Raw genomic sequence first — 57,219 nt, forward strand, 5'->3', positions numbered from 1 at the left:
GTAGAGTCGAGATCCTATGTTCGTGGTCAAGCCTGCTGGAAGCAGGCTTGCCCCACCTTCAGCATGCTCGGGTCAAAGTCCCGGCCGCTCTTGAAGACGCCCCACGCGATTCTGGCCAGCTTTCTGGCCAGGATGTTGAAGCTGGCAGTACTGCTGTGTCCGCGGTCGCGGATGGCGGTGTAGAGGGGTTTTCCACCCTTGGATCGGGTCAGGCCCATGGCGGCCATGTAGAGGATCTGCCGCAGGCTGGCATTGCCTCGTTTGGACAGCCGACGGCGGCCGATCCGGGCGCCGGATTCGTTGGGGCGTGGATCCAGCCCGGTGCAGGCCACCCAGGCGTCTGAGTTGGCCAACGGCCAGCGGGTGATGTGATGGGTAACAAAGGCCGCCACCGTCGGCCCGATGCCCGGAATGGTCATGATCCGCCGATACAGATCGCGCTGTTCGCCGCTGCGACAGAGGTGTTGGATCTTTCGATCCAGCATCGCAAGGGCCTCTTTCAGAGCACTGAATATCGGCCCGAACGTGGCCGATTCAGCCGCATCGCTGCCCAGAGAAAGATGGAGCGTTGCCTTGTTCCGCACCAGGCTGTCACGCTGCTGCAGAAGCACGTGCAGCAGCTCCTGCTCCGGCGAACGGGCGATGTGCTCGTGCAGATTGTCGGCTTCTCTGGCGATGTACCGTGCGATGACCTGCGCGTCGCCGGAGTCAGTTTTGCCCCGGCAGGCCACGCCCTTGGCGTAGTGCTTGATGTCACGCGGGTTGAGCAGGAAGACAGCGTGACCGGCTTTCTGGGCAGCCTGAACCACAAGCTCGTGATGGCGATTGGTCGCTTCAACGCCGATACGCGACTTGGCAGGCACGCTGGACAGCCACTTGGTGATGGCCGAGGCCGAATTGGCGATTCGGGCGCTGCCCTTGGTGCCGTGGCGCGCCACCACCAAGGTCTTTGAATCGGCGTCGATGCCGATGGCGGAATGATCTGACATCTGCGCAACTCCCAGCTATTGTTAAGGGGCTGGGGTGGTACCGCACCACGTTGGCTTGCCTACATCGGCGGTCCTCAAAGGCCGCTAGATCCTTTATCGACGTTAAGGTGCGGGATGGGGATCGCTCGACTCGTCTGTCGGCTCGACTCCGCAGATGCTTGCTTGACGGTCCCTCCACCCTGGCTCCTACATACCTCGTGGGAGCCGGGGGGAACATACAAGCTTGCTCGACTGGGGGGCAGTCGAGCAAGCTCGACTCTGCGGGGGGCAAATCCAGTCGAGCAAACTCGACTCTACGGGAGCCCGGTCAGGCCTTTTCCATCGTGCACAGCAGCGGATGCTGGTTCATGCGCGAGTACTCATTGACCTGGGCGACCTTGGTCTCGGCCACTTCACGGGTGAAGACGCCGCAGACGCCACGGCCGCGGGTATGGACGTGCAGCATCACCTGCGTGGCCTTGTCCAGGTCCATGCTGAAGAACTGCTGCAGGACGTCCACCACGAAATCCATCGGGGTGTAGTCGTCGTTGAGGATCATGACCTGGTAGAACGGCGGCGGCGCCACTTCCGGGCGCGCGGGCTCCACGGCAATACCGTGGTCGTGATGGGATTCGGGGGAAGACTCGCGGGGCATCCATACATTATAGAGGGTGCGGCGGCGCTTCGCCGGTCGGGTACGGAATGGACGGCACGCACGGCCGCCGTCACAATCAACGCCTGTCCCTAACGTTTCACAGGATCTTCATGAAAAGGACCCTTCTGCCTGCCCTGCTGTTCGCCCTGGCCGCCTCCGGCAGCGCCGCCGCCGCGACCGATGCGGAGAGCAGCAAGGCCGACGCCGCCATCGCCCGCCACCTGGACAAGCTGGGCTACACCTATGAGGTGGACGAGGACGGCGACTACCAGATGGTGTTCGACGTGGAAGGTGACCGTACCCAGATGGTCTACGTGCGCTCGGCGGTGGAGGACTTCGGAAGCCACAACATCCGCGAGATCTGGTCGCCGGGCTATGTGGCCACGGCCAAGCAGTTCCCCGAAGCAGTGGCCAACCGCCTGCTGGAAGACTCCCAGGACGCCAAGATGGGCGGCTGGGTGAAGCAGGACAAGACCGCCATGTTCGTGGTGAAGATCGACGCCGATGCCACTACCGACCAGCTCAGCGACGCCATCGATGCGGCCATCCGTACCGCCGATGCGATGGAACTGGAGCTGACCAAGAAGGACGACCTCTGAGTTGAACGCTGTGCAGGACCCGCGCTGGGCACCGCATGCCACCGTGGCCACCGTGGTGGTCGACGGCGGCCGCGTGCTGCTGGTGGAAGAGACCATCGACGGCCGGCAGGTGCTGAACCAGCCCGCCGGCCACCTGGAACCGGGCGAGAGCCTGGCCGCGGCCGCCCTGCGCGAGACCCGCGAGGAAACCGGCTGGACGGTGGAACTGACCGCCTTCATCGGCTGCTACCAGTGGACCGCACCTGACGGCACGGCGTTCCTGCGCTTCTGCTACGCCGCACGCCCGCTGTCGCACGACCCGGACCAGCCGCTGGATGCCGGCATCGACCGCGCCCTGTGGCTGGACCCGACAGAGCTGCAGGCGGCCGGGCCGCGCCTGCGCAGCCCGCTGGTCTGGCAGGTGGTGGCCGACTACCTGGCCGGCCAGCGCCATCCGCTTTCCCTGGTCCAGGAGGTCGCATGAGCAGTCCCCGGGTGATGGTGGGCGTGTCCGGCGGCGTGGATTCGTCCGTGGCCGCCTGGCGCCTGGTGCAGCAGGGCGAGGCCGTGGCCGGCCTGTTCATGCAGAACTGGGCCGACGACGGCAGCGGCGACTGCCGCGCCGAGGATGATCGCCGCGACGCGGTGGCTGTCTGCGGCCTGCTCGGCATCCCGTTCCACTTCCGCGATTTTTCCAGCGAGTACTGGCAGGGCGTGTTCGAGCACTTCCTGGCCGAATACGCTGCTGGCCGCACGCCCAACCCGGACGTGCTGTGCAACCGCGAGGTGAAGTTCAAGCACTTCCTGGACGCCGCCCGCGAACTGGGTGCCGAGCGCATCGCCACCGGCCACTACGCGCGTATCGCCCAGCGCGGCCAGCAGTGGCTGCTGCTACGCGGCGCCGACCGTTCCAAGGACCAGAGCTACTTCCTGCACCAGCTGGGGCAGGAACAGCTGGCCGCCACCCTGTTCCCGATTGGCGACCTGGAAAAGAGCGACCTGCGCCGGATCGCCCGCGACGTCAGCCTGCCGACCCATGCCAAGAAGGATTCGACCGGCATCTGCTTCATCGGCGAGCGCGACTTCCGCGAGTTCCTCGGCCGCTACCTCCCGGCAAAGTCCGGCCAGATCCTGGACCCGGCCGACGGCAGCGTCATCGCCGAGCACCCGGGCGTGTTCTATTTCACCCTGGGCCAGCGCGAAGGCCTGAACATCGGCGGCGTACGCGGCCGCCCGGCAGCGCCGTGGTACGTGGTCGGCAAGGACGTGGCCAGCAACGTGCTGTACGTGGACCAGGACCGGGACAGCCCGTGGATGCTGTCCGACCGGCTGCGGTCGGAAACCGCGCACTGGATTGCCGGGGCCCCGCCGGCCCGCCGCTTCGAGTGCACCGCCCAGACCCGCTACCGGCAGCCGGACGAGCCGTGTACGGTCGAGGTGCTGGACGATGGCAGCGTGCTGGTGACCTTTGCCCGCCCGCAGCGTGCCGTGACCCCGGGCCAGTCGCTGGTGCTGTATGACGGCGAAGTCTGCCTGGGCGGCGCGGTCATCGCCGCCACCGATGCGCCGCTGGAACAGCGCCTGCGCACCACCCCTTCTCCTTTTGAGGTAACCGCTGCATGAGTTTCACTGTCGACGACCGCGTCCTGGCCCTGGCCGGCATTGCCCAGGCCCTGCAGCAGGTGCGCCGTATCGCCGATACCGGCCATTCCGACGCGGCAGCGGTGCGTACCGCGGTGGACAGCGTGTTCCGCATCGATGCCGCCTCCCCGCAGGAGGTCTTTGGTGACCGCCACGCGTTGAAATCCGGCCTGCGCCTGCTGCACAACTATTTCCGCAACCAGGGCCAGGACCCGATCCTGCCCAAGCTGGCGTTGTCGGTGCTGCAGCTGGAGCGCCGCTTCGTGCAGGACGGTGCCACCGTGAACAAGGTCGCCTCGGGCATCGAGCGCGCCCAGCGCCAGGCCGCCGAGCTGGGCGACAGCGGCCACCCGGACGTGCTGGCGAGCCTGGGCGGCCTGTATGCGGACACCATCAGCCACCTCAAGCCGCGCGTGATGGTGCAGGGCAACCCGCACTATCTGGGCCAGGCCGGGGTGGTGGCCGAGATCCGCGCGCTGCTGCTGGCCGCCGTGCGTGCGGCGGTGCTGTGGCGGCAGCTGGGCGGCAGCTACTGGGACTTCCTGCTCAGCCGCAAGGCGATGACCGAAGCCGTGGACCGGCAGCTGGGCTGAAATGCGGTGCCCGCCGGGCATGGCCCGGCGAACGCGTCGGAAATCCGGCGCATCCAGAAGCCACATCGACGTTAAAGAGAAAGGGGGTACGGCCGATACATCCTCCGTGCACCTCCCGAGAACGTCCATGTACTCACGCATTTTCATCCGCCTGGCCGCCCCCCTGGCCTTGACCCTGCTGCTCCCCTTCGCCATCGGTTTCGAATGGCCGGCCGCCCTGCGCTGGGCGATCCTGACCACGATGACGCTGAGCTGGCTGGGCTTTGCGTGGTGGACCACCCGTGCCCAGGCGCAGCGTTCCCCGGAACATGCCCGCGTTCTGCGCGAGCAGGATCAGCTGCTGACCGAGCTGCGCAACTTCGTCGGCAACGAAATCGATGGTTCGCGGGGTGAAGTGGAACGCGCCCGTGACCTGATCCGCCAGGCCGTCTCCAGCCTGGGCGGCAGCTTCGATGCGATGAACCGCAAGTCGCGCCAGCAGAGCCAGGCCCTGTCGCGCATCGTCGACCGCGCCGGTGACGACGGCAATGCCGGCCTCGACGTTGCCCGTTTCGCCCAGCATGCCAACCACCGCATGGAACAGCTGGTGGAAGCGCTGGAACAGGTGAGCGGCCAGAGCAGCACCACCGTGCAGCACATCGACCAGATGGCCCAGCACCTGGACGGCATTTTCGCCCTGCTGGAAGACGTCAAGTCGATTGCCGACCAGACCAACCTGCTGGCACTGAACGCGGCCATCGAAGCGGCCCGTGCCGGTGAAGCCGGCCGTGGCTTCGCCGTGGTGGCCGACGAAGTACGCAACCTGTCCGAGCGTTCGACCACCTTCAACGAACAGATCCGCAAGCTGGCCCACAGCTCCAAGGACGCCATCGCCAAGGTGCGCGAGACCGTCTCGCACATGGCCTCGCGTGACATGGACCGTTCCCGCGAAGCGCGCCAGGAAGCGGCGGCGATGCTGGACAACGTGGCGCAGATCAACGCCTCGCTGGGCGACGGCATGCGCGAAGTGTCCGAGTGCGCCCGTTCGATCGACGGCAGCGTGGCCGAGGCCGTGCGCGCCCTGCAGTTCGAGGACATTGCCACCCAGGCCCTGGGCGGCGTGCACACCCACCTGGACCGCCTGACTGCGATCAACCGCGAAGCCGTGGCCCTGCAGGAACTGCTGCACCGTAACGGCGGCGTGTTCGACGAAGAGATCGCCACCGCCCTGCAGCGCACCGGCAGCCGCCTGCGCGAACTGCGCAGCGAGTGGGAGCGCCCGCCGCACAAGCCGGTGGCCCAGCAGAACATGGGCGCCGGCACGGTCGAGCTGTTCTGATCCTGATGTCTGCTGCCCTTTCCGGCAGCCCGCAAGGCCCCGGTCATTCCGGGGCCTTCGCGTGTAACCTGCCCGTGGAAACCCCTGACCCGCGCACCATGACCCTGATCCGCGCCCTGCCTCCGATCGACCCAAATGAACGCCCTCGCAACCCGAGCGTGCGCGAGCAGTTGCAGCAGCTGGAGGCGGTCGCACGCGAAGAGATCGAGGAACTTAGGCAGCTGGCCGATGCCCGCCCTGCCCCGCAGGCAGCCGCGGGTGAACTGCTGGGGATGGCCTGGGATCTTGGGCTGGATGGGGATTCGCTGAAGGCCCCCTCAGGCATCCGACACTTTTGAACTAAGCGGTCGCTGGCAACTTTCGGCGGAGCGCTTCGCAATAGCACACGCAATGACCTCACCCGTTCTGGAGTTCAGGACGAAGGAAAGGACATGCGCTTCTGATCGGAGAATTGAATGGAACTCAACGTCAAATGGCACGCCCCGATCAAGCTGATCGACGGCAACCACGACAATTTGATCTATACCGCTGAAGGACTTGAAGACTGGGCGGGGATGCCCGGTGTGTACATGTTCGCCCGGATCTTCAATGGCAAGGTTTACCCGCTCTACATCGGCAAGACCGAGAGCCTAGGCGCACGCGCACTGCAGCATTTCAAGAAAAGCACCCAGCTGATGATCGGCATCCAGAAGGCGCGAAACGGAACGAAGGTGCTCATCTTCGGCCAGTTCACTCCTAGGTCTGGCCAAAGCACGGCAAAGTGCATCGGATTGATCGAGCGCGCCCTGATCGATCATGCGCTGACGGAGGGCCACACGCTGCTTAACGTCCAGGGCACACGCACACGCTCGCACACGGTGAACTTCTCCGGACATCAGGCCACTGTGCGAAACACCGGGAAGAATCTGAGCTTCCGGGCTACCACTTGATGAGAGTTGACCTGGCTGCCCAGGCAACTACCGGGTTCCGTTCGGTGTAATGGAACCTCGGCGCACGGCGTGCTGACCCTTCCTTCACCACTCATGCCCAGCATGGCATGATGCGCCGGTCCCGTTCATGGAAGACCGATGGCCATCGCCCTGATCGCTTTGTTGCTGATCGAAGTCCTGTTGCTGGTGTTCTGGGCGCCGTTCTTCTTTCGCACCGGCATCATCCTGTTCAACCAGCGTGTCGCAGCTTCGCCGGCCGAATTGAACCAGCTCTCACTGGGCGGGCTGGACCACGATCTTCCCATCGAAAAATGGCTGCGCCTGGCATTCCATGCCCTGCCCGACGGCAGCGTGGCGTTCCGCGAGAGTTTCGCACCCCACTTCGGTAGCCGTTACTTCCCGCTGATGCGCGGCCACCTGGTGATCGACAAGCGGCGTCGCGAGGTACGGGTAATCGGGCGATGCAGCTGGTTCGCACTGGTTTTTTCAGTGGTTCTGCTGCCGATCATCCTGGTGCGCCCGATGGCGTGGCCGATGGTCGCGTTCCTGCTGGTGTTCTATATGGGTTTCTACATCCAGCGGCGGCGTTATGCCAATGTGGCTGAGGCGGTGCGGGCACGGCTGTGCTCGGAATTCCCGCGGCGGTTCATCGATCAGTAGATCCACGCCATGCGTGGATGATCGCGAGTGCAGGCATCAGTACCGACCAACGGTCGGCACCCACCAAGGGCACAGACCAGAGCCGCCGGGCATGGCCCGGCGCTACCGTTACAAGGTGGGCACCCACCTAGGCAAAGCCCGGTAGTAGATCCACGCCATGCGTGGATGGTCGCGAGCGCGGGCATCAGTGCCGACCAACGGTCGGCACCCACCAGGGCACAGACCAGTGCCGCCGGGCATGGCCCGGCGCGACCGTTACCGGGCCAGGGCGATCTGCGGCGGGGCGTGCTGCTGGCGCAGCCAGACGGCCAGGTCACGGGGGCTGAGCGGGCGCGAATACAGGTAGCCCTGGATCTCGTCACACCCCTGCCGGCGCAGCATGTCTTCTTCCTGGTGGGTTTCCACGCCTTCGGCCACCACCTTCATGCCCAGCGCATGCCCCAGGTGGACAATCGCCTGGGTCACTTCAGCGGTACCGGTGTCGTGCAGCATGCCCTGCACGAAACTGCGGTCGATCTTCAGGCGGCCCACCGGGAAGCGGTTGAGGTAATGCAGATTGGAGAAGCCGGTACCGAAGTCATCCACCGCCAGCGGCACGCCGTGCCGTTCCAGCACGTCGAAACAGTGGCGCAGGATGTCGGTGTCCCGGATGAGCGCCGATTCGGTCAGCTCCAGCTCCAGCCGCTGCGGCGACCAGCCATGGGCGTGGCAGATCTCGATCACCCGCTCGGCAAAGCCCCGATCACGCAGCTGCACGGCCGATACGTTCACGGCAATGCGGTCAAACCGCAGGCCGGCACGATCCCAGGCCGCCGCCTGGCGGCAGGCTTCGGTCAGCACCCAGTCGCCGATGCGCACGATCTCACCGCACTTCTCGGCAATGGGGATGAACTCGGCGGGGCTGCAATAGCCCACGCCCGGTCGGTGCCAGCGCAGCAGCGCTTCGATGGCCGGCGGCTCGCCGTGCTGGGCGTGCAGCAGGGGCTGGTAGGCCAGGCTGAATTCCTCGCGCTCGATGGCGCCGTGCAGGCCATGCTCGATATCAAGGCGGCGCTGGATCCGCGCCAGAGCGTCCTGGCTGTAGTACTGGTACGTGTTGCGGCCCGCCTCCTTGGCGGCATACATCGCCGCATCGGCTGCGCGCAGCAGCGAATCAAAATCGGTCTGGGCGTCACCCAGGATGGCAATGCCCACGCTGGCACCGACCTTCAACACCGTGTCACCGCGCCGCAGCGGCTCGGCCAGCGAGCCGATCAGCTTGCGAGCCACGTGGCCGGCGTCTTCAGGTTCGGCCAGGTCGCGCAGCACCACGATGAACTCGTCGCCGCTGAAGCGGCCGAACAGGTCGTTGTTGCGCAGGTTCTGGTGCAGCCGGGTTGCAGCGGCCTTCAGCAGCGCATCGCCGGTGGCATGGCCGAAGCTGTCGTTGATGTTCTTGAAGCCATCGAGATCGATGAACAGCATCGCCAGCGAAGAGCCACGGTCGCGGGCCTCTTCAATGGCCTCGGCGGTCTGCTCGCCCAGCAGTACCCGGTTGGGCAGCCCGGTCAGCAGGTCGTAGTGGGCCAGCAGTTCGATGCGCTCATTGGCTTCACGTTCGCGGGTGATGTCACGGAACAGGACCACGAAGCGCGCCGGCAGGCCATCGCGACGGTCCAGTTCGATCAGTACCTGCACCCAGACCCGCAGGCCGGACTGGCGGTAGAAACACAGGTCCAGCTGCTCCGGCAGCCCGCCACCGGCGATGCGCAGCAGTGCGGCTTCGAAATGCGCGCGCGAATCTTCGGTGTACAGGGCCAGCGCCTGGTCCAGGGTGATCGGCTCCTTGCGCAGGCCGTGGATGCGGTAGCACTCCTCGGTCCACTGCATGTGCCGGGCGCTGACCTCGATCTCGCAGCCGCCGATGCGGCCCAGCGCGGAGACGCGGTTGAGCAGCTCGGTGCGCCAGCGGATGAGCGCGTCGGTCTGGTGCTGTTCGGTGATGTTCTGTACCTGGCCCAGCAGGCGCTTGGGGTGGCCATCCATGTCCAGCAGCGGCTGCATCCACAGGCGCAGGTGCTGCGAGGGCTCACTGCCGCGGGTCAGTTCAAGCTCCAGGTTGGCCGCGCGGCCGTCACGCCACAGGCGCCGCCAGGCTGCACGCAGCGCCCCGCGCGAGCGCGGGTGCAACTGCTTCAGCCAGCGCCGCTGGCCGGGTACTTCGCCAGGCTCCAGGGCCAGCAGCGAGCGCAGCTCGGGCGACCACCAGAAGCGATGACTGTTCGGGTCGAACGACCAGCTGCCCATGCTGGCGATGCGCTGGGCCTCACTCAGGTGCAGCTGCTGTTCCTGCAGAAGCGCTTCAAGCTGCTTCTGCTGCTCGATATCGGTATGCGTGCCGACCATGCGCAGCGGCTGGCCATCGGCGGTGCGGGCGACCACGCGACCACGGTCGAGCACCCAGCGCCACTGCCCATCCCCCTGGCGGAAGCGGAACTGGGCGCTGTACTGGTCGCTGTGGCCACGCAGGTGATCGTCCAGGGCGGCGCGCATGTCGCCGACGTCATCACTGTGCACGCGGGCCAGAATTGCGGTGGCGGTCTCATCGGCCATCGAGGGAGTACGCACGACCCGGTCGCTGGGAATGTCCCAGTCCCACAGGCTGTGGCCAGCGCTGTCCAGGGCCAGCTCCCAGCGCCCGCCCGCGTCGACCGGCACCGGTTCGGGCACGCTGAGGGTGAACGCCAGCAGATTGCCGCTGCCGTCATGCACGGCACGCAGGAAGCCATCGTAGTGGCCGCGTGGGCCACCCGGCAGGGTGCAGGGAACGACGCCGCCGTCGGCCGCCAGCAGGCGCAGGTCCTCCAGCATCGGTGCATAGGCGGCCACCGTCGCCGGCAGGCCATGTTCACGCGCGGCCGGATTGGCTGCCAGCGGACGGCCGCCACGGTCGACGATGACCAGTGCCGAGGCAAGCGGGTGCTGCAGCAGGCTGGCGATGATCCCTTGGTCCACGCGATGTTGCTCCGGAATGGCGCGCCCGACAGCGGGGCACGCAGTGGTTAACGGCTGCTCCAGCGGATAATTGAGTGCCTGGACGCACCCGCGCGTTACTATGGCCGGCGCCCCTTCTTCCTGCCCTGCCCGATGCCCGTAGAACCGACCGGCACTGCCCCCGTTCCCGACCCGCAGATGGCCAAGGCCCTGGGTCGTGACCGGCGCCGGGTGGTGCTGAGCTATCTGGTCCTGGCGCTGGCCTGGATGATCGCCACCGACGGTGCGATGGCTTCGCTGGTGCCCGACCCGCAGCAGCTGGCGTTCTGGCAGACCGTGAAGGACGCCTTCTTTGCCTTCGCCAGTGCCGGCCTGCTGTACCTGCTGCTGCGCCCGCTGGCCGAGCACGTGCTGCACACCCACGCCCGCCTGCAGGGGTCGGAACTGCGCCTGCGGCAGCTGTTCGAGGGCAACCCCGGGCCCATCCTGGTCTACGACCTGCACAGCCTGGCCATCCTCGATGCCAACCCGGCGGCCTGCCAGGCCTTCGGCTGGGAGCGCGGCGAACTGCTGGAACAGACCATCGACGTGCTCTGGCCCCCCGGTGATCGCCAGGTGCTGCAGGTCAAGCTGGAAGCGATCCGCGAGGCCCCCGACCAGATCTGCATCCTGCGCACCCCGCTGCAGCTGCGCGACGGCAGCCGCCGGCAGATGGAGCTGCGCTCGAATGCGATCGACTACGACGGGCACACTGCCCGCCTGCTGATCGCCATCGACCGCACGGCCGAGGATCTGGCCCAGCTGCGCCGCGACCAGGCCCTGGCGCGCGTGGATGAGGCACACGAGCTGGCCCGCATCGGCGCCTGGGAACTGGACCCGGCCAGCGGCCTGGGCCGCTATTCCAACCAGGTCTATCGCCTGCTCGGCCGGCGCGTGCCCGAGGCGCGCCGCTGGCATCGTTTCGATGAGCTGCTGGTGCCCGCCGATCCGGCCACCGCCACCCAGACCGAGCAGCTGCTGGCCGAGCTGTGTGCTGGCCCGTCGGTGCAGGTCGACGTGCTGCTGCCCCTGCTGTCGATGGACGGCCGCGCCCTGATGGTGCACCTGCGCGCGGCCCGGGGCATGGACGAGGCGGGCCGCGAGCGGGTGCTGGGCACGCTGCAGGACGTGACCGAGCGTGAGCAGTCGCGCCGCCTGCTGCGTGAGCGCGAGGAGCAGTTCCGCGAGCTGGTGCGGGTACTGCCCGACGGCGTCATCATCCTGTCCGACGAACACGTGCTGTATGCCAATGCCTGGGCAGCCGCGCTGTTCGGCTATGGCAGCCACACCCTGCTGGGCGAACCGCTGGCGGCACTGGTGGCACCGGCCGAGCTGGACCGGGTGCGCCTGCAGCTGCGTGCCGGCCAGCCGCAGCACAGCCCGGGCCACAACAGTGTGGTGGTGATGCAGCGCGCCGATGGCCGCCCCTTCCACGCCGGCCTGGCCGTGGGCGAGGTGCGCTACGGCGGCCGCGACTGCAAGCTGCTGATCGTGCGCGACCTGAGCGAATCCGAGCGCACCCGCGCCGCACTGGAAACCAGCAACCGCGAACTGCAGGCCATGGCCGGCCGCCTGTTCTCGCTGCAGGAAGACGAGCGCCGGGCCATCTCGCGCGACCTGCACGATGACATCGGCCAGGCAATCACCGCGATCAAGCTGTCCGCCTATGCTGCGCAGGACGAGCAGGATGCCCAGCGCCGCGGCGAGGACCTGGCGCAGATTGTCAGCCTGGCCGACACCACGGTGGCCAAGCTGCGCGATATTTCCACCCTGCTGCGCCCGCCGCAGCTGGACGCGCTGGGCCTGGAAGCGGCGTTGAGCTGGCAGGCCCGGGTGCTGTTCCGTTCCTCGCCGGTGGAGCTGCTGGCCGAGATCGACACCCTGCCCTCGCGCCCGGACAACAGCATCGAACAGGCCTGCTTCCGTATTGCCCAGGAAAGCCTGACCAATGTGCTGCGCCACGCCCGTGCCAGCCAGGTGAAGCTGCAGCTGCGCGATGTCGACCAGTGCGGCCTGCACCTGCAGATCCGCGACGATGGCGAGGGCTTCGACCCGGACGGCCCCCGCGGGCTGGGCCTGATCGTGATGCGCGAGCGCGCGCAGAGCGTGGGCGGCCACGTCCACATCGCGTCGGCGCACGGCGCCGGCACCCTCGTCGACGTCCATCTTCCTTACCAGGCGGCCACCGCGGCCGCCGCTGATTCCCCGGAACATTGAGCCATGTGGAACCCCAACATGCCGCTGGTCAGCATCGACGACGCCCCCGACAGGCTGGGCGCCGGCAACCCCGAGCTGCAGGCCATGGTCACCGAAGCCGCCTCCGGCGGCATCCCGCTGATGCTGATGCACGTGGACATCGACCACTTTGCTTCGGTCAACGAAAACATGAGCGCCGAGGTGGGTGACCAGGCCCTGGTGCTGGTCGGCCAGCGCCTGCAGTCCTACCTGCGCGGCCGCGGCAAGCTGTGGCGGCATGGCAGCGATGAGTTCCTGCTGGCGGTTCCGCGCACGGCCGATCTGCCACTGCCGGAAGACTTCGCCGAGGAGATCCGGCAGCAGATGGAACTACCGCTGTCAGTGCTGCCGTACACGCTGTTCATGACCGGCAAGCTGGGCGTGAGTCTGTGCCCGGAGCACGCCAGCAGCGCCTCGCGCCTGCTCGACCATGCCGAGGATGCGCTGTACCAGGCCGCCCGCGAGGGTGGCAATGCGGTGCGCATCCATGCCGTGGATACGCCACCGAGCGCGCACAGCGAGAGCATCATCGCCCGCCAGATCGTCGATGCGATTCCCAACGGCGAGCTGAAACTGCGCTACCAGCCGCTGGTGAGTGCGCGTGATGGCCACGTGGTGGGCATGGAAGCGCTGCTGCGCTGGCAGTCCCCTACCCTGGGCATGCTGGTGCCCGAACGCTTCATGCGCACCGCCGAGCGGCTGGGCATCATCGTGCAGATCGGCACCTGGGTGCTGGAGGGCGCGCTGAAGCAGGCCAGGCTGTGGCGCGACCAGGGCTTTGATGACTTCACCATCGCCGTGAACGTATCGACCCTGCAGCTGCTGCGCCCGAACTTCTTTGCCGAAGTGATGTCGCTGATGCAGGCAGCGGGTGTGCCGGCGCACATGCTGACGCTGGAGATCAACGAAAGCGCGCTGACCAACAACGTCAACTTCGTCCACGAAACCCTGGCCAACCTGCGCAACGAAGGCATCAGCCTGAGCCTGGACAATTTCGGTACCGGCGATTCAAGCCTGAGCGCGCTGGTGCGCTACCCGGTGGACAAGCTGAAGATCGACCGCAGCTTCATCAAGAGTGCACCGGCCGGCAACCGCGAGGCGGCCATCGCCCGCGCGATCATCGCCATGGGCCACCAGCTGGGCATGACGGTGATTGCCAACGGCGTGGAATCCCAGGCGCAGCTGGGCTTCCTGCGTCGCAATGACTGCGATGTGTTCCAGGGCTATCTGTTCGGCGAGCCGATGTCGGCCGACGCCGCCGGCATGACCCTGCGCCGTCGCTACCTGCGCCCGGAGGCCTTTGCCGAGACCCGCCCCGACCGCACCCTGCTGCTGCTGGACGATGAGGAAAACGTGCTGCGGTCGCTGGTGCGCCTGTTCCGTCGCGATGGCTACCGCATCCTGGCGGCCGGCAACGTGCGCGATGCGTTCGACCTGCTGGCGATCAACGACGTGCAGGTGATCCTGTCCGACCAGCGCATGAGCGACATGAGCGGCACCGAGTTCCTGGGCCGGGTGAAGATGCTGTACCCGGACACGATCCGCCTGGTGCTGTCCGGCTACACCGATCTGAACACGGTGACCGATGCGATCAACCGCGGCGCGATCTATCGCTTTCTGACCAAGCCCTGGAACGATGACGAACTGCGCAAGCACATCCACCAGGCGTTCCGCACGTACGAGGAACAGCGGCGCAGCAATGCCGGGCCGACGGCGGTGGAAGCGTCGGACGCGGGTGAGGATCGTACGCCGCTGCGGTGATCCACCTGTAGAGTCGAGCCATGTTCGACTACGGCAAAAAGCAGTCGAGCATGGCTCGACTCTACAGAAGCCGGGTCAGCGCGGCTGCTTGATCGGCAGCACCACGCGGAAGCGCGAGCCGACGCCGGGCGTGCTGTCCAGGTCGATGCGGCCGTGGTGCTTGTTGATGATGCTGTAGGAGATCGACAGGCCAAGCCCGGTGCCGCTGCCGACCGGCTTGGTGGTGAAGAACGGGTCGAAGATGCGCTGGCGCAGTTCCGGCGAGATGCCACCGCCGGTGTCCTCGAATTCCACCCACACCGTCTCGCCCTCCACGCCCGTGCGCACGGTGATGGTGCCGCGCTCGGCGATGGCGTGCCCGGCATTGAGCAGCAGGTTCATGTAGACCTGGTTCAGTTCCGAAGGCAGGCACTCCACCAGCGGCAGCTGGCCGAACTCGCGCTGCAGGGTGACCTTGTACTTCAGTTCGTTCCAGATGATGTTGATGGTCGATTCCAGGCCGGAATGCAGGTCCACCAGCTTCCACGACTCGTCGCGGCCGGAATAGGAGAAGTCCTTCAGGTCACGCACGATGCGGGTCACCCGCTCGATGCCCTCGCGCGATTCGGCCATCAGCTGTGGCAGGTCGCGGCTGATGAAGTCGATGTCCAGGCGGTCACGGATATCATCGATTTCCGGGATCAGCGCCTTCGGATCCGGCGCGCGCAGGGCGCGCTCGTAGGCTTCGATGACAGTGAACAGGCTGCGCAGGTATTCCTGCAGACTGCCCAGATTGGAGTGCACGTAGCCGATCGGGTTGTTGATTTCGTGGGCGACGCCCGCGGCCAGCTGGCCGATGGACGCCATCTTTTCCGATTGCAGCAGTTTTTCCTGGGTGCCGTTCAGGCGCAGATAGGCCTGGCGCAGTTCGGCGTGGCGCTGCTGCAGCTCACGCTCATAGTCTTCCTGTCCCTCGATGGGGCGGAACAGCGCGAGGTAGTGGCCGCGGCCCGGTTCGCCATGGTGGTAGAGGTGGGCGATGACCACGCCCTCGCCCAGCGGCAGGCTGCCATTCCACTGGCCGTGCAGCCGGGCCTGCTCAAGTGCATCGGGTGGCAGCAGTTCGCGCAGGCGCTGCGGCGCCGGCGCACTGGCCTCGTCACTGCCCAGCAGGGTCTGCGCGGCCGGGTTGGCCAGCGCCACCTTGCCATCTTCGTTGAACAGCAGCAGGCCTTCGCGCAGGCGTTCCAGCAGGGCCTGCAGCACCGGCTGCGGCGGAAGGGGGGCGGTAACCAGGGCGTTGGCGGCGGACACGTCGACTCGGGGGCTTGCGAACAGGCGCCCAATATACGCGCTGCCGCGCCAGCACTGCAGCCCGGCGGCCGCTGCAGGCCACCGGCGAGCCTGGATCAGGCGATGGCGAGCGGGCGACGCGCGTTGACCGTGTGGGCCTGGCCCTTGGCGTCGTAGGAGGACGATGCCTCGGTGCGGCCCAGCTGGCGCAACGCCCAGTCCACCTCGCGGCGGCGGCGGGACAGCAGCACACCGTTGGCGCGGTTGCGCTCGGCCAGTTCCTGCAGCTGCTCACCCTCGCCCACCGGCGGGGTCGAATCCAGGGCGCGCAGCGCCTCCAGCTTGGCGCCGGTCGCGCGGATCAGCGCGTGCACATCGTGCTCGACCAGGGCCTGGTGTTCCACATCCAGGGCCTGGGCAAGTCGCTGAAGATGTTCACTCATCGCCGCGGTCATCCCTGCAGCTGCTGGTCCAGTTCAAGCATGCGCGATGCGATCGCGTCCGGATTGATCTTGTAGGTGCCGTTCTGCAGCGATTCGCGCACGGCGGCCACGCGCTGGGCATCAATCGCCGGGGCGGTGCTCAGCTCACGCTCGAGTGCCTGCAGGTTGGTGGCTTCGCCGGTCAGGCGCAGGCTGTCGGCCGCCTCGACCGGGCGCGCCGGAGCATCGCCACTGACGCCGGCCTTGCTGGCCGGGGTCGTCACGCTGCGCAGTGCCTGGGGGACCTGCAGGTTGCCGTCGATTTTCTGGCTCATAGGGTGTCCTGGAGTTGCCGTTCACAAGGGATAACGGCCACTGGGCCGTCATCTTTAGGGATATTGCTTGTTTTTTCAACGCGCCACGATTACGTCACCCTGGGCGTCGACCGTGCCCTGCACGATCCGGCGCGAGGACAGGTTCTCGACGGAAATCCGGTCGTTCTCACCCGCATCGCCCATGGCCCGGCCTGCAATGCGGACTTCGACCGAACCACGCCGCGATACCAGAGCCACATTGTCTCCTCGCTTGATGAGACGCTGGGCGACCAGGTCGTTGGCCGACAGCAGGCTGCCGGCCTGCAACGGCCTGCGCGCAACCCGACCGACCGCTGCAGCGGGATCGGAGAGCACGGCGCCGGCAATGCGGGCGGCGTCACGTTGGGCAGTCCCGATATCGGCAGCCGCCAGCGTTTCTCCAGTGGCGATGCCCCGGGTCAGCACCAGCACCGTCTGGTTGTGACGCACCTTGACCGGCACGAACAGTCGCCAGCCACCCGCATCCGGGCAGCTCACCTCCACCGTGGTGCTGGCGGTGGGCTGCACCTGCAGGGTGGCGGCGCAGCGTGGCAGGCGCAGGGCATCGGCGACGACCGCCTCGCCCTCGCTGCCTGCCGGCAAGGTCGACAATGCCGCCGTACGGATGCTTGCCACCGGCTGCCAATCGGCCGCCGCCGCCCATGGCGAGGCAAACGCCAGCGCGATGGCCAATAGAGATGTGATGCGGCGCATGGCGCCTCCCGCGTGGTAAGACCTGGCCGGGTGGCTGCAAGCGCCGTGCCAAAGGCTCTTGTAGAGTCGAACCGTACTCGACTGCTTTGAACAAAAATGCCAGTCGAGCATGACTCGACTCTACAGATGGAGCGGTCGACGTTCCAAATACGCCTCAAGTTCGGCCGCCCCCTCGCCGATACAGCAGCCATGTCCCATGACCTGCTCAACCGGATCGACCAGCGGACCCGACTGGCCGGCCACAATCGCCTGGCGCTGCTGCTGTTCCGCCTCGGCGGACGTCAGCTTTTTGGCGTCAACGTCTTCAAGGTGCAGGAAGTGCTGCGCCGCCCGGAGCTGTTCCAGGTGCCCGGCCTGCCTGGCCAGTTCGCCGGCGTGGCCGACGTACGCGGTCGCTCGGTGCCGGTGCTGGACCTGGGCCTGGCCATCGGCCACCCCGAGCGTGAGCCGGACGCGGACACCGCCCCCGGCTACCTGGTGGTGACCGAGTTCAACCGCTCGATCCAGGGCTTCCTGGTCAGTGGCGTGGAGCGCATCGTCAATATCGCAGTGGAGGACATCCACCCGCCGCCGGAGCTGGGGGCGGAATCGAGCTACCTGACGGCGGTCACCCGCTTCCAGGGCGAGCTGATCCAGGTCATCGACGTGGAAAGCGTACTGGCCGACATCGCCCAGATCCGCGGCGAAGCCGTGCTGGACCCGGCCATGGCCATGCCGGCCGACGCCCCGCAGCTGCAGGTGCTGGTGGTGGACGATTCGCGCGTGGCCCGCCAGCAGATCCGCAGCGTGCTGGACCAGCTGGGGGTCGGTGCCACCCTGCTCTCTGACGGCAAGCAGGCGCTGGACCACCTGCTGCAGATCCACGCGTCGGGCGAGAACCCCGCCGACCGCTACGCCATGGTCATCTCGGACATCGAGATGCCGGCCATGGATGGCTATACCCTGACGACGGAAATCCGGCGCCATGCCGGCCTGTCCGGGCTGTACGTGCTGCTGCACACCTCCCTGTCGGGCGTATTCAACAATGCGATGGTGGAGCGCGTGGGCGCCAACGCCTTCGTGGCCAAGTACTCGCCGCACGAACTGGCCGACTTCGTGCTGGACCGCCTGCGCAAGGTAGCGATGGCGGCGTAAGGCCGCATCCGGCCCTCCTTGGGTCAGAGCCCCTTCGGGAATCTGACCCCGGCCGCTGGGGTCGGACCCCGCCAGGGGCTCCGACCCCGATACGCACATTTGGCACACCGCTTGCAGCTTCCCGGGCATCGTTCCCGTGGGAGTGCACCGTGCGCAACCTGATTACCGATTACCTGGGCGTGCATGCCCAGGCCATGCCGTTGCGCGAACAGCGGATGAAGCTGATCGCCAGCAACCTGGGCAACGCCGATACCCCCGGGTACAAGGCCCAGGATCTGGATTTCGACGCGGCCCTGCGCAATGCCCAGGGGCTCGATGCCAATGGCCTGATGACCACCACCAGCGAGCGCCATTACGAAATCAGTAGTGGCCTGAACCCGTTCCAGGTGGCACGCGAAGGCGTCCAGCCCAGCCTCGATGGCAACACCGTGGACCCCGATGCCGAGCGCGCTGCCTATGGCCGCGCCGCACTGGAATACCGCGCTTCGCTCAGCTTCGTCGAAAGCAAGGTGCGTTCCATGCTCACCGCGATCACGGGGCAGTAAGCCATGAGCAACCTGCCGATCTTCGATATCGCCGGTTCCGCGCTGCAGGCGCAGTCGGTGCGCATGAGCACCATCGCCTCCAACCTGTCCAACGCCGACAGCATCGCCGGCTCGGCCGACGCGGTCTACAAGCCGCTGGAGCCCATCTTCCAGGCCGTGACCAGCAAGACCGACCCGAACATCACCTCGGTGAAGGTCAAGGAAATCACCCAGAGCGAGGCGGCGCCGATCAAGCGCTACGAGCCGGGCCACCCGCTGGCCGACGCCGACGGCTACATCTACCAGCCCGACGTCGATCCGGTGGCGCAGATGGTCAACCTCATCTCGACCTCGCGCAACTACCAGGCCGGCGTGGAGATGCTGACCACCGCCAAGGAACTGGCCCTGGCCACCCTGACCATGGGCCGCTGAGGCGGACCCGCGAGGACAACACGATGACCACCGTCTCTACCCAGACCAGCCAGGACGTCTATTCCGCGCTCGGCCTGACCGCTCCCAACAGCAACACCAGCACCCGCAAGAGCACGCTGGACCAGTCGGATTTCCTGCGCCTGATGACCGAACAGCTGCAGCACCAGGATCCGCTGAAGCCGATGGACAACACGCAGATGGTCGCGCAGATGGCGCAGATGTCCACCGTGCAGGGCATCACCGATCTGAACACGACGGTGCAGGGCTTCCAGGAATCGATGGCCAGTGACCAGGTGCTGCGCGGTGCCGCGCTGGTCGGTCACGAAGTGCTGGTGCCGTCCACCAAGATGGTGCTCGGCGAGGAAGGCGGCAGCAGCGGCGTGGTCGCCGCGCCCGGTGCCGGCATCGTCAACGTGACGGTGAAGGATGCCAACGGCGCCACTGTCACCCAGCTGAGCGTGGAAGCCAGTGCCGCCGGTGAAACGGCGTTCGAGTGGGATGGCAAGGACGCCAACGGCAACCGCGTGGCCGCCGGCGATTACACCATTTCCGCCACCCACACCGACACGGCCGGTACCCAGACCACGCTGTCCACGTATGTGCAGGCACCGGTTGAAAGCGTGACGGTGGGTTCGGACGGCCTGTACCTGAACCTCAAGGGCCTGGGCACGGCCCCGATCGACTACGTGCTCCGCGTCAGCTGAGCCGCTCACCCGCATCTACCAGGAGCAATCCCATGGGCTTCAACATTTCGCTGTCCGGCATCAATGCCGCCAACACCGACCTGAGCGTCACCGCCAACAACGTCGCCAACGTCAACACCACCGGCTTCAAGGAATCGCGGGCCGAGTTCGCCGATCTGTTCGCCGCCACCAGCTACGGCCTGGCCAGGAACCAGGTCGGTTCGGGCGCGCGCGTTTCCAACGTGGCCCAGCAGTTCCTGCAGGGCAACAACGAGCAGACCGGACGCAGCCTGGACATGGCCATCTCCGGTGAAGGCTTCTTCACCATGAGCATGAACGGTGACCGCGTGTACTCGCGCGCGGGCAACTTCCAGACCGACTCGGCCGGCTATGTGGTCAACCCGCAGGGTGCGCGCCTGCAGGTGTTCGCACCGAACGCCGATGGCACCAGCTTCGACGCCGGCCGCCTGGTCGACCTGCAGCTGCTGACCACCGACAGCCCGCCCAAGCAGACCAGCGAGGTCAAGGTGGGCTTCACCCTGCCCGCCAATGCCAAGGAACCGACGGTCGCCGATTTCGACCCGACCGATTCCAACAGCTACAACCAGTCCAGCGGCGGCATCACCGTGTACGACTCGCTGGGCGTCAGCCACACCCAGGTGTCCTACTTCGTCAAGACCGCCAACCCGAACGAGTGGGAAGTGCGCAACTACGTTGACGGCCAGGCCGTGGGTGACCCGACCACGCTGACCTTCAACAATTCCGGCGCGCTGACCTCGCCGACCGACGGCAAGATCAGCCTGGGCACGTTCACCCCGACCACCGGCGCGGGCACGTTGAACATGACCCTGGATGTCTCAGGTTCCACCCAGTACGGCGAGAAGTTCGCCCTGCGCAACACCCAGCAGGATGGCTACGCGGCCGGCAAGCTCAACGAGATCACCGTTTCCGAAAGCGGCGTGGTCTACGCGCGCTACTCCAACGGCGATGACAAGGCACTGGGCCAGGTCGCCCTGACCACCTTCAACAACGCACAGGGCCTGGAACAGAAGGGCAACAACCTGTGGGTGGAAACCTTCGATTCGGGTACCCCGCGCACGGCGGCACCGGACAGCTCCAACCTCGGCAAGATCCAGTCCGGCGCACTGGAATCGTCCACCGTCGACCTGACAGAGCAGCTGGTGAACATGATCACCGCGCAGCGCAACTTCCAGGCCAACGCGCAGATGATCACCACGCAGGACCAGATCACCCAGACCGTCATCAACATCCGTTGATGACCTGCTGACCCTGTCACGGAACGCCCCCCATGGATAAAGCCCTTTACGTTGCGATGACCGGCGCCCGCGCATCCCTGCAGGCGCAGGGAACGCTCAGCCACAACCTCGCCAACTCGGACACCCCCGGCTTCAAGGAAGCGCTGGCCAACACCGAAGCCTTCCCGATCCGTGGCCAGGGCTTTGCCTCGCGGGTGGATGCGCTGCACGTCGACGCCGGCTTCAACCGCACCGCCGGCGCGCAGCACATCACCGGCAAGCCGCTGGACCTGTCACTGCAGACCGGAACCTGGCTGGCCGTGCAGGCCACCGACGGCAGCGAGGCGTACACCCGCGGCGCCGCGCTGTCGGTCACCCCGAACGGCCAGCTGGTGACGTCCAGCGGCCGCCCGGTGCTGGATGAAAACAACAACCCCATCGCCATCCCGCCCTACCAAGCGATGGAAGTCGGCAACGACGGCACGATCTCGATCATCCCGCAGGGCGAAGGCCCGCAGACGATGGCGATGGTCGGCCGGGTCAAGATCGTGCAGGCCGCCGATGAACGCCTCGAACGCCGCCTGGATGGCCTGTTCCGCAACACCGACCCGCAGCAACCGTTCGCACAGGCCCAGGGGCCGACGGTGCACAGCGGCCAGCTGGAGGGCAGCAATGTCGATGCCGCCGGTGCGCTGGTGCAGATGATCCAGCTGCAGCGCCAGTACGAAATGCAGGTGCAGGTGATCAAGCACGGCGATGAGAACGCGCGCAGCGCCAACAGCCTGTTGCGCCTGGGCAGCTGACGGATTTCCGGCACCTGCACCCGCCGCAACTGGCACACCGCTTGCACTACTTCACCCAAGGGCCGCACCACGCGGCCGGCTTCACCCAGACAGGACTTCGAAGATGAACCAGGCATTGTGGATCGCGAAAACCGGACTGGATGCGCAGCAGATGCGCATGTCGGTGGTATCCAACAACCTCGCCAACACCAATACCACCGGTTTCAAGCAGGATCGTGCCAGCTTCGAGGACCTGCTGTACCAGCAGGTGCGCCAGCCCGGCGGCTCGTCCTCGGCACAGACCCAGCTGCCGACCGGCCTGCAGATCGGTACCGGTGTGCGCGTGGTGGCCACGGCCAAGAACTTCGAACAGGGCAGCCAGCAGCAGACCGGCCGCGCCCTGGACGTGATGGTCAACGGCCGCGGCTTCTTCGAAGTGCAGATGCCCGACGGCAGCTCGGCCTACACCCGCGATGGCTCGTTCAAGATCAACCAGGACAGCGAGCTGGTCACCAACAGCGGCTATCCGCTGCAGCCGGGCATCCAGATTCCCGAGGGCGCGCAGACCGTCACGATCGGCAGCGACGGCACCATCAGCGTGAAGATGGCCGACGACGCCGCGTCGGTCGAAGTGGGCGCGTTGACCCTGACCGACTTCGTCAATCCCGCCGGCCTGCAGGCACGCGGTGAAAACCTGTTCCTGGAAACCACCGCCTCGGGCCCGGCGCAGAACGGCAACCCCGGCCTCAACGGACTGGGCACCGTGGTCCAGGGCGCGCTGGAAGGCAGCAACGTGAACGTGGTGGAAGAGCTGGTGTCGATGATCGAAACCCAGCGCGCCTACGAAATGAACGCCAAGGCCATTTCGACCACCGACGCGATGCTCGGCTACCTGAACCAGAACGTCTGATCGCAGCTACCGGGATACCGCCATGTCGCCGCTCTCCACACTTGCCCGCTTCGCTCTGCCCTGCGCCGTGACCGCCCTGCTGGGCGGCTGCGTGATCGCCGGCGACGTGCGCCCCTACCCGGCCATGGCGCCCATCCAGCCGATCATGCCGCCGCAGGCCGCACCCACCGCGGGTGCGATCTACGCTGCCGGCCCGACACTGCAGCTGTACTCGGACCGCCGCGCCCGCGATGTCGGTGATCTGCTGACCATCACCCTGCTGGAAAACACCACGGCAACCACCAGCGCCAACACCGCCACCAACAAGGAATCGAACCTGAGCCTGGGCACGCCGTCGATCTTCGGCGCGCCGGTCACCCTGGGCGGCAAGGACATCCTCAGCGCCACGGCCAGCGGCAAGCGTGATTTCACCGGCAAGGGCAACAGCGCGCAGAGCAACCGCCTGCAGGGCAGCGTGACGGTGACCGTGGTGCAGCGCCTGCCCAACGGCAACCTGGTCGTGCAGGGGCAGAAGAACCTGCGGCTGAACCAGGGCGATGAGCTGGTGCAGGTGCAGGGCATCGTGCGCCCGGGCGATATCGCCGCCGACAACAGCATTCCGTCCAGCCGCGTGGCTGAAGCCCGCATCGTCTACGGCGGCCGTGGCCCGGTGGCGCAGTCCAATGCCATGGGCTGGCTGAGCCGCTTCTTCAACTCCGGCCTGACGCCGTTCTGAGCATGGCCATGAAGCCTTCATTCCGATATTTCCTGCAGCGACGCAATGAATCATGCCCCGAGCCGGCGCGGCCGGTCATGGGCGCGTGGCGACGCGTTCTTCCAACCGGCGCACGTCGGTCATGGGGCGCGGCGTCGCTCTACGGATCATTTTTCCTGCTCCTGGCAGTGGCAGCGCCCGCCAGCGCCGAACGCATCAAGGACCTGGCCCAGGTGGGCGGCGTGCGTGGCAACGCGCTGGTGGGCTACGGCCTGGTGGTCGGCCTGGATGGCAGCGGCGACCGCACCAGCCAGGCGCCCTTCACCGTGCAGAGCCTGAAGAACCTGCTGGGCGAGCTGGGCGTGAACGTGCCGGCCAACGTCAACCCGCAGCTGAAGAACGTGGCGGCCGTGGCCATCCACGCCGAGCTGCCGGCGTTCGCCAAGCCTGGCCAGCCGATCGATATCACTGTGTCGTCCATCGGCAACGCGGTGTCGCTGCGCGGTGGCTCGCTGCTGATGGCGCCGCTGCGCGGTGCCGATGGGCAGATCTATGCGATCGCCCAGGGCAACCTGATCGTCGGCGGCTTCGGCGCGCAGGGCAAGGATGGCTCGCGCGTTTCGGTCAACGTGCCGAGCGTGGGCCGCATTCCCAACGGTGCCACCGTTGAACGTGCCCTGCCCGACCCGCTGGCCAACGGCGGCGACATCACCCTGAACCTGCACAACGGTGATTTCACCACCGTTGCGCGCATGGTCGCCGCACTCAACAACGCCTTCGGTGAAGGTGCCGCGCGTGCCGTGGATGGCGTGACCGTGGCCGTGGCCGCCCCGACCGATCCGGGCGCTCGGATCGGCCTGCTGGCCCGCATCGAGAACCTGGAACTGACGCCGGGCAGCGCGCCGGCCAAGGTGGTGGTCAACTCGCGCACCGGCACCGTGGTCATCGGCCAGCAGGTGCGCGTGGGCCCGGCCGCCATCTCGCATGGCTCGCTCACGGTCACCATCCAGGAGAACGCCAACGTCAGCCAGCCCAACGCGTTCGCTGGCGGGCAGACCGTGGTCACGCCGCAGTCCACCGTGACGGCCACCAACGATGGCAGCCGCATGTTCAAGTTCAACGGCGGCACCACGCTGGATGAAATCGTGCATGCCGTGAACGCCGTGGGCGCTGCCCCGGGCGACCTGATCGCGATCCTGGAAGCACTGAAGCAGGCCGGCGCCCTGAGCGCCGAACTCGAGGTGATCTGACATGCGCATCAACCCCGCCTTTGAACTGAACCCTGCACAGCAGACCGACCCGGCCAAGGTCGACAAGGTCGCCCGCCAGCTGGAAGGCCAGTTCGCACAGATGCTGGTCAAGAGCATGCGCGATGCCAGCTTTGGCGATTCGCTGTTCCCCGGTGAAAACAAGATGTTCCGGGAGATGTACGACCAGAAGATCGCCGAGGCGATGACCCGCGGCAAAGGCCTGGGGCTGTCGTCGATGATCAGCCGCCAGCTGTCCGGCCAGCAGGCCGATGGCCCGGCGCTGGACACCCGCGTGGACCCGGCCAAGGCCAGCCGCGCGTACCAGCTGAATGCACCGGCCCACGCGGCTCCCGCGCTGTCGTTGGATGATGCCAGCCAGGCCGTACGCATGCTGCAGCAGATGGCGGCCGGCGCGCAGGACGGCGCGCAGGCAGCGATCAGCCCGGCGCTGGCACCGATGGAACAGGCCCTGGACCTGATCGCCGGCCGCGACAGCAGCAGCATGCATCGTGCGCTGGGCACCAGCGATCCGTACGCCGGCAGCATCGACGGCAGCGACTGGGCCGCCAGCAACGACCAATGGGCCGCCACTGCCAGCAACCGCGGCAGCATCGGCACGCCGGCCGATGCCCTGGCCACCCGCACCGCCGTGGCCCAGCTGGGCGCGAACACGCCCGAAGGTTTCGTGGCCAGCATCTGGGAACACGCACAGAGCGCAGCCAAGGAGTTGGGCGTGGACGCCCGCGCCCTGGTTGCCCAGGCCGCGCTGGAAACCGGCTGGGGCAAGCGCCAGATCAAGCATGCCGACGGCAGCGTGTCGCACAACCTGTTCGGCATCAAGGCCACCGGCTGGAAGGGCCAGAGCGCCGTGGCCGGCACCCACGAGTACGTAGATGGCGTGCGCCGCAACGAAACTGCCAGCTTCCGCGCCTACAGCACGCCGGCAGAGAGCTTTGCCGATTACGTGCGCCTGCTGAAGACCAGCCCGCGCTACCAGCAGGCCCTGCAGGCCGGTACCGATGTGCAGGGCTTTGCCCGGGGACTGCAGCGCGCCGGTTATGCAACCGACCCGCGCTACGCCGCCAAGATCGCCGCCATCGCCGGTGGACCGACCATCGAGCGTGCCGTGGCCGCCGTGGCCGACGCCGGCACCCGCCTTGGCCAGACCTTCGCCAGCACCGCAACTGCGGCGCTGGGTATCACCCGTCGTTGAGGAACCCCATGTCCAGCGTCCTTTCCACCGGTACCAGTGCCCTGCTCGCCTTCCAGCGTGCGTTGGCGACCACCAGCCACAACGTCGCCAACATCAACACGGCCGGCTACAGCCGGCAGAAGGTCGACTTCGCCACTGCCGATCCGCAGAACTACGGCTACGGTGACGTCGGCAACGGTACCCGCATCGTCGATATCCGCCGCACCGCCGACCAGCTGGCGATTTCGCGGCTGCTCGACAGCAGCGGCGAACTGGCACGCCTGAAGCAGCTGTCGAGCATGGCCGACCGTGTCGACGCCCTGTTCTCTGATTCGGCGACCAATGTGGCCGGCGTCTGGTCCAGCTTCTTCGATTCGGTCAGCGGACTGTCCTCCAATGCCTCCGGCAGCGCCGACCGGCAGAACGTGCTGGACAGCGCCGGCACCCTGGCCAATCGCTTCCAGCAGCTCAACACCAGCCTCGACACGCTCAACGGCGAGGTCAACAACGGCCTGACCGCGGCGGCCACCGAGATCAACCGCCTGGCGGCGGAGATTGCCCAGCTCAACGGTGCCATCGGCGGCAATGCCACCACTGCGGCACCGGACCTGCTGGACCGCCGCGACCAGCTGATCGCCAACCTGGTGGGCTACACCGGCGGCACCGCCGTGGCCCAGGACGGCGGCACCCTGAACGTCTACACCGCCGGTGGCCAGGCCCTGGTGGTCGGCACCACCGCTTCCAAGGTGACCACGGTCAGCGATCCGTACCAGCCTGAGCGGCTGCAGCTGGCGCTGCAGACCCAGGGCAACACGATCACCTTGGACAGCAAGGCGCTGGGCGGGCAGGTCGGCGGCATGCTCGAATTCCGCGACACGATCCTGACGCCGGCCCAGGCCGAGCTGGGCAAGCTGGCCATCGGCCTGGCCACCACGTTCAACGAGTCCCACCGCAACGGCGTGGACCTGTACGGCAACATGGGCGGCGATCTGTTCAACATCGGCAGCCCCCGCGTCACCAACAACACCAGCAACACCGGCACCGCGTCCATTACCGCCAGCTATGGCGATCTGTCCTCGCTGGATGCGCAGGACATCGTGCTGAAGTACAACGGCACCCAGTGGCAGGCGGTGCGCTCGGACACCGGCGCCAGCGTGGCGATGACCGGTACCGGTACCGCCGCCGATCCGCTGGTGGTCAACGGCGTGCAGCTGGTGGTCAGCGGCACGCCTGCCGCCAACGACCGCTTCCTGCTGCAGCCCACCGCGGGCGTGGCCGGCAGCATCAGCGTGGCCATCACCGATACCTCGCGCCTGGCCGCCGCTGCACCCGTCAAGGGCAGCGCTGCGCTGACCAACACCGGTACCGGCAAGCTGACCGACGTGAAGGTGACCGACGCCGGCAACGCCAACCTGCGCAGCGCCGCAGCGATCGTGTTCACCTCGGGCACCGAGTACACCATCGATGGCGATGGCCCGTTCACCTATACGCCCGGCCAGACCATCTCGGCCAACGGCTGGAGTTTCGTGCTGGACGGCGCGCCCAAGGCGGGCGACGTGTTCAACATCTCCCCGACGCCGGTCGGCTCGTCCGACAACAGCAACGCCCTGGCCATGGCCAAGGTCGAGGATACCAAGGCGTTCAACGCCGGCACCATCACCCTCAACGGGGCGCTGGGTGGGCTGACCACCCAGGTCGGCGCGGCCGCACGTGCGGCCGAATACTCGCTTGACGCGCAGCAGGTCATCACCGACCAGGCGCAGTCGGCGCGCGACTCGATTTCCGGGGTGAACCTGGACGAAGAGGCCGCTGACATGTTGCGCCTGCAGCAGGCCTACCAGGCCGCATCGCAGCTGATCTCGACCGCCGACAACATGTTCCAGACCATCCTGGGAGCCGTATCGCGATGAACAATCGAATCTCCACCGGCATGGTCTTCAACCAGTCCGTTTCGCTGATGATGGCCAAGCAGAGCAAGCTGAACCATCTGGAACAGCAGCTGGCCACCGGCAGCAAACTGGTCAGCGCCAAGGACGATCCGGTCGCCGCCGGTACCGCGGTGTCGCTGGACCGTGCGGTGGCCGCGCTGGACCAGCTGGGCAAGAATGCCAACGTCGTGCAGAACCGTCTGGGCCTGCAGGAAAACGCCCTGGCCGAAGCCGGCGAAATGATGTCGCGCATCACCGAGCTGACCCTGCAGGCCAGCAACCCCGCATTGTCCAGCGCCGACCTGCAGGGCGTGGCCTCCGAGCTGCGCTCGGTGAAGGATGCGCTGCTGGCGCTGGCCAACAGCACCGATGGCACCGGCCGCTATCTGTTCGGCGGCACCAACGGCGATTCGGCGCCGTTCTCGCTGGCCAACGGCACGGTCACCTACAGCGGTGACCAGACCCAGCGCCAGGTCGAAGTAGCCCCCGGTACGTTCGTGGGCGACGCCCTGCCCGGCAGCGAGATCTTCATGCGCCTGCGTACCGGCGACGGCACGGTCGATGGCAGCGCCAGCACCGCCAACACCGGCACGGGCATCCTGACCAACATCGGCCGCGACGGCACCTCCAGCTGGAACGGCGAGAGCTACACCATCGCCTTCACCGCCACCGACGCCTACGAGGTCCGCGATGCGAGCGGAACCGTGGTCTCCATCGGCACCTACACCGCCGGCGAAGACATCGTGTTCGGCGGCATGCGCGTGACCCTGGAAGGCGCGCCCGCCGCCGGCGACACCTTCAACGCGGGCCCTTCAACGACCCGCGACATCTTTGCCACCGTCGATCAGCTGGTGGCCGCCCTGGACATGGACACGTCCACCCCCGAAGCCCGCGCCGCGCAGCAGAACCTGCTGCAGACCGGGACCCGCGACGTCGCCCGCGCCGCGGAAGCCATGATCGATGCGCGTGCTTCGGGCGGCGCGCAATTGACTGCGATCGACAACGCCGAATCGCTGCGGGAATCCAATGCCGTCAGCCTGAAGACAACGCTCTCTGGAATGCGTGACCTCGACTACGCCGATGCCATCAGCCAATACAAGCTGGAAAGCGCTGCGTTGCAGGCTGCACAGACCATGTTCTCGCAGATGCAGACCATGTCGCTGTTCAACATGATCCGCTGATACCGCTTCGCCCAACACCGTTTCAGGGCATTCCGCCCTCCCCTGACACTTCGAATCCGAAGATCGACGCTGTAACGCCACACTCACTGGAGAAAGACCATGGCACAAGTCATCAACACCAACATCATGTCGCTCAACGCACAGCGCAACCTGAACACCTCCGGTGCGTCGTTGGCGACCTCGATCCAGCGCCTGTCTTCGGGCCTGCGCATCAACAGCGCAAAGGACGATGCCGCCGGCCTGGCGATCTCCGAGCGCTTCACCACCCAGATCCGTGGCCTGGACGTTGCTGCCCGCAACGCCAACGACGGCATTTCGCTGGCGCAGACCGCCGAAGGCGCGATGACCGAAATCGGCAACAACCTGCAGCGCATCCGTGAGCTGGCCGTGCAGTCGGCCAACGCCACCAACTCGGCCTCGGACCGTGCCGCCCTGCAGGCCGAAGTCTCGCAGCTGGTTTCGGAAATCGACCGCGTTGCCACCCAGACCGATTTCAACGGCACCAAGCTGCTGGATGGCACCTTCTCCTCGCAGATCTTCCAGATCGGCGCCAACGCCGGCCAGACCATCAGCATCGATGCCATTGCCAGTGCGCGCACCTCGGCGCTGGGCATGTACACCGGCTTCTCGGTGCAGAACCAGGCGGTGGGCACCAGCAACACCGCTACCGCCACCACCATCAGCCTGGGCGCCGGTCACTCGGTCAGCCTGGGCACCATCGACAACGATGCCAAGGCCATGGTGGCCGCGCTGAAGAACGCTGGCATTGATGGCCTGAGCGCCACCGTCAATGCGAACAAGGTGGCCTCGGCCACGGCCGACGTCACCGGCATCACTGCGGGCCAGACCACCATCACCGTCAACAACGTCGCCATCAACGTCGCCGTGACGGGCAACGCAAGCACCAACCGCGCCAATGCATTGGCCGCCATCAATGCGCAGTCGTCGGTCACCGGCGTCACCGCCGTGGACAACGGCAGCGGCGTGGAGCTGGTGGCCGCCGACGGCCGCAACATCACCACCGCCTTCGACGACAACACCACCGGCGCGACGATGGCCGCCTTTGGCATGGCTGCCGCTGGCACCACCCGTTCCACCTACAACCTGGACTACGCCGGCGTGGCGCTGGGCAGCGACAACGTCATCGCCATCACCGGCCAGACCGACGTGCCGGCAGGCACCGTGGTGGCATCCACCGGCGTGGCCATGAATGCGGTGGACATCAGCACCGTTGATGGCGCGACCAAGGCACTGAACGCGGTGGATGCGGCGCTGAAGACCATCAACTCCTCGCGCGCCGATCTGGGTGCGGTGCAGAACCGCTTCACCTCGACCATCGCCAACCTGCAGACCACCTCGGAAAACCTGTCCGCCTCGCGCAGCCGTATCCGCGATGCCGACTACGCCAAGGAAACGGCCGAACTGACCCGCACGCAGATCCTGCAGCAGGCCGGTACCGCCATGCTGGCCCAGGCCAACACCTCCACCCAGAGCGTGCTGAGCCTGCTGCAGCAGTAAGCCCTGCTGCCTGCTGCATCGTCAGGGCCCTCCATTGGAGGGCCCTTGTCATTCAGGCAGATCACAGGCCGGCAATGAGCGGGCCGCCATGAATTGTCAATTCCCTCTAAAGGCCCGGGATGGGTTGCCGTTATTGGTATCAGCAGCGGCATTGCAGACTCTCCCCGCCCAGCTGCAAAGGTACCGGACACAGCTTCCGGGTCTAACGCCAAAGAGGAAATCGCCACCATGGCACAAGTCATCAACACCAACATCATGTCGCTCAATGCCCAGCGCAACCTGGGCACCAGCGGTGCTTCGCTGGCTACGACCATCCAGCGCCTGTCGTCCGGCCTGCGCATCAACAGCGCCAAGGACGATGCCGCCGGCCTGGCGATCTCCGAGCGCTTCACCACCCAGATCCGCGGCTTGGACGTTGCCTCGCGCAACGCCAACGACGGCATCTCGCTGGCGCAGACCGCTGAAGGCGCGATGACCGAAATCGGCAACAACCTGCAGCGTATCCGCGAACTGGCCGTCCAGTCCGCCAACGCCACCAACTCCGACTCCGACCGCGCCGCCCTGCAGGCCGAAGTCACCCAGCTGGTCTCGGAAATCGACCGCGTCGCCACCCAGACCGACTTCAACGGCACCAAGCTGCTGGACGGCAGCTTCGGCAGCAAGTCCTTCCAGATCGGCGCCAACGCCGGCCAGACCATCGACATCTCGGGCATCGCCAATGCGCGCACCTCGGCCCTGGGCAAGTACACCGGCTTCTCGGTCTCCGACCAGGCCGTGGGCACCAGCGCCACCGCCAGCGCCACCTCCATCAGCTTGGGCGCCGGCCATTCGGTCGACCTCGGCTCGGTCGACAACGACGCCAAGGCCATGGCTGCCGCACTGAACAAGGCCGGCATCTCGGGCCTGACCGCCACCGCCAACAAGACCTCGGTCGACGGCGTGGCCGCCGATGCCTCCGGCGTGACCGCGGCTGGCAAGGCCCAGGTGACCGTCAATGGCGTGACCATTGAAGTGGCCACCACCACCAACGCCAGCACCAACCGCTCCAACGCCCTGGCCGCCATCAACGCCCAGTCCTCGGTGACCGGCGTGACCGCTGTCGACAACGGCAATGGCCTGGACCTGGTGGCTGCCGACGGCCGCAACATCACCACCGGCTTCGCTGCTGGCACCGCCACCGGTTCGACGATGGAAGCCTTCGGCCTGGCCGACGCCGCCACCACCCGTTCGACCTACAACGTGAGCTACGCCGGCAAGGCGCTGGGCACCGACAACGCCGTCAGCATCACCGGCCAGGGCACCTTCGCTGCCGGCACTGTCATCGCCGATACCGGCGTGTCGATGAGCGCCGTGGACATCAGCACCGTCGATGGCGCCACCAAGGCCATGAATGCCGTCGACGCCGCGCTGAAGACCATCAACTCCTCGCGCGCCGACCTGGGTGCGGTGCAGAACCGCTTCACCTCGGTGGTGGCCAACCTGCAGACCTCCTCGGAGAACCTGTCGGCCTCGCGCAGCCGCATCCGCGACACCGACTACGCCAAGGAAACCGCTGAACTGACCCGCACGCAGATCCTGCAGCAGGCCGGTACCGCGATGCTGGCCCAGGCCAACAGCTCCTCGCAGAGCGTGCTGAGCCTGCTCCAGTAAGGAAAGGCCTCCGGCCCGACCTCCATGAGGCCCGCGCAAGCGGGCTTCATGCGTTCTGGCACGGCCATTGCAGGAGCGGGTGCATGACAACCCTCCGAACGGCTCAAGTGAGCCACGCACCGGCCGATATTCCCTATGGGCCGGCGGTGTTCGGAATACCGGCATCTCGCAAGGAACTCCCATGGCACTAAGCACTGTAGGCTCCGGCCTCGACGTCACCACCATCGTCGCCCAGCTGGTTGCGGCCGAACGCAAGCCGACCGAAACCCGGATCAATACGGCGGGAACGGCGGCGACCGCCAAATTGTCGGCACTGGGCAGCATCAAGAGTTCGCTGACCAGCCTGCAGACTGCCCTGGAGACGTTCTCCAAGAGCGCCTCGCGCCCGACCTTCAAGGCCACGCCTGCCGAGAATGCCGGCTTCACCGCCGCCATCGCCACGGATGCCACCACCGGCAAGACGCTGGCCACGGCCGGCACGCACAACATCGAGGTGGTCAGCCTCTCGCAGAACCAGAAGCTGACCTCGGCTGCGTTCAGCAAGGACACCCACATCGGCACGGGCACGCTGACGGTCGCCTACGGCGACAAGACGCTGTCCATCGAGGTGTCCGACAAGGGCACGCTGAGTGACATCGCCTCGGCCATCAACAGTGCGGCCGGCGGCAAGGGCGTCAGCGCCAGCGTCATCACCGCCGATGATGGCCAGCACCTGGTGCTGAACGCCGTCGACTCGGGCACCAAGGGCGCCATCACGCTGAGCACCACCGGCGGCAATGGCGGCCTGGACCAGCTGACCTGGGACGGCACCAGCGGTGGCCTGACCCAGACGGTGGAACCCACCGATGCGGTGGTCAAGGTCGACGGCTTCACCCGTACCTCCAGCAGCAACACCATCGCCGACATCATTCCCGGCGTCACCCTGACCGTCACCAAGGCCGATGCTGGTACCACCAAGACCTTGACCGTGGCGCAGGACAACACGCCGATGAAGACCAATCTGCAGGCCTTCATCGCCGCCTACAACGCCACCAGCAGCATGCTGAAATCGGCCAGCGCATACGACGCAACCACCGAGACGGCCTCGGTACTGACCGGCGATTCCATGGTGCGCGGCCTGCAGCAGCAGCTGCGCGGGCAGATGAGTGCCAACGTCAACCAGCTGAAGGCGCTGGGCGTGACCATCGGCAAGGATGGCTCGCTCGCCTTTGATTCGGCCACCTTCGACAAGGCCATGGCTGCCGATCCTTCGTCGGCCGATGCGCTGTTCGGCGAGAAGGGCACGCTGACCACCAGCATGCAGACGATGCTGAAGAGCCAGCTGGACAGCACCCAAGGCACTCTGACCCAGCGCACCACCTCGCTGAACAAGCAGATCAAGACCCTGGAAAAGGAACTGGACGACCTGGACGCGCGCATGGAAAAGGTCTCTGCCCGCTACACCGCGCAGTTCACCGCCATGGACACGCTGGTCGCGCAGATGCAGAGCACCAGCGATTACCTGACCCAGCAGTTGGCGTCGCTGCAGTCCAAGACCAGCAAATGACCGCAACGGGCCACTCAAGAGTTGCCCCACCTGCGCCGATATCAAGAACAACCCGTAGCCAGGCGTGATGCGCGCCTGCCGTCGCCAGCGGTTGCATCGCGCACTTGTGGTCGCGCCGCTGACAGGATCCAGGAGAAGAAACCATGCACGGCACCAGCCGCCAGTTCGCTGAGCAATACCGCAAGGTCGGTGTTTCCAGCAGCGCCACCGAAGCCGACCCGCACAAGCTTGTCGCCATGCTGCTGGGCGGTGCGTGCGAGCGCGTGCGCCGCGCCGAAGCGGCACTCAGCCAGGGCGACCAGGCCCGCAAGGGCCGTGCGATCGGCGAGGCCTGCGCGATCGTCGGCCACCTCAACGGCTCGATCGACCATGAGGCCGGTGGTGAGATCGCCGGCAACCTGTCATCGCTCTACGAATACATGATGCAGCGCCTGACCGAGGCCAACCTGCACAACGACCCGGCAGCGCTGCAGGAAGTGCTGGGTCTGCTGGTCGAGATCGAGTCCGCCTGGGCCGCCATTCCGGCGGACCAGCGCCACGCGGCCTCTGCCGCGGAGGCCTGAGCAATGGACATTTCCGCGAGCATCCAGGCCCTGGCGCAGTCGTTGGAGGGCCTGCGCACGGCCGTGCACAGCGGCTCGCACGACGAAGCCGAACGCCTGGTGGAGAACTACGACCGCGACGTGCGCGGCCTGTTCGCCCACCCGATCTCGCCGATTTCCATCCAGGAGATCACCCGCCTGCTGGCGCTGCAGCACGCCGTGATGGACGAGATGTGCGAGCTGCGTGATACCGCCGCCCGCCACCTCTCCTCCGGCCGCACCTCCCTTCGCGCAGCCCATGCGTACCTGAAGGCAGAATCGCTGGCATGACCCTGCTGCCGACCACGTCGCTGCACCACCCGGCCGAGAGCGAGCTGTTCGATGAAACGCTCAGCTGCGAGCTGGCCCTGCCGGCCGAGTTCCAGGCGGGCAGTGCCGCAGGCCGTACCAGCAGCGCCGAAGGCCTGCTGCGCAGCCTGGCGCTGGTGGAAGACAGCCGGGTGGACGAGCACGAGGAACGCAGCGAGGCGAGCCTGCAGATCCAGCGCCTGGAAGCCAAGCTGGACCTGACCATGGTGCTGCTGGGCCGCCTGGTGCGCCAGCAGGGCCAGGACCTGACCCTGCGCCCGGTGCGCTGGTCGCGCCGCGGCATCCGCCTGCAGCTGGGCCCGCGCAGTGGCGCCCTGCCCGGCCAGGCCGGCGTGGTCCGCCTGCAGCCCAGTGACTGGCTGCCCGACAACATCGACCTGCCAGTGGAAGTGATCGCCGAAGCCGCTGATGGCGGGGGCGGCCACTTCCTGTGGCTGCGTTTCCATCGCCTCGGCGATGGCCTGGAAATGGCCATGGAACGCCACTTGTTCCGTTTGCATCGGCGTCAGGTGGCCGAGGCGCGGCGGGCGCGCTGAAACCTGCTGGCCTGAAGTGGGACGGACGACCCTTGGCGCGCCCGTTCAGCTAAGTTAAGGTGATCTCCCCTTACGGATCTGCTGCGTGCCTGTGCGAGTTCTCATCGTCGACGATCACACCCTGGTTCGCGCCGGCCTGGCGCGGCTGCTGCAGGGGTTTGCCGACGTGCAGCTGGTAGCCGAGGCGAGCAACGCCGAACAGGCGCTGCAGATGGCCCTGCAGCACGCCCCCGACGTGGTTCTGATGGATCTTTCCCTGCCCGGCCGCACCGGCCTGGAAGCGCTGAGCGACATCCGACTGCGCGCGCCCGGTACCCGCATCGTGATGATGACCATGCACGACGACGCCGCCCATGTGCGTGATGCACTGGATCGTGGCGCCGTGGGCTTCGTGGTCAAGGATGCCGCGCCGCAGGAGCTGGAACTGGCGCTGCGTGCCGCGCATGCCGGCCAGGTATTCCTGAGCCCGCAGATCTCGGCCAAGATGCTGGCGCCGATGCTCGGTCGCGAGAAGCCCACCGGCATTGCTGCCCTTTCCCCGCGCCAGCGCGAGATCCTGCGCCGTATCGGCAAGGGCGAAAGCAACAAGGAAATCGCCGCCGATCTGGGCATCAGCGTGAAGACGGTGGAGACCCACCGCGCCCGCATGATGGAATCGCTGGGCTGCCGCCGCGCCAACGATCTGCTGCTGTTGGCCGCACGGCACCAGCACGAGCTTGAATGACCGGGTGCGGGGGGAAAAAGCCGCGCTTCGCGCGGTAGTCGACTGAGAGTCGACTCTACCCCGCCGGCCGCCACCACGCGCCGTGGACCACACAGAGCGCCGGGGCGACGGAATGCCGTCACCCTGACGCCCCCCCCGACGGAATTTCCAACGCCGCCACCGACCTCATGGTCGAGCCGTCCACCTCAAATCAACAACTTGGCGCTGGGCATCGTCAAATTCCCGCTGCGATGTAAGGAAAATCCCTACGACCCGTCAGGAATGCCACCAGTGCACTCAGGAACCCCCCGATTCCGCCTGCCCGGGATCAAAAGCAAGATGTGTTCCACAAGGCGTCGGGGAGCGGCGCCGGGGAACTGCGATGAAAGCTGCACTCTCGACCCAGCTGGGCCAGACACTTCACCTCACCCCTCAGCTGCTGCAGTCCATCCGGCTGCTGCAGCTGGACGGCCTGCACCTGGAACAGGAAATCCAGCGCCTGCTGGATTCCAATCCGCTGCTGGAGATCGAGGAGGCCGAAGCACCGGCCGCCGACGCCACCGACGTCACCGCCACCACCCTGGAGACCGCTGCCTTCGATGAGCTGCCCGAGGCATCGATGTGGGACGTGGCCGGCAGCACCTGGCAGGACGGCGACGACGACCGCATGGCGCGCATCGCCGCCGGCGAATCCAGCGACCCGCAGCTGCGCGTGCTGCAGCGCCTGGCGCTGGACCTGGACGAGCGCGAACTGGCCGTAGCCGCCTTCTGGCTGGAACAGTGTGACGAGGCCGGCTACCTGCAGGCCCCGCGTGAACAGTTGCAGCTGCTGGCCAGTGCCCAGTTCGACATCGACGGTGCCGGCGTGGAAGCCATCCGCCAGCAGCTGCTGCACGGCGAGCCGGCCGGCATGGCCGCACAGGACCTGCGCGAATGCCTGCTGGCCCAGCTCTACAGCCTGCATGGCGTGGTGCCGGCCCGGCACCTGGCCGCGCGCATCCTGGAAGGCGCGCTGGATGCCCTGGCCGCACATGACTACCCCGCCCTGGCCCGCCAGCATGACGCCGAAGTAGAGGATGTGCGCGAGGCCGTGCGCCTGATCCTGTCGCTGCAGCCGCGACCGGGTGACAGCCTGTTGCCCGAGCGCAACACCGTGGTGGTGCCGGACGTGGTTGCCTGGCATGCCGATGGACAGTGGAAAGTGGCGCTGAACCCGGCCACCAGCCGCCGCGTGTCGATCAACAGCCACTACGAACAGGCACTGGCCGAAACCAGTGATGCCGCCCCGGCCCTGCGCGAAATGCTGCAGGAAGCACGCTGGTTCAGCCGCGGCCTGTCGATGCGCTATGACACCCTGCTGCGCACCGCGCGGGTGATCGTCGAGCGCCAGGCGGCGTTCCTGGTGCGTGGCGAGGAAGCCATGGCGCCGCTGACGCTGAAGGAAGTGGCCGAGGAGATCGGCATGCACGAATCCACCGTGTCACGCATCACCACCGGCAAGTTCCTGCAGACCCCGCGCGGCACCTTCGAACTGAAGCATTTCTTCGCGGTGCGCCTGGAAGGTGCAAGCGTGTCCGGCCAGGCCGTGAAGGCGATGGTCCGCCGCCTGATCGACGCCGAACCGGCCGGTCGCCCGCTGGCCGACGAAGCCATTGCCGGCCTGCTTTCACGCCAGGGGGTGAACATTGCCCGCCGAACCGTCGCAAAATACCGCGAACAACTGGATATCGCCCCGGCCCGCGAACGGCGCCGGCTCAGCGCCAGGCAACCACAGCTGGCCCGCGTGGGCTGAAAAGGATGTTGGACATGAACAAGCTCACCGTGCTGCTCGTCGATGACCATGAAGGTTTCATCAACGCAGCGATGCGTCACTTCCGCAAGATCGACTGGCTGCAGATCGTCGGCAGCGCCGGCAATGGACTGGAGGCCATCGAGCGCTCCGAGTCGCTGCGCCCGCAGGTGGTACTGATGGACCTGGCCATGCCGGAAATGGGCGGCCTGCAGGCCACCCGGCTGATCAAGTCGCAGGATGATGCCCCGTACATCGTGATCGCCAGCCACTTCGACGACGTCGAGCACCGCGAACACGCGCTGCGTGCCGGCGCCGACAATTTCGTCAGCAAGTTGTCGTACATCCAGGAAGTCATGCCGATCCTGGAAGGCCTCAGGGAGGATCGATCGTGAGTGAATCGCGCATCCTTGTGCTGGACAACGATGCCGTGCGCGCCGAGCGCACCGTTGCCCTGCTGGAATTCATGGATTTCAACCCGCGCTGGGTGTCCGACGCGGCCGACTTCGACCTGGCCCGCCAGCGCCAGAACGACTGGATGGCGGTGATCGTCGGCAGCCTGGACGACAGCGCCGCCAGCACCGCCCTGTACGCCTGGCTGGGTGGCAGCAGCCTGCCGCCGCCGGTGCTGCTGGCCGATGGCGAAGCAGCAGCGTTTGCCCGCCAGCACGGCCTGCACGAAGCCAACATCTGGCCGCTGGAAGCACCGCTGCGCCATGCGCAGATGGAGGCCCTGCTGCGCCGCGCCAGCCTCAAGCGCCTGGATGCCGAACACCAGGCCGGTGCAGTCCAGGACCAGGGCCCGACCGGCAACGGCCCGGCCGTGACCGGGCTGCGCACCATGATCGAGCAGGTGGCCGCCTTCGATACCACCGTGCTGGTGCTGGGCGAATCGGGCACCGGCAAGGAAGTGGTTTCGCGTTCGATCCACCAGCGCTCGCCGCGCCGTGATGGTCCGTTCGTGGCCATCAACTGCGGCGCCATTCCGGCCGAGCTGCTGGAAAGTGAGCTGTTCGGCCACGAAAAGGGTGCCTTCACCGGTGCGCTGACCGCGCGCAAGGGCCGTTTCGAAATGGCCGAGGGTGGCACTCTGCTGCTGGACGAAATCGGCGACATGAGCCTGCCCATGCAGGTCAAGCTGCTGCGCGTGCTGCAGGAACGCAGCTTCGAGCGCGTTGGTGGCAACCAGACCATCCGCTGCAATGTGCGCGTGGTGGCAGCAACCCACCGCGATCTGGAATCCCGCATTGCCGAGGGCAAGTTCCGCGAGGATCTGTTCTATCGCCTCAACGTGTTCCCGATCGAAGTGCCGGCGCTGCGCGACCGTCGCGAAGACCTGCCGGCGCTGGTGGAAACCATCGCGACCCAGCTGGGCCGCACCGGCCGCGGCGAAGTCCGCTTCACCCCGGAGGCCCTGCAGGCCCTGGCCGGGTACGAATGGCCGGGCAACGTGCGCGAGCTGACCAATCTGGTCGAGCGCCTGGCGGTGCTGCACCCCGGTGGTTCGGTGCGCGTGCAGGATCTGCCGGCCCGCTACCGTGGCGATGCCGCGCTGGCACCGGTGGCAGCCCCTGCCCCGGCGCCGGTGGCCGCCAGCGACGACCGCCTGGATCTGCGCAGCTTCTCCTTCCACACCCCGGGCAGTGGCAGCCAGGCCGTGCTGGAGCACGGCATTGCCGTGAGCCGCAGCACTACGCCGGCAGCCCTTCCCGACGACGGCCTGGACCTGCGCAACCACATGGCCACGATCGAGCTGGGCCTGATCAACGAAGCACTGGAACGCACCCAGGGCGTGGTCGCCCACGCCGCCCAGCTGCTCGGCCTGCGCCGCACCACCCTGGTGGAGAAGCTGCGCAAGTACGGTATCGAACGCGAGCCGGCCGAACTGGCGGGCTGATGCCGGACAAATCGAGGGGAACGCAACGCCCGGGCCTGCCCGGGCGTTGCTCTTTCTGCAGATTGCAAGTTGTTGCACAGACATTTGCCACGACACCGCATAGCTTTTCCGGTCGAGTTCGGATCAGGGAATGTCATGAACACGCCGTTCGAAAGCACCCGGCAGGCCGTGCTGGAATCGATGCTGATCGATTGCCTGGGCCACGCCGATCACATCGCCGATGAGGTCTATCTCCACTGCGTGGTCGAGTGCGGGGTGTCCTCCGCGGATGTCTTCTATGACATCAACGGCAAGCTTTACCGCATGCGCGAACTGGATGGCCCGGAAGACGGAGATCGGACGCTTGCCCTGCTCATCCGTCTGATGGACAGCCTCGATGCGCTGGTCGGGCTTCACCAGCACCACGCGCATCCGCCGCCCACGGGGCTGAAGCTGCACTATGACGCGGTGCGAGACCTGCTGTCGGTTGCATGGTCCTACGACCTCCAGTTCTCCGACAGCGGCACCCTCCTGCCGGCAGATCTCTTTGACGCCTGGTTCGAAGAAGTGAGCATGCGGCCGCGTCGCATCGCCTGACACACCATCGGCGCGCCGGAAAACCGCCACACCCGACCTGCGCCCGGTCGACCGACCCAGGCCAAAAAACCGACGCCGGTGAAATGACGCGCCCAAAGGGGTCAGAGCCCGTAACTCTGCAACGGGATCCGACCCCGGGCCGACCATCGGTCGGCCCCCACCATCAGCAGCAGGGAACTGTCGAAGGCGGGGCGCGGGGTGCAACCCCGCAAAATCCCGCCACCCTCACGACACTGAATCGAAAACCGGTTTCGGCACGCCGCTTGCACTGCATCCAGACGAAAGCCCCCATCCCTGTTTCTGGAACCGTTGCAGATGTCCCACTCCGTCACTTCGATCCTTTCCCAGATCCGCTCCTATCAGACCCAGATGGGACAGCCGGCGGCGCTCAACCCGCTGGCCGAAGCGCCGCGTAGCAATGCCCTGCCGGGCACGGTGCTGGATGCGCCGCAGGTCCAGCCCGCCAGCTTCACCGAGACCCTGCGCGGTGCCATCGCCGGCGTCAACGATGCCCAGCAGACGTCCGGTGCCCTGGCCAAGGCCTTCGAGCTGGGCGAGCCCGGTGCCGACCTGGCCAAGGTGATGGTCGCCTCGCAGCAGTCCCAGATCGCCTTCCGTGCCACCGTGGAAGTCCGCAACCGTCTCGTCCAGGCTTACCAGGACGTGATGAACATGCCGCTGTAAGGAACGTTGACGCATGGCACTGACGCTCTCCAAGGAAACCCTGAACGCCGAAAAGGCCGGGCAGTGGTTCGACCGCCTGCAGAGTCTGCAGATCACCCGCCGCCTGGGCCTGATGGCGATGATCTCGGTGGCGGTGGCGGCAGGCCTGTTCGTGTTCTTCTGGTCGCAGAAGCCCGGCATGGTCCCGCTGTACACCGGGCTGGACCAGAAGGCGACCGCCGAGGCCACTGACCTGCTGCGCGCGGCACAGATTCCGTTCGAGCTGGACCCGGCCACCGGCGGCATCACCGTGCCGGAAAAGAACCTGCACGATGCCCGCCTGAAGCTGGCAGGCTCGGGCCTGACCGACAGCGGCAAGCTCGGCTTCGAGCTGATGGAACGTGACCCCGGCTTCGGCGTCAGCCAGTTCGTCGAAAGCGCGCGCTACCAGCACGCGCTGGAAACCGAACTGTCGCGCACCATCAACACGCTGCGCCCGGTGCGCGATTCGCGCGTGCACCTGGCCATTCCCAAGCCCAGCGCGTTCACCCGCCAGCGTGACGTGGCCAGCGCCTCGGTCACCCTGGAACTGCGTGGCGGCCAGCAGCTGGAACGCAGCCAGGTCGATGCCATCGTGCACATGGTGGCTGCCGCCATTCCCGATCTTGCGCCGGAACGGGTGACCATCGTCGACCAGAGCGGCCGCATGCTCAGCGTCAGCGATCCGAACAGCGAAGCGGCGGTCAACGCCGCCCAGTTCGAGCAGGTACGCCGCCAGGAAACCTCGTTCAACCAGCGCATCCGCGAGCTGCTGGAGCCGATGACCGGCCCCGGCCGGGTCAACCCGGAAGTGAGCGTGGACATGGATTTCTCGGTGACCGAGGAAGCGCGCGAACTCTACAACGGTGAACCGCAGAAGCTGCGCAGCGAGCAGATGAGCGAGAACACCACCACCACGCCGGGCCCGCAGGGCGTGCCGGGTGCGACCAGCAACAGCCCGCCGGGCCAGCAGGCCGCCCCGCCCACCGCGCAGACCCCGACCGAAAGCAGCAAGAACGCCACCCGCAACTACGAGCTGGACCGTACCCTGCAGCACACCCGCCAGCCGGCCGGCCGCATCAAGCGGGTCTCGGTGGCGGTGCTGGTGGACAACGTGCCGCGCGCCGGCGCCAACGGCAAGGTCGCGCCGCAGCCGTTGTCGGCTGCCGAACTGACCCGCGTGGAGGCATTGGTCAAACAGGCCGTGGGCTTCAACGCCGAGCGTGGCGATACCGTGTCGGTGATGAACGCGCCGTTCGTGCGCGACACCACGCCGGTGGAAGGCCCGGCCTGGTGGGAGCTGCCATGGGTGTTCGACGCCGGCCGCATGCTGCTGGGCGCGGTGATGGTGCTGGCCCTGCTGTTCGGTGTCCTGCGCCCTGCCCTGCGCGGCATTACCGGGCAGAACAAGAAAGACGACGCCGCCGCACTGGAGCCGCATACCGCGGATGTGCAGCTGGTGGATGACGATGGCAGCCCGCTGCCGGCGCTGGGCGCCGACCGGGCGAGCCTGGGCGGGCCGGACCCCTTGGCCCTGCCGGTGGATTCTTATGAGGAACGACTGCGGATGGCCCGTGAAGCCGTGAAGACCGATTCCAAGCGCGTGGCCCAGGTGGTCAAGGGCTGGGTGGCCAATGACTGAGCCGCAACTGACCGGTGTACAGCGCGCTGCCGTGCTGCTGCTGTCCCTGGGTGAACTGGATGCGGCCGAAGTGCTGCGCCACATGGAACCCAAGGAAGTGCAGAAGATCGGCATCGCCATGGCGACCATGACCGACATCACCCGTGACCAGGTGGGCCGGGTGATGGACCAATTCAACCAGGAACTGGGCTCGAAGACCTCGCTTGGCGTGGGCTCGGACGACTACATCCGCAACATGCTGATCCAGGCGCTGGGCAGCGAGAAGGCCAGCGGCCTGATCGACCGCATCCTGCTGGGCCGCAACACCACCGGCCTGGACGCGCTGAAGTGGATGGACCCGCGTGCGGTGGCCGACCTGGTGCGCAACGAGCACCCGCAGATCATCGCCATCGTGATGGCCCACCTGGAAACCGACCAGGCCGCCGATGCGCTGAAGCTGCTGCCCGACCGCACCCGCGTGGATGTGCTGCTGCGCATCGCCACCCTGGACGGCATCCCGCCGAACGCGCTGAACGAACTGAACGAGATCATGGAGCGCCAGTTCGCCGGCAACCAGAACCTGAAGTCGTCCAACATCGGCGGCGTGCAGTGCGCGGCCAACATCCTCAACTTCATGGAAAGCGGCCAGGACCAGGTGATCCTGGGCGAGATCGCGCGCATCGATGCGCCGCTCAGTGGCCGCATCCAGGACCTGATGTTCGTGTTCGACGACCTGGTCGACCTGGACGACCGCGAGATGCAGCTGGTGCTGCGCGAAGTCAGCGGCGAGCGCCTAGGCCTGGCCCTGCGTGGCGCCGACATCAAAGTGCGCGACAAGATCACCCGCAACATGTCCCAGCGTGCGGCCGAGATCCTGCTGGAAGACATGGAAGCCCGCGGCCCGGTGCGCCTGTCCGACGTGGAAGGCGCGCAACGCGAGATCCTGGCCATCGTCAAGCGCATGGCCGATGAGGGCACCGTCACCATCGGTGGCAGCGCGGAGGCCATGCTGTGAGCAACGTCGTGCGCTGGCTCGCCCCGGACCTGCTGGCCCAGCCGCCCTCGGAGCTGGATCACGAGGATGTGTTCGCCCTCACCGAACCGGATCCGGACCATGAGCCGGAACCGGTACTGCAGCTGCCCACCCTGGAAGAGATCCAGGCGATCCAGGACAGCGCGGAAAAGGAAGGCTTCCAGCACGGCCACAGCGAAGGCTACGGCCAGGGCCAGGCCGAGGTGCGGCGTTTGATCGCGCAGATGGAAGGCATCCTGGACAACTTCAGCCGGCCGCTGGTGCGGCTGGAAAATGAAGTGGTGGGCGCGCTGGGCGAACTGGCCGTACGCATCGCCGGCGCACTGGTCGGCCGTGCCTACGAAGCGGATCCGGCACTGCTGGTACAGCTGGTGGGTGAGGCCGTGGATGCGGTGGGCGGCAGCACGCGCGAGGTGGAAGTGCGCCTGCATCCGGACGACATCGCCGCGCTGGCGCCGCTGATGACCCTGTCGCCCACGCAGCGCCTGGTACCCGACACCAGCCTCAGCCGCGGCGACCTGCGTGTGCACGCCGAAGCCGTTCGCATCGACGGCACCCTGGAGGCTCGCCTGCGCGGCGCGCTGGACGCAGTGATCCGCCAGACCGGAGCCACCCCATGACACCTGAAGCGAATCTGCCACCGCCGCCCACCGACTGGGCCATGGCACGCAACCTGCGCCTGGCCCGTCGCCTGGAGGGCCTGCGCGTGGATACCGCGCATGGCCGTGGCCTGATCCGCGAAGGCGTACTGCGCCGCGCGGTCGGCCTGACCCTGGAAGCGGTGGGCTGCGAGGCGCCGCTGGGGGCCAGCTGCAAGGTGGAAGTGGTCGATGGCGGCTGGGTCGATGCCGAAGTGGTGGGCTTTGCCGGTGAACGCACCTACCTGATGCCCAGCGCCGAGCTGCATGGCCTGCTGCCCAACGCACGCGTGGTGCCTTCGGCGCGACGTGGCGGCGTGGAAGTGGGCGAAGGCCTGCTTGGCCGCGTGATCGACAGTGATGGCGTGCCGCTGGATGGCAAGGGTCCGATCCGTGCCGAAGGCCATGTGGGCATGGCCGGCGTATCGATCAACCCGCTCGCGCGCGAGCCCATCACCCAGCCGCTGGACGTGGGCGTGCGCGCGATCAATGCCCTGCTGCCGATCGGCCGTGGCCAGCGCGTGGGCCTGTTCGCCGGCTCCGGTGTCGGTAAATCGACGCTGCTGGGCATGATGACCCGCTACACCGCCGCCGATGTCATCGTGGTCGGCCTGATCGGTGAACGTGGCCGCGAAGTCCGCGATTTCGTTGAAACCACGCTGGGCGAGGAAGGCCTGCGCCGCGCGGTGGTGGTGGCCAGCCCGGCCGACCGCCCGCCATTGGCGCGCCTGCACGGCGCTTACCGCGCCACGGCGATTGCCGAGTGGTTCCGCGACCAGGGCCTGAACGTGCTGCTGCTGATGGATTCGCTGACCCGCTTCGCCCAGGCGCAGCGCGAGATCGGCCTGTCGGTGGGCGAGCCACCCACCACCCGCGGCTACCCGCCGTCGGTGTTTGCCAAGCTGCCGGCGCTGGTGGAACGTGCCGGCAACGGCGCCAAGGGCCGCGGCTCGATCACCGCCTTCTACACCGTGCTGACCGAAGGCGATGACCCGCAGGATCCGATTGCCGACGCGGCGCGCGCCATCCTCGACGGCCACATCCTGCTCTCGCGCCGGGTGGCCGACAGCGGCCTGTACCCGGCCATCGACGTCGAATCGTCGGTCAGCCGCGTGGTCACGGAAATCGCCGACGAGCCGTGGCGCCTGCGCATCCGCAAGCTGAAGCGCCTGGTCTCGGCGTACTCGTCCAACCGCGACCTGATTGCAATCGGCGCCTACCAGCGCGGCAACGACGCCGCCACCGACGAAGCCCTGGAACGTTGGCCGGAAATCATGGAGTTCCTCGGCCAGGACGTGGCCAAGGCCGCCGATCTTCCGCACAGCCAGGCCGCGCTGCAGCGCCTGGTGGATTAAGAGAGTCACACCATGACACAGTCCAAGCGCATCGATCCCCTGCTGAAGCGGGCCCAGGAACACGAAGACGCCGTCGCCCGCGACCTGGCCGAGCGCCAGCGCGTGCTTGATACCCACCTGTCGCGCCTGGACGAGCTTCGCCGCTACGCCGAGGAGTACGCAAACGCACAGATGGCCGCCACCAGCCCGGCGCAGCTGCTCAACCGCCGCGCCTTTCTCGACCGTCTCGACAGTGCGGTGGAACAGCAGCAGGCCACGGTGCAGGGCAACCGCGAAAAAGTGGAAGCCGAGCGCGCGCGCCTGATCCTGGCCAGCCGCGACAAGGCCGTGCTGGAACAGCTGGCCGCCAGCTACCGCGCCCAGGAAAAGGTGGTGACCGACCGCCGCGACCAGCGCGAAATGGATGATATCGGCGCCCGCCGTTCGCGCCTGGCACAGGCCGGCGAGCAGGACGGTGGCGATCAGGGAGGCCGCCCGTGATGCCTTCCGCGCTTTCCAGCAGCGTCGGCACCAGCGCCAGCGCCAGCGCCAGCAGCGCCCCGACCGGCAGTCCGCGCAGCTCGGGCAGCGGCAAGGATTTCGGGCAGATGCTGCAGGGCCCTGCGCAGAAGGACACCCCAGCTGGCACCAAAGTCACGCCGAGCGCCCCCGGAACCGCGTCCAACAGCGCGTCGGCCACTGCTGACGGCAGCACGGACACACCTGCCGGCACGGCCACGGACAGCGAGGACGGCGCGACCGAAACCGCCGCCGCCACGCCCACCGTGCCGACCACCGCCGAAGACAAGGACACGGCCAGCGATGCTGATGATGCGCCGTGGCCGCCTCCCGGCCTGGCCGGCCTTGTGCTGGCCGCACCGGTGGCCATCGATCCCGTCGCAACGGCACCGGTGGTGAGCGCGAACGGTGGCGACACCGCCGCAGCTGCTGCCACGCCTGCGCTGCCGACCAGCGCCCTGCCCGCCACGGCGGCGCCACTCGCCGCCACACCGGTCACGACCTCCGCTGTGGCCACCACCAGTGAAGGCGAGATGTCCACCCAGCCGCTGCCCGCCATGATCCTCGGCCAGCAGGCCCTGGACGGGGCCGACGACAGCGACACCCTGGCGGTCGGCGATCGCACGCCACCGGCCCCGCTGCAGTCGCCGCTGCCTGCGGCGCTGCAGGATCTGAAAGCCGCCCTGGCCAGCACCGCCGTCTTCAGCGGTGAACCCACGCCGACCCCGACCGTGGGTGACGACGGCTTCGATCAGGCCATTGGCGCGCGCCTGGGCTGGCTGGCGGACCAGAAGATCGGCCACGCCCATATCCGCCTCAACCCCGAAGACCTGGGCCCGGTGGACGTGCGCCTGCAGATGACGGGCGACAAGGTGCATGCCAGCTTCAGCAGCCCGCACGTGGATGTACGCCAGGCGCTGGAAAGCAGCCTGCCGCGCCTGCGCGAACTGCTGGGCGAACAGGGCTTCCAGCTGGCCCATGCCGACGTCGGCCAGCAGCACAGCGGTGACGGCGGTCCGTCGGGGCAGCCGGCGGGCGCCGGCAATGGCATCGGCGGAGGCGACGGAGAACCGTCGCGCGCCGATACGTCGGTGTCGGCCGCACAGTTGATCCGCCAGCGCGGCCTGCTCGACGCCTACGCGTAACCGGCGGCCAACCAAGGTTGGCCACTTCCGGAACCGGGGCGCCGACGGAAATCCGTCGCCCCCTCCCCCCGCACTGCGGCACGCCCCTTGCATATCACGGTGAAGCAACCCTCAGGAGCTTCACCTCGTGGCCGCAGCCGCTGACAAAACCAAGAAAACCGCCGACAAGGACAAGACTGCCAAGTCGCGCAGTCCATTGTTGATCACCGCCCTGGTGGCCGTGCTGGCCGCAGGTGCCGCGGGTGGCGGCGTCTGGTTCTTCACCCAGTCCAAGCACGAAGAGAAGACCGCCGAAGCCCCGAAGAAGGGCGCGGTGCCGGCCCCGGCCCAGTACTTCGCCCTCGACCCGGCCTTCGTGGTCAACCTCAGTGGTTCGGTGGACGGCCCGCGCTATCTGCAGGTGGAAGTGCAGCTGATGACCCGTGACCCGGCCGCGCTGGAAGCGATCAAGACCCACGCCCCGGCCATCCGCGCGCGCCTGCTGATGCTCTTCTCGCAGGTCACCGCCGACCAGATCGCCGACATCGCCGGCAAGCAGAAGCTGCAGGCCAATGCGCTGGCCGAAGTGCAGAAGGTGCTCAAGGCCGAGACCGGCAGCAACGGTGCCGACGATCTGCTGTTCACCAGCTTCGTGACCCAGTAAGGGCTGCCCACGATGAATGACCTGCTGTCCCAGGATGAGATCGATGCCCTGCTCCATGGCGTGGACAGTGGCGCGGTCGAAACCGAGCCGGAGGCGCCCAGTGGCGAGGCCCGTTCGTACGATTTCGCCAGCCAGGATCGGATCATCCGCGGCCGCATGCCGACCCTGGAAATGGTCCACGAGCGTTTCGCACGCCTGTGGCGGATCGGTCTGTTCAACCTGATCCGGCGCTCGGCCGAACTGTCAGTGCGCGGCATCGAACTGATCAAGTTCAACGACTACATGCACTCGCTGTATGTACCGACCAACCTGAACCTGATCCGCTTCAAGCCACTGCGTGGCACCGGCCTGATCGTGTTCGAGCCGACCCTGGTGTTCGCCATCGTCGACAACTTCTTCGGCGGTGACGGGCGCTACCCCACCCGCATCGAGGGCCGCGAATTCACCGCCACCGAAATGCGGGTGATCCAGCTGCTGCTCAAGCAGACCTTCGCCGATCTGCGCGAGGCCTGGGCGCCGGTGATGGAAGTGGATTTCGAATACATCAACTCGGAAATCAACCCGCACTTCGCCAACATCGTGACGCCGCGCGAGTACGTGGTGGTATGCCGCCTGCACGTCGAACTCGACGGCGGTGGCGGCGACATCCACGTCACCCTGCCCTACTCGATGCTCGAGCCGATCCGCGAACTGCTCGATGCCGGCATCCAGAGCGACCGCAACGACCGCGATGCCAGCTGGGGCGTGATGCTGCGCGAGCAGCTCAACATCGCCGAGGTCACCCTGTCCAGCGTGCTGGCCAGCAAGCGCATGACCCTGCGTGACCTGACCCAGCTGAAGGTCGGCGACATCCTGCCGATCGAGCTGAACCCGCAGGTGCCGCTGTGCGTGGAGAACATCCCCGTGTTCACCGGCGAATTCGGCATCGCCAACGGCATGAACGCCGTGAAGATCACCGCTACCCATCCGCCGGGCACCCGCCCGCGCGTACCCGTCATCCAGGAAGACCCGCAATGAACGATATCGACGCCCTCGAACCGACCCCGGCCCAGTTCGGCACCCTGCAGGCCGATGAATCGAACAGCCCGGACCTGAATCTGGACGTGATCCTCGACGTGCCGGTGACGCTGTCGCTGGAAGTCGGCCGCGCCCGGCTGCCGATCCGCAACCTGCTGCAGCTCAACCAGGGTTCGGTGGTGGAACTGGAACGCGGTGCCGGTGAATCGCTGGATGTGTTCGTCAACGGCACCCTGATCGCGCATGGCGAAGTGGTGGTCATCAACGATCGCTTCGGCGTGCGCCTGACCGACGTGGTCAGCCCGAGCGAGCGGATCCGGAGACTGCGTTGAACCTGCTGCTCGCCACGGCCCAGGCCGCTGCCAAGGCCACGCCGCAGATCGGCCAGCATGCCGCTGGCGCACCGAGCCTGTTCGGCGCGGTGCTGGCGCTGCTGGCGGTGCTGGCGCTGGTGGTGGGTCTGGGCTGGCTGCTCAAGCGCATGCCGGGCAGCGGTTTCCGCCCGCCCGAGGGCATGAAGCTGGTGGCCAGCCTGAGCGTGGGCGCCAAGGAACGCGTGGTGGTGGTCGAGGTCAATGGCCAGCAGCTGCTGCTGGGCGTGACTGCCGCCAGCATCAATGCCCTGCACACCCTTTCCGAACCGTTGCCGCCGCCGGCACCCGTGCGCGTGCCGGACCTGAAGAACCTGCCGAATTTCGCCCAGCTGCTGCACCAGCGGCTGCGCAAGGATCCCTGAGATGCGTGTCACCCCTGCCCGTCCCGCCACCGCCCTGTCGTGGCTGCTGCTGATTGCCCTGTGCCTGCTGCCCGCGCTGGCCTTCGCCGCGCCCGGCGCACCGCCGTCGCTGCCTGATGTGAACGTCGGCAGGATCGGCGGCGCCCCGGTCAGCCTGCCGCTGCAGACCCTGCTGCTGATGACGGCGATCACTCTGATCCCGTCGATGCTGCTGGTGCTGACTTCCTTCACCCGCATCATCATCGTGCTGGGCCTGCTGCGCCAGGCGCTGGGCACCGGGCAGACGCCGTCCAACCAGGTGCTGCTGGGCCTGGCCCTGTTCCTCACCGCGATGATCATGATGCCCACCTGGGACAAGGCGTGGAGCACGGGCATGGCGCCCTACCTCAACGGCGACATCGATTTCCAGACCGCCTGGACCCTGACCACCCAGCCGCTGCGCGGCTTCATGCTGGCGCAGATCCGCGAGACCGACCTGATGACCTTCGCCGGCATCGCCGGGCACGGCACCTACGCCAGCCCCGACGCGATCCCGTTCCCGGTACTGGTGGCCTCGTTCGTCACCAGCGAACTGAAGACCGCCTTCGAGATCGGCTTCCTGATCTTCATCCCGTTCGTGATCATCGATCTGGTGGTGGCCAGCGTGCTGATGTCGATGGGCATGATGATGCTGTCGCCGATGCTGGTCTCGGCCCCGTTCAAGATCCTGCTGTTCGTGCTGGTTGATGGCTGGGTGCTGACGGTGGGTACGTTGGCGGCCAGCTTCAACCCGGCGTGATTGAGAGGCAGTCGAGCATGGCTCGACTCTACAGAAGCGCAGTCGAGCATGGCTCGACTCTACATAGGCAGATGGAACCCGAATGTCTCCCGAACTTGCCCTGACCGAACTGCGTGGCGGCCTGATCACTGTGTTGTGGGTGGCCGGCCCGCTGCTGCTCACCGTGCTGGTGGTGGGCGTGGTGGTGGGCGTGGTCCAGGCCGCGACCCAGTTGAACGAGCCCACCATTGCCTTCGTCGCCAAGGCCGCTGCACTGACCGCCGTGCTGTTCGCGCTGGGCAGCCTGCTGATCGGCCATCTGGTCGAATTCACCACGCTGCTGTTCCAGCGCATTCCCCACCTGATCGGCTAGGACGCGCGCGCTGATGGATGCCGCCACCCAGATGGCTGCCGACGGCCTGCAGGCCTTCGGCATGATCGGCACGGTGCTGTGGACCATGCTGCGCATCGGCGCGGTGGCCATGGCCATGCCCATGGTCGGCACCCGCGCGGTGCCGCAACGGATCCGCGTGGTCCTGGCCGGCACCCTGTCCATCGCCCTGACCCCGCTGCTGCCGCCGGTTCCGGCATGGACCGGCTTCGACGCCGCCACCGTGCTGACCATCGCACGCGAACTGGCCATCGGCGTGTCCATCGGCTTCATGCTGCGGCTGATCTTCGAAGCCGGTGCCATGGCCGGCGAACTGGTGGCCCAAGGCACCGGCCTGGCCTTTGCACAGATGAGCGACCCGCTGCGCGGTGGCACCTCCGGTGTCATCGGCCAGTGGTTCTACCTGCTCTTTGGCTTGTTGTTCTTCACTGCCAACGGCCATCTGGCGCTGATCTCGCTGGTGGTGGACAGCTATCGTGCCCTGCCCATCGGTGCACCGCTGCCCGATCCCAATGCCTTCTTCAGCATCGCACCTACTCTGCTGCTGACCGTGCTGCGCGGCGCCCTCACCCTGGCCATCCCGCTGACGGTGGCAATGCTGGCAGTGAACCTCGCCTTCGGCGTGCTGGCCCGCGCCGCACCGGCACTGAACCCGATCCAGCTGGGCCTGCCGGTCTCACTGCTGCTGGGCCTGTTCCTGCTGGCCCTGCTGGTGGGGGAAATGGGACCGCCGGTGCAGCGCCTGTTCGATTCCGCGTTCGAGGCCGCACGCGCCGTCACGCAATGACGCCGCCGTCACCCGGCCGTACCCGATCCATCATCACGTTTTGTTTATTGCCGTGCCCCCCGGGGGCCGCGTTAGAGTGAATAGGCGGTGACCAGGGGGACACCGCGCCTGGCAGTCGCAGTCCGGGCCGCCTGCCTCATCCATGCCCCAACGAAGTTTTTCCGTCGACAGGCAGGTCCGGGAGAATGACGAATGCTGGTAGGCACGTATAACCCTTGGCTGGTGGCAGTTTCGCTGCTGGTTGCGGTGATGGCTTCCTACACCGCGCTGGCGATGGCCGGCCGCACGGTCACCGCGCCCGGCAAGGGGGCCACCTGGTGGTGGCGGTGGGGCGGCGGCTTTGCGATGGGTCTGGGCATCTGGTCGATGCACTTCATCGGCATGCTGGCCTTCGATCTGCCCATCCCGCTCGGCTACGACCTGCCCATCACCCTGTTGTCGCTGGCCATGGCCATCGCCGCATCGGTGTTCGCCCTGTGGCTGGTCTCCCTGCGCACCCTGCCGCATCCACGGTTGGCCGGCGGCGCGGTGCTGATGGGCATCGGCATTGCCGGCATGCATTACGTGGGCATGGCCGCCCTGCGCATGCGCCCGGGCATCGACTACGATCCGGTCTGGCTGGCCTTGTCGCTGGCGGTTGCGGTGGCCGCCTCCTGGGTCGCGCTGTATGTGGCCTTCCGCCTGCGCGCGCAGCACACGCGCAGCGTTGACCGCCTGGCCGCCGCCGGCCTGCTGGGTCTGGCGATCGTCGGCATGCACTACACCGGCATGGCCGCCGCCCGCTTCCCCGAGGGCAGCGTGTGTGGCGCGGCGGTGGGCGATGGCCTGCAGAACACCTGGCTGGCGATGCTGGTGGTGGTGCTGACCGTGGCCATCCTGGCGGTGGTGCTGGTGGTGTCCTGGATGGACCAGCGCCTGGAGGCACAGCTGCTGCGCCTGCGCAATGCAATGCTGAGCACCTCGCTGACCGATGCCCAGCAGGAGCTGACCCAGGCCGCGCTGCACGATCCGCTCACCCGCCTGCCCAACCGCCTGCTGCTGCAGCGGCACATCGTGCAGGCGCTGGCCGACGCCGAACAGGGCGGCAGCCGCTTCGCGGTGATGTTCATGGATCTGGATGGCTTCAAGCAGGTCAATGATGCCCACGGCCACCAGGCCGGCGATGCGCTGCTGGTGGCCGTGGCCGAGCGTACCGGCCAGCTGCTGCGGCCACACGACATGCTGGCGCGGCTGGGGGGTGACGAATTCGTGCTGGTGGTACGCATCGACCACGACGAAGACCTGCCGACGCTGGCCCGGCGCATCCTGCAGGCGGTGGGCAACGGCCCATTGCTGGCCGACAGCGAACTGCAGGTGACCGCCAGCATCGGCGTGGCCATCTGCCCGGACCACGCGGCCAGCGAACGGCAGCTGATGGCCTTCGCCGATGCCGCGATGTACCAGGCCAAGGAATCAGGCCGGAATGCTTTCGTGATGTTCGCCGACTGGATGAATGACAGCGCCGAGCAACAGTTCCGCCTGCTTGCCGACCTGCGGCGGGCGATCCAGAGCGAGCAGCTGTTCCTGCACTACCAGCCGAAGATCCAGGTCGCCACGCAGAAGGTGGCCGGTGCCGAAGCGCTGATCCGCTGGCGCCATCCCGAGCACGGCCTGGTCCCGCCGGACCGCTTCATCCGCTTGGCCGAGCGCAGCGGTGCCATCAACGAGATCGGCCGCTGGGCGCTGGACCAGGCCTGCGCGCAGCTGCGCCGCTGGCACGATGCCGGCCATGATGGCTGGTCGATGTCGGTCAACCTGTCACCGGTGCAGTTCGGTTCGCCGCACCTGCTGCTGGATGTGAGCGAGGTGATCGAGCGGCACCGCATTCCTCCGCGCCAGCTGGTGCTGGAGATCACCGAGAGCACGGTGATGCGCGATACCGACACCAGCCTGCGGCTGCTGCAGGCGCTGTCGGCACTGGGCGTTGGCATCTCCATCGATGATTTCGGCACCGGCTATTCCAGCCTGCTGTACCTGAAGCGGCTGCCGGCCACGGAGATCAAGATCGACCACGCCTTCGTCCGCGATCTGGAACACAGCGCCGAGGACGTGGTGATCGTCTCGGCCATCGTGGCCCTGGGCCACGCGCTGGACATGGACATCGTCGCCGAGGGCGTGGAGACCGCGGCCCAGCGCGCCTACCTGGAACGCCTGGGCTGCGACTTCCTGCAGGGCTTCCTGCTGGGCCGGCCGGTGGACGCGGCGCGTTTCATGCAGCTGCACGACCTGCCGCGGCCCCGCATCGAGCTGGCACAGAGTCCGCCACCGCCCAGCCCGGCCTGACGCCGTGCGTGGCCCGGCGCCCGCCGACCGGTGCAACCGTATGATGGGCCCGCCTGCCCGTCACCCAAGGAAGAGGCTGTGACCGTTCGGACTACCCTCGTTGGCCTGCTGCTGGCGCTTGCCTGCATGCGCGCCGCTGCCGCCGATCTGCCGTGGTCGCTGCCGCGCGATGCGCCACCGGCGCAGGTCGATGCCGCCCTGCAGCACCTGGCCGGCGAAGTGCTGCACTCCTCCGCGGTGACCGAAGCGCAGCGCAGCCATGCACTGCTGGCCGCAGGCCGCTACCCGGAAGCACGGACCGCGATCGAGAAGGTGCGCCGGGATCTCACCGCCGCCAACGACTCGGCAGCGGCGCAGCGCTGGACCTCGATGCTGCTGCTGGCCACCGCCGCCGGTAACGATGCGCCTGCCTATGCGCGCGCGTTCCATACCCTCTTCAATGCGCTGGACGATGTCGCGGCCGTTCAGTCCGATGGCACCCTGCGCGTCGACCCGGCTGCGGTGCGCGCGCAGCGGGCGCAGGCACTCGCGGCACAGGAAGGCGGCGCCCTGCCCGAGGCAGCTGCCCTGGAACTGGTGCGCCTGCAGGCGGTGCTGCGCGCGCAGACCGCAGCGGCTGCGCTGGCCCCGCCGCTGTTGGCCGCCGAGGAACAGCGCCGCTTCGTGATCGATGACAGCCTGCGTATTCCGGCAGCCGAAGGCGTGGTGCTGTCCGCCCAGCTGGCGCGGCCGCGTACGGCCACCACGCCGCTGCCGGCGGCCATGCTCTTCACGATCTACACCGATCCACCGAAGAACCGGCTGAAGATGCTGCTGGCCGCCGCCCATGGTTACGCCGGCCTCATCGTCGACGCACGCGGCAAGGGCCAGGGCACCGGCACCATCGCCCCTTACGAACATGACGGCGAGGATGCCAACGCGGCCATCGACTGGATCAGCCTCCAGCCCTGGAACGATGGCCGGGTGGCGATGTACGGCGGCAGCTACGAGGGCTTCACCGCGTGGGCAGCCGCGCGCCACCACCATCCCGCCCTGAAGACCATCGTGCCCTACGTCGCCGCGATTCCCGGCCAGGGCCTGCCGATGGAGAACAACGTGTTCCTCAGCGCGAACTACGGCTGGGCGTTCTACGTGGCCAACGGACCGATGCTGGACAACGCCACCTATGCGCAGAACGCGCGCTGGTCACAGCTGGGCCCGCGCTGGTATGCCTCCGGCCTGCCTTACCGGCAGATCGACCAGGTGGACGGCACGCCCAACCCGTGGCTGCAGCGCTGGCTCGACCACCCCAGCTACGACGGCTACTGGCAGGCCATGGTTCCTTACGGCGACCAGTTCAACGACATCCGCATCCCGGTGCTGACCATCACCGGCTACTATGACGACGGCCAGATTTCGGCACTGCAGTACTTCAAGGAGCATCTGCGCCACCGCCCCGATGCCGACCATGCGCTGCTGATCGGACCCTACGACCACGGCGGTGCGCAGTCGCCGCTCAAGCCGATGCAGCTGCGCGGCTACACGCTGGACGCTGCCGCCCAGTTCGACACCCCGGCGGTCACCTTCCAGTGGCTTGACCACGTGCTGCGCGGCGCCCCGCGCCCGGCACTGGTGCCCGACCGGGTGAACTACCAGCTGATGGGTGCCAACCGCTGGGGGCATGCGCCGACGCTGGACGCTGCTGCCGGCGGCCAGCGGCGCTACCACCTGTCGGCTGCGCCCGCCTCGGCCGAGGGTTATCACCACCTGCAGGAACAGGCGCCCACGCCCGGCCAGCTGCGGCAGACCGTCGACATGGCCGACCGCAGCGAAATGCGCCACGGCTACTACCCGTTCCCGATCATCGAAGCGCAGGACACGGCAGACACCGCGCTGTCCTTCGTCTCCGCCCCGTTCAGTGGGCCGATGGACCTGGTCGGCAGCTTCTCGGGCGACCTGAAGGTGCGCATCAACAAGCGCGACCTGGACTGCACCGTCACCCTGTACGAACTGCTTGCCGATGGCCGGCGCATGCAGCTGTCCTATTACATGGGCCGGGCCAGCCATGTGCGCGACCCGACCACCCGGCACCTGCTGCAGCCGGGGCAATGGACCCACCTGCCCTTCGACCGCACCCGCATGGTGGCCCGACGCCTGGCTGCCGGCAGCCGCCTGCTGGTGAAGGTGGATGTTCTGAAGGACGCGATGCACCAGGTGAACCACGGCACCGGGCGCGATGTCAGCGATGAATCCGCCGCCGATGCGGGCGTCCCGCTGCAGGTGGACTGGCACAGTGACAGCGTGCTGACGATACCGCTGCAGGCGGCCGACGACGCCCTGCTGTAGAGCCGAGCCTGCGCTCGGCTCCACACGAACAGCACGTCACGGAACAGTTCTTGCACGCACCCCGGCAACCCCAGCCGCAGTGCCCGTGATGTCCGAGAACGAAGACGCAGGCGAAAAGACCGAACAGCCAACAGAAAAGCGCCTGCGTGAAGCCCGCGACCAGGGCAACATCCCCCGCTCGCGCGAACTGGCCACCGTAGCGGTGTTCGGCGCCGGGGTGATCGCCATCATGGCCGGCAGCGCCTCGTTGGGCGCCAATGGCCGGGCCTGGATGCGCGCCGCACTCAGCCCCGATCCGGCCCTGTGGCAGAACCCGCAGCTGCTGTTCGGCCACTTCGGCATGCTGTTCCTGCGCCTGTTGCTGGCCTGCTGGCCGCTGCTGCTGGTGTGCGTACTGGCCAGCTTCCTGGCCCCGGTGGTGATGGGCGGGCTGCGCTGGTCCAACAAATCGCTGGTGCCCGACCCCAAGCGGCTCAGCCCCATGGCCGGCCTGAAGCGCATGTGGGGGGCGGAAGCCGGCGCCGAATTCATCAAATCCCTGCTGCGCGTGGTGTTCGTCGGGGCCGCGGCCGCGCTGGTGTTCGCCAACAGCTTCGACAGCCTGCGCGGCCTGCTCAGCCAGCCGCTGGAATCGGCCATCGGCCACGGCCTGGGCTTCACCCTCAAGCTGCTGCTGGCCACGGCCGGCTCGATGCTGGTGCTGGCCGCCATCGACGCCCCGTACCAGCGCTGGAACTGGATGCGCAAGCTGAAGATGACCCGCGAGGAACTGCGCCGGGAAATGAAGGAAAGCGAGGGCAGCCCGGAAGTGAAGGGCCGCATCCGGCACATGCAGCAGCAGCTGGCCAACCGCCGGATGATGGAAGCGGTGCCCACTGCCGACGTGGTGGTGGTCAACCCCACCCACTACGCCGTGGCCCTGAAGTACGAGGGCAGCAGCATGGGCGCCCCGACGGTGGTTGCCCTGGGCGTGGACGAAACCGCCCTGCGCATCCGCGAGGTGGCCGACGGCAACAAGGTCGCGATCGTCTCGGCCCCGCCTTTGG

General features: G+C 67.2%; 57 protein-coding genes (1 of these 57 only partly in view). 50 read left to right on the forward strand and 7 right to left on the reverse strand.

The annotated features are described in order from the left end of the window. Positions 1 to 26: 26 nt before the first annotated feature. Together VER16_RS07830 and clpS are read right to left on the reverse strand one after the other, a co-directional pair. Entirely contained in the window at positions 27 to 989 is a 963-nt protein-coding gene (locus VER16_RS07830) for a transposase (RefSeq protein WP_324806937.1), read from the reverse strand. Positions 990 to 1,296: 307 nt separating this feature from the next. Beyond that, on the reverse strand, positions 1,297 to 1,623 hold the full coding sequence (gene clpS / locus VER16_RS07835) for an ATP-dependent Clp protease adapter ClpS (protein ID WP_079221861.1): 327 nt from the start codon (positions 1,621 to 1,623) through the stop codon (positions 1,297 to 1,299). Between the two features lie 110 nt (positions 1,624 to 1,733). Here clpS and VER16_RS07840 point away from each other — a divergent pair, with 110 nt between their 5' ends. The 8 genes from VER16_RS07840 (at position 1,734) to VER16_RS07875 (ending at position 7,342) form a co-directional block, all read left to right on the forward strand. Continuing rightward, positions 1,734 to 2,222, forward strand: a complete 489-nt coding sequence (locus VER16_RS07840; RefSeq protein WP_324806939.1) for a hypothetical protein — start codon at positions 1,734 to 1,736, stop codon at positions 2,220 to 2,222. Between the two features lies 1 nt (position 2,223). Further along, complete coding sequence (locus VER16_RS07845) at positions 2,224 to 2,685, forward strand: NUDIX hydrolase (protein WP_324806940.1); 462 nt, start codon at positions 2,224 to 2,226, stop codon at positions 2,683 to 2,685. Beyond that, a complete protein-coding gene (gene mnmA, locus VER16_RS07850; protein WP_324806941.1) occupies positions 2,682 to 3,824 on the forward strand; it encodes a tRNA 2-thiouridine(34) synthase MnmA in 1,143 nt (380 codons plus the stop codon). The genes VER16_RS07845 and mnmA overlap by 4 nt, the downstream gene beginning before the upstream one ends. Continuing rightward, positions 3,821 to 4,435, forward strand: coding sequence for a high frequency lysogenization protein HflD (hflD, locus tag VER16_RS07855; RefSeq protein WP_324806942.1), 615 nt, complete (start codon positions 3,821 to 3,823; stop codon positions 4,433 to 4,435). The genes mnmA and hflD overlap by 4 nt, the downstream gene beginning before the upstream one ends. 127 nt (positions 4,436 to 4,562) lie before the next feature. Then, complete coding sequence (locus VER16_RS07860; RefSeq protein WP_324806943.1) at positions 4,563 to 5,753, forward strand: methyl-accepting chemotaxis protein; 1,191 nt, start codon at positions 4,563 to 4,565, stop codon at positions 5,751 to 5,753. A gap of 98 nt (positions 5,754 to 5,851) precedes the next feature. Further along, positions 5,852 to 6,091, forward strand: coding sequence for a hypothetical protein (locus VER16_RS07865; RefSeq protein ID WP_324806944.1), 240 nt, complete (start codon positions 5,852 to 5,854; stop codon positions 6,089 to 6,091). A gap of 117 nt (positions 6,092 to 6,208) precedes the next feature. Continuing rightward, complete coding sequence (locus VER16_RS07870; RefSeq protein WP_324806945.1) at positions 6,209 to 6,682, forward strand: hypothetical protein; 474 nt, start codon at positions 6,209 to 6,211, stop codon at positions 6,680 to 6,682. A gap of 138 nt (positions 6,683 to 6,820) precedes the next feature. Beyond that, on the forward strand, positions 6,821 to 7,342 hold the full coding sequence (locus VER16_RS07875) for a hypothetical protein (RefSeq protein ID WP_324806946.1): 522 nt from the start codon (positions 6,821 to 6,823) through the stop codon (positions 7,340 to 7,342). Between the two features lie 255 nt (positions 7,343 to 7,597). Here VER16_RS07875 and VER16_RS07880 read toward each other — a convergent pair whose 3' ends face one another. Continuing rightward, entirely contained in the window at positions 7,598 to 10,336 is a 2,739-nt protein-coding gene (locus VER16_RS07880) for a bifunctional diguanylate cyclase/phosphodiesterase (RefSeq protein WP_324806947.1), read from the reverse strand. 132 nt (positions 10,337 to 10,468) lie between these two features. Between VER16_RS07880 and VER16_RS07885 the strand changes: the two genes are divergently transcribed. Both VER16_RS07885 and VER16_RS07890 read left to right on the forward strand, forming a co-directional pair. Next, positions 10,469 to 12,571: a PAS domain S-box protein gene (locus tag VER16_RS07885; RefSeq protein WP_324806948.1), complete on the forward strand. Its 2,103-nt coding sequence runs from the start codon at positions 10,469 to 10,471 to the stop codon at positions 12,569 to 12,571. Between the two features lie 3 nt (positions 12,572 to 12,574). After that, on the forward strand, positions 12,575 to 14,350 hold the full coding sequence (locus VER16_RS07890; RefSeq protein WP_324806950.1) for an EAL domain-containing protein: 1,776 nt from the start codon (positions 12,575 to 12,577) through the stop codon (positions 14,348 to 14,350). A gap of 75 nt (positions 14,351 to 14,425) precedes the next feature. Here VER16_RS07890 and VER16_RS07895 read toward each other — a convergent pair whose 3' ends face one another. From VER16_RS07895 to flgA, 4 genes are all read right to left on the reverse strand, one after another. Further along, the gene (locus tag VER16_RS07895) at positions 14,426 to 15,643 is read right to left on the reverse strand and encodes an ATP-binding protein (RefSeq protein ID WP_324806951.1); all 1,218 of its coding nucleotides are present in this window, start codon (positions 15,641 to 15,643) and stop codon (positions 14,426 to 14,428) included. A 95-nt stretch (positions 15,644 to 15,738) separates the two neighbouring features. Next, the gene (locus tag VER16_RS07900; RefSeq protein ID WP_324806952.1) at positions 15,739 to 16,077 is read right to left on the reverse strand and encodes a flagellar protein FlgN; all 339 of its coding nucleotides are present in this window, start codon (positions 16,075 to 16,077) and stop codon (positions 15,739 to 15,741) included. Next, positions 16,074 to 16,379 carry a flagellar biosynthesis anti-sigma factor FlgM gene (gene flgM, locus VER16_RS07905; protein ID WP_324806953.1) on the reverse strand — a complete coding sequence of 102 codons (306 nt, stop codon included), beginning with the start codon at positions 16,377 to 16,379 and terminating at the stop codon, positions 16,074 to 16,076. Before flgM ends, VER16_RS07900 begins: the two co-directional genes overlap by 4 nt. A gap of 75 nt (positions 16,380 to 16,454) precedes the next feature. Next, complete coding sequence (gene flgA, locus VER16_RS07910; RefSeq protein WP_324807370.1) at positions 16,455 to 17,111, reverse strand: flagellar basal body P-ring formation chaperone FlgA; 657 nt, start codon at positions 17,109 to 17,111, stop codon at positions 16,455 to 16,457. A 189-nt stretch (positions 17,112 to 17,300) separates the two neighbouring features. Between flgA and VER16_RS07915 the strand changes: the two genes are divergently transcribed. The 40 genes from VER16_RS07915 to flhB form a co-directional block, all read left to right on the forward strand. Then, the gene (locus tag VER16_RS07915) at positions 17,301 to 18,245 is read left to right on the forward strand and encodes a chemotaxis protein (protein ID WP_324806955.1); all 945 of its coding nucleotides are present in this window, start codon (positions 17,301 to 17,303) and stop codon (positions 18,243 to 18,245) included. A 149-nt stretch (positions 18,246 to 18,394) separates the two neighbouring features. Further along, a complete protein-coding gene (gene flgB / locus VER16_RS07920) occupies positions 18,395 to 18,790 on the forward strand; it encodes a flagellar basal body rod protein FlgB (RefSeq protein ID WP_079221844.1) in 396 nt (131 codons plus the stop codon). Between the two features lie 3 nt (positions 18,791 to 18,793). After that, a complete protein-coding gene (flgC, locus tag VER16_RS07925) occupies positions 18,794 to 19,201 on the forward strand; it encodes a flagellar basal body rod protein FlgC (RefSeq protein WP_324806958.1) in 408 nt (135 codons plus the stop codon). A 23-nt stretch (positions 19,202 to 19,224) separates the two neighbouring features. Beyond that, the gene (locus VER16_RS07930) at positions 19,225 to 19,905 is read left to right on the forward strand and encodes a flagellar hook capping FlgD N-terminal domain-containing protein (RefSeq protein WP_324806960.1); all 681 of its coding nucleotides are present in this window, start codon (positions 19,225 to 19,227) and stop codon (positions 19,903 to 19,905) included. A gap of 32 nt (positions 19,906 to 19,937) precedes the next feature. Continuing rightward, positions 19,938 to 21,161 carry a flagellar hook protein FlgE gene (flgE, locus tag VER16_RS07935; protein WP_324806962.1) on the forward strand — a complete coding sequence of 408 codons (1,224 nt, stop codon included), beginning with the start codon at positions 19,938 to 19,940 and terminating at the stop codon, positions 21,159 to 21,161. Positions 21,162 to 21,193: 32 nt separating this feature from the next. Further along, positions 21,194 to 21,943 (forward strand): flagellar basal body rod protein FlgF, encoded by a 750-nt coding sequence (locus VER16_RS07940; RefSeq protein WP_324806964.1) that lies wholly within the window; start codon positions 21,194 to 21,196, stop codon positions 21,941 to 21,943. A 103-nt stretch (positions 21,944 to 22,046) separates the two neighbouring features. Then, a complete protein-coding gene (gene flgG / locus VER16_RS07945) occupies positions 22,047 to 22,832 on the forward strand; it encodes a flagellar basal-body rod protein FlgG (protein WP_324806966.1) in 786 nt (261 codons plus the stop codon). Positions 22,833 to 22,854: 22 nt separating this feature from the next. Next, complete coding sequence (gene flgH / locus VER16_RS07950) at positions 22,855 to 23,547, forward strand: flagellar basal body L-ring protein FlgH (RefSeq protein WP_324806968.1); 693 nt, start codon at positions 22,855 to 22,857, stop codon at positions 23,545 to 23,547. Positions 23,548 to 23,624: 77 nt separating this feature from the next. Further along, positions 23,625 to 24,776, forward strand: coding sequence for a flagellar basal body P-ring protein FlgI (locus VER16_RS07955; protein ID WP_324806971.1), 1,152 nt, complete (start codon positions 23,625 to 23,627; stop codon positions 24,774 to 24,776). Between the two features lies 1 nt (position 24,777). After that, positions 24,778 to 25,989 (forward strand): flagellar assembly peptidoglycan hydrolase FlgJ, encoded by a 1,212-nt coding sequence (gene flgJ, locus VER16_RS07960; protein ID WP_324806973.1) that lies wholly within the window; start codon positions 24,778 to 24,780, stop codon positions 25,987 to 25,989. 8 nt (positions 25,990 to 25,997) lie between these two features. Continuing rightward, positions 25,998 to 27,878, forward strand: a complete 1,881-nt coding sequence (gene flgK, locus VER16_RS07965; RefSeq protein ID WP_324806975.1) for a flagellar hook-associated protein FlgK — start codon at positions 25,998 to 26,000, stop codon at positions 27,876 to 27,878. Next, on the forward strand, positions 27,875 to 29,077 hold the full coding sequence (gene flgL / locus VER16_RS07970) for a flagellar hook-associated protein FlgL (protein WP_324806977.1): 1,203 nt from the start codon (positions 27,875 to 27,877) through the stop codon (positions 29,075 to 29,077). The genes flgK and flgL overlap by 4 nt, the downstream gene beginning before the upstream one ends. A gap of 99 nt (positions 29,078 to 29,176) precedes the next feature. Continuing rightward, positions 29,177 to 30,595, forward strand: a complete 1,419-nt coding sequence (locus VER16_RS07975; protein ID WP_324806979.1) for a flagellin — start codon at positions 29,177 to 29,179, stop codon at positions 30,593 to 30,595. 228 nt (positions 30,596 to 30,823) lie between these two features. Continuing rightward, on the forward strand, positions 30,824 to 32,245 hold the full coding sequence (locus VER16_RS07980; protein ID WP_324806981.1) for a flagellin: 1,422 nt from the start codon (positions 30,824 to 30,826) through the stop codon (positions 32,243 to 32,245). A gap of 181 nt (positions 32,246 to 32,426) precedes the next feature. Beyond that, the gene (fliD, locus tag VER16_RS07985) at positions 32,427 to 33,791 is read left to right on the forward strand and encodes a flagellar filament capping protein FliD (protein WP_324806983.1); all 1,365 of its coding nucleotides are present in this window, start codon (positions 32,427 to 32,429) and stop codon (positions 33,789 to 33,791) included. A 143-nt stretch (positions 33,792 to 33,934) separates the two neighbouring features. After that, the gene (fliS, locus tag VER16_RS07990; protein WP_324806985.1) at positions 33,935 to 34,354 is read left to right on the forward strand and encodes a flagellar export chaperone FliS; all 420 of its coding nucleotides are present in this window, start codon (positions 33,935 to 33,937) and stop codon (positions 34,352 to 34,354) included. Between the two features lie 3 nt (positions 34,355 to 34,357). Next, positions 34,358 to 34,663, forward strand: coding sequence for a hypothetical protein (locus VER16_RS07995; protein WP_324806987.1), 306 nt, complete (start codon positions 34,358 to 34,360; stop codon positions 34,661 to 34,663). Beyond that, entirely contained in the window at positions 34,660 to 35,238 is a 579-nt protein-coding gene (locus tag VER16_RS08000; RefSeq protein ID WP_324806989.1) for a PilZ domain-containing protein, read from the forward strand. Before VER16_RS07995 ends, VER16_RS08000 begins: the two co-directional genes overlap by 4 nt. A gap of 91 nt (positions 35,239 to 35,329) precedes the next feature. Next, positions 35,330 to 35,962: a response regulator gene (locus VER16_RS08005; protein ID WP_025879002.1), complete on the forward strand. Its 633-nt coding sequence runs from the start codon at positions 35,330 to 35,332 to the stop codon at positions 35,960 to 35,962. 361 nt (positions 35,963 to 36,323) lie between these two features. Continuing rightward, positions 36,324 to 37,733, forward strand: coding sequence for an RNA polymerase factor sigma-54 (rpoN, locus tag VER16_RS08010; RefSeq protein ID WP_324806991.1), 1,410 nt, complete (start codon positions 36,324 to 36,326; stop codon positions 37,731 to 37,733). A gap of 14 nt (positions 37,734 to 37,747) precedes the next feature. Continuing rightward, positions 37,748 to 38,125, forward strand: coding sequence for a response regulator (locus VER16_RS08015; RefSeq protein WP_049460600.1), 378 nt, complete (start codon positions 37,748 to 37,750; stop codon positions 38,123 to 38,125). Further along, positions 38,122 to 39,627 carry a sigma-54 dependent transcriptional regulator gene (locus VER16_RS08020; RefSeq protein ID WP_324806994.1) on the forward strand — a complete coding sequence of 502 codons (1,506 nt, stop codon included), beginning with the start codon at positions 38,122 to 38,124 and terminating at the stop codon, positions 39,625 to 39,627. The genes VER16_RS08015 and VER16_RS08020 overlap by 4 nt, the downstream gene beginning before the upstream one ends. 135 nt (positions 39,628 to 39,762) lie before the next feature. Then, positions 39,763 to 40,203 carry a hypothetical protein gene (locus VER16_RS08025; RefSeq protein ID WP_324806996.1) on the forward strand — a complete coding sequence of 147 codons (441 nt, stop codon included), beginning with the start codon at positions 39,763 to 39,765 and terminating at the stop codon, positions 40,201 to 40,203. 315 nt (positions 40,204 to 40,518) lie between these two features. Beyond that, a complete protein-coding gene (gene fliE / locus VER16_RS08030) occupies positions 40,519 to 40,887 on the forward strand; it encodes a flagellar hook-basal body complex protein FliE (RefSeq protein ID WP_324806997.1) in 369 nt (122 codons plus the stop codon). A gap of 13 nt (positions 40,888 to 40,900) precedes the next feature. Beyond that, entirely contained in the window at positions 40,901 to 42,547 is a 1,647-nt protein-coding gene (fliF, locus tag VER16_RS08035) for a flagellar basal-body MS-ring/collar protein FliF (protein ID WP_324806999.1), read from the forward strand. Between the two features lie 7 nt (positions 42,548 to 42,554). Next, complete coding sequence (fliG, locus tag VER16_RS08040; protein ID WP_324807372.1) at positions 42,555 to 43,541, forward strand: flagellar motor switch protein FliG; 987 nt, start codon at positions 42,555 to 42,557, stop codon at positions 43,539 to 43,541. Then, positions 43,538 to 44,179, forward strand: a complete 642-nt coding sequence (locus tag VER16_RS08045) for a FliH/SctL family protein (protein ID WP_414716031.1) — start codon at positions 43,538 to 43,540, stop codon at positions 44,177 to 44,179. Before fliG ends, VER16_RS08045 begins: the two co-directional genes overlap by 4 nt. Continuing rightward, positions 44,176 to 45,552 carry a FliI/YscN family ATPase gene (locus VER16_RS08050; protein WP_324807001.1) on the forward strand — a complete coding sequence of 459 codons (1,377 nt, stop codon included), beginning with the start codon at positions 44,176 to 44,178 and terminating at the stop codon, positions 45,550 to 45,552. Before VER16_RS08045 ends, VER16_RS08050 begins: the two co-directional genes overlap by 4 nt. 12 nt (positions 45,553 to 45,564) lie before the next feature. Then, positions 45,565 to 46,032, forward strand: coding sequence for a flagellar export protein FliJ (fliJ, locus tag VER16_RS08055; protein WP_324807003.1), 468 nt, complete (start codon positions 45,565 to 45,567; stop codon positions 46,030 to 46,032). Next, positions 46,032 to 47,195 (forward strand): flagellar hook-length control protein FliK, encoded by a 1,164-nt coding sequence (locus VER16_RS08060; protein ID WP_324807005.1) that lies wholly within the window; start codon positions 46,032 to 46,034, stop codon positions 47,193 to 47,195. The genes fliJ and VER16_RS08060 overlap by 1 nt, the downstream gene beginning before the upstream one ends. Positions 47,196 to 47,322: 127 nt before the next feature. Further along, positions 47,323 to 47,838, forward strand: coding sequence for a flagellar basal body-associated FliL family protein (locus tag VER16_RS08065; RefSeq protein WP_324807007.1), 516 nt, complete (start codon positions 47,323 to 47,325; stop codon positions 47,836 to 47,838). A 12-nt stretch (positions 47,839 to 47,850) separates the two neighbouring features. Beyond that, positions 47,851 to 48,855: a flagellar motor switch protein FliM gene (fliM, locus tag VER16_RS08070; protein ID WP_324807009.1), complete on the forward strand. Its 1,005-nt coding sequence runs from the start codon at positions 47,851 to 47,853 to the stop codon at positions 48,853 to 48,855. Then, positions 48,852 to 49,187 (forward strand): flagellar motor switch protein FliN, encoded by a 336-nt coding sequence (gene fliN / locus VER16_RS08075; RefSeq protein ID WP_324807011.1) that lies wholly within the window; start codon positions 48,852 to 48,854, stop codon positions 49,185 to 49,187. The genes fliM and fliN overlap by 4 nt, the downstream gene beginning before the upstream one ends. Beyond that, a complete protein-coding gene (fliO, locus tag VER16_RS08080; protein ID WP_324807013.1) occupies positions 49,184 to 49,591 on the forward strand; it encodes a flagellar biosynthetic protein FliO in 408 nt (135 codons plus the stop codon). Before fliN ends, fliO begins: the two co-directional genes overlap by 4 nt. A gap of 1 nt (position 49,592) precedes the next feature. After that, positions 49,593 to 50,369, forward strand: coding sequence for a flagellar type III secretion system pore protein FliP (fliP, locus tag VER16_RS08085; protein ID WP_324807015.1), 777 nt, complete (start codon positions 49,593 to 49,595; stop codon positions 50,367 to 50,369). A gap of 82 nt (positions 50,370 to 50,451) precedes the next feature. Next, entirely contained in the window at positions 50,452 to 50,721 is a 270-nt protein-coding gene (locus VER16_RS08090) for a flagellar biosynthetic protein FliQ (protein WP_005413254.1), read from the forward strand. A gap of 13 nt (positions 50,722 to 50,734) precedes the next feature. Then, positions 50,735 to 51,526, forward strand: coding sequence for a flagellar biosynthetic protein FliR (gene fliR, locus VER16_RS08095; RefSeq protein WP_324807017.1), 792 nt, complete (start codon positions 50,735 to 50,737; stop codon positions 51,524 to 51,526). A gap of 192 nt (positions 51,527 to 51,718) precedes the next feature. After that, complete coding sequence (locus VER16_RS08100) at positions 51,719 to 53,848, forward strand: bifunctional diguanylate cyclase/phosphodiesterase (protein WP_324807019.1); 2,130 nt, start codon at positions 51,719 to 51,721, stop codon at positions 53,846 to 53,848. A gap of 78 nt (positions 53,849 to 53,926) precedes the next feature. Next, a complete protein-coding gene (locus VER16_RS08105; RefSeq protein ID WP_324807020.1) occupies positions 53,927 to 56,173 on the forward strand; it encodes a CocE/NonD family hydrolase in 2,247 nt (748 codons plus the stop codon). A gap of 88 nt (positions 56,174 to 56,261) precedes the next feature. Continuing rightward, on the forward strand, positions 56,262 to 57,219 hold the 5' portion of the coding sequence (gene flhB / locus VER16_RS08110) for a flagellar biosynthesis protein FlhB (protein ID WP_324807021.1). 173 nt of this gene lie beyond the right edge of the window; 958 of the gene's 1,131 nt are visible here — the first part of the coding sequence; its start codon is at positions 56,262 to 56,264; its stop codon lies off the right edge, out of view.

This window comes from Stenotrophomonas sp., assembly GCF_035634915.1.
GTDB lineage: Bacteria > Pseudomonadota > Gammaproteobacteria > Xanthomonadales > Xanthomonadaceae > Stenotrophomonas.

Coding starts and splice junctions, on each gene's coding strand:
- hflD (WP_324806942.1), top strand. CDS start 3,821: ATGAGTTTCACTGTCGACGACCGCGTCCTGGCCCTGGCCGGCATTGCC.
- VER16_RS07930 (WP_324806960.1), top strand. CDS start 19,225: ATGACCACCGTCTCTACCCAGACCAGCCAGGACGTCTATTCCGCGCTC.
- VER16_RS07900 (WP_324806952.1), bottom strand. CDS start 16,077: ATGACCGCGGCGATGAGTGAACATCTTCAGCGACTTGCCCAGGCCCTG.
- flgH (WP_324806968.1), top strand. CDS start 22,855: ATGTCGCCGCTCTCCACACTTGCCCGCTTCGCTCTGCCCTGCGCCGTG.
- fliN (WP_324807011.1), top strand. CDS start 48,852: ATGAACGATATCGACGCCCTCGAACCGACCCCGGCCCAGTTCGGCACC.
- flgC (WP_324806958.1), top strand. CDS start 18,794: ATGAGCAACCTGCCGATCTTCGATATCGCCGGTTCCGCGCTGCAGGCG.
- fliE (WP_324806997.1), top strand. CDS start 40,519: ATGTCCCACTCCGTCACTTCGATCCTTTCCCAGATCCGCTCCTATCAG.
- flgG (WP_324806966.1), top strand. CDS start 22,047: ATGAACCAGGCATTGTGGATCGCGAAAACCGGACTGGATGCGCAGCAG.
- VER16_RS08015 (WP_049460600.1), top strand. CDS start 37,748: ATGAACAAGCTCACCGTGCTGCTCGTCGATGACCATGAAGGTTTCATC.
- flgA (WP_324807370.1), bottom strand. CDS start 17,111: ATGCGCCGCATCACATCTCTATTGGCCATCGCGCTGGCGTTTGCCTCG.
- fliS (WP_324806985.1), top strand. CDS start 33,935: ATGCACGGCACCAGCCGCCAGTTCGCTGAGCAATACCGCAAGGTCGGT.
- fliR (WP_324807017.1), top strand. CDS start 50,735: ATGGATGCCGCCACCCAGATGGCTGCCGACGGCCTGCAGGCCTTCGGC.
- rpoN (WP_324806991.1), top strand. CDS start 36,324: ATGAAAGCTGCACTCTCGACCCAGCTGGGCCAGACACTTCACCTCACC.
- VER16_RS08050 (WP_324807001.1), top strand. CDS start 44,176: ATGACACCTGAAGCGAATCTGCCACCGCCGCCCACCGACTGGGCCATG.
- mnmA (WP_324806941.1), top strand. CDS start 2,682: ATGAGCAGTCCCCGGGTGATGGTGGGCGTGTCCGGCGGCGTGGATTCG.
- flgK (WP_324806975.1), top strand. CDS start 25,998: ATGTCCAGCGTCCTTTCCACCGGTACCAGTGCCCTGCTCGCCTTCCAG.
- VER16_RS07860 (WP_324806943.1), top strand. CDS start 4,563: ATGTACTCACGCATTTTCATCCGCCTGGCCGCCCCCCTGGCCTTGACC.
- VER16_RS08000 (WP_324806989.1), top strand. CDS start 34,660: ATGACCCTGCTGCCGACCACGTCGCTGCACCACCCGGCCGAGAGCGAG.
- VER16_RS07915 (WP_324806955.1), top strand. CDS start 17,301: ATGTCCCATGACCTGCTCAACCGGATCGACCAGCGGACCCGACTGGCC.
- VER16_RS08025 (WP_324806996.1), top strand. CDS start 39,763: ATGAACACGCCGTTCGAAAGCACCCGGCAGGCCGTGCTGGAATCGATG.
- VER16_RS07940 (WP_324806964.1), top strand. CDS start 21,194: ATGGATAAAGCCCTTTACGTTGCGATGACCGGCGCCCGCGCATCCCTG.
- VER16_RS08060 (WP_324807005.1), top strand. CDS start 46,032: ATGCCTTCCGCGCTTTCCAGCAGCGTCGGCACCAGCGCCAGCGCCAGC.
- VER16_RS07870 (WP_324806945.1), top strand. CDS start 6,209: ATGGAACTCAACGTCAAATGGCACGCCCCGATCAAGCTGATCGACGGC.
- flgM (WP_324806953.1), bottom strand. CDS start 16,379: ATGAGCCAGAAAATCGACGGCAACCTGCAGGTCCCCCAGGCACTGCGC.
- flgL (WP_324806977.1), top strand. CDS start 27,875: ATGAACAATCGAATCTCCACCGGCATGGTCTTCAACCAGTCCGTTTCG.
- VER16_RS07890 (WP_324806950.1), top strand. CDS start 12,575: ATGTGGAACCCCAACATGCCGCTGGTCAGCATCGACGACGCCCCCGAC.
- fliP (WP_324807015.1), top strand. CDS start 49,593: ATGCGTGTCACCCCTGCCCGTCCCGCCACCGCCCTGTCGTGGCTGCTG.
- VER16_RS07980 (WP_324806981.1), top strand. CDS start 30,824: ATGGCACAAGTCATCAACACCAACATCATGTCGCTCAATGCCCAGCGC.
- flgE (WP_324806962.1), top strand. CDS start 19,938: ATGGGCTTCAACATTTCGCTGTCCGGCATCAATGCCGCCAACACCGAC.
- VER16_RS07885 (WP_324806948.1), top strand. CDS start 10,469: ATGCCCGTAGAACCGACCGGCACTGCCCCCGTTCCCGACCCGCAGATG.
- fliF (WP_324806999.1), top strand. CDS start 40,901: ATGGCACTGACGCTCTCCAAGGAAACCCTGAACGCCGAAAAGGCCGGG.
- VER16_RS07975 (WP_324806979.1), top strand. CDS start 29,177: ATGGCACAAGTCATCAACACCAACATCATGTCGCTCAACGCACAGCGC.
- VER16_RS07840 (WP_324806939.1), top strand. CDS start 1,734: ATGAAAAGGACCCTTCTGCCTGCCCTGCTGTTCGCCCTGGCCGCCTCC.
- fliD (WP_324806983.1), top strand. CDS start 32,427: ATGGCACTAAGCACTGTAGGCTCCGGCCTCGACGTCACCACCATCGTC.
- VER16_RS07830 (WP_324806937.1), bottom strand. CDS start 989: ATGTCAGATCATTCCGCCATCGGCATCGACGCCGATTCAAAGACCTTG.
- fliJ (WP_324807003.1), top strand. CDS start 45,565: ATGACACAGTCCAAGCGCATCGATCCCCTGCTGAAGCGGGCCCAGGAA.
- VER16_RS07875 (WP_324806946.1), top strand. CDS start 6,821: ATGGCCATCGCCCTGATCGCTTTGTTGCTGATCGAAGTCCTGTTGCTG.
- flgJ (WP_324806973.1), top strand. CDS start 24,778: ATGCGCATCAACCCCGCCTTTGAACTGAACCCTGCACAGCAGACCGAC.
- fliM (WP_324807009.1), top strand. CDS start 47,851: ATGAATGACCTGCTGTCCCAGGATGAGATCGATGCCCTGCTCCATGGC.
- VER16_RS08090 (WP_005413254.1), top strand. CDS start 50,452: ATGTCTCCCGAACTTGCCCTGACCGAACTGCGTGGCGGCCTGATCACT.
- VER16_RS08100 (WP_324807019.1), top strand. CDS start 51,719: ATGCTGGTAGGCACGTATAACCCTTGGCTGGTGGCAGTTTCGCTGCTG.
- VER16_RS07955 (WP_324806971.1), top strand. CDS start 23,625: ATGGGCGCGTGGCGACGCGTTCTTCCAACCGGCGCACGTCGGTCATGG.
- VER16_RS07865 (WP_324806944.1), top strand. CDS start 5,852: ATGACCCTGATCCGCGCCCTGCCTCCGATCGACCCAAATGAACGCCCT.
- VER16_RS07995 (WP_324806987.1), top strand. CDS start 34,358: ATGGACATTTCCGCGAGCATCCAGGCCCTGGCGCAGTCGTTGGAGGGC.
- clpS (WP_079221861.1), bottom strand. CDS start 1,623: ATGCCCCGCGAGTCTTCCCCCGAATCCCATCACGACCACGGTATTGCC.